The organism is Rathayibacter sp. AY1F3 (genome assembly GCF_002931975.1).
GTDB lineage: Bacteria > Actinomycetota > Actinomycetes > Actinomycetales > Microbacteriaceae > Rathayibacter.
Window position 1 is genome coordinate 1 of the sequence record NZ_PSVF01000007.1, and the last position, 56,968, is coordinate 56,968.

Consider the following 56,968-nt stretch of genomic DNA (forward strand, 5'->3'; position numbering starts at 1 on the left):
CCCCTCCCGACCCCGATCACCCCAGGAGTCCCCTCATGTCCGTCGTCCTCGTCGTCAACAGCGGATCGTCGTCGTTCAAGTACCAGCTCATCGAGATGACCACCGAGGAGACCCTCGCCAGCGGCCTCGTCGAGCGGATCGGCGAGGACACCGGCCGCACGAAGCACACCCGCGACGGGGAGGCCTTCGAGATCGAGGGGCCGATCCCCGACCACACCGCCGGCTTCGACGCGATGATCCGCGCGTTCGGCGAGCACGGCCCGAGCCTCGACGAGTTCCCTCCCGTCGCCGTGGGCCACCGCGTCGTGCACGGCGGCAAGCGCTTCTTCGAGCCCACCGTCGTCACCGACCTGGTCAAGATCAACATCGAGGACCTCGCCGACCTCGCCCCGCTGCACAACCCCGCCAACCTCGAGGGCATCGAGGCGGCGCAGAAGGCCTTCCCGGACGTCCCGCACGTCGCCGTCTTCGACACCGCCTTCCACCACACGATCCCGGCCGCGGCGTCGACCTACGCGCTGCCCGCCGAGCTCGCCGAGAAGCACCGCGTCCGCCGCTACGGCTTCCACGGCACCTCGCACAAGTTCGTCTCGGAGGCCGCCGCCGCCTATCTCGGCCGCCGCCGCTCCGACCTGAAGACGATCGTCCTGCACCTGGGCAACGGAGCGTCCGCCTGCGCGGTCGACGGCGGCGTCTCCGTCGAGACCTCGATGGGCATGACCCCGCTCGAGGGCCTGGTGATGGGCACCCGCTCCGGCGACCTCGACCCGGCCGTCGTCTTCCACCTCGCCCGCAAGGCGGGCCTCTCGATCGACGAGCTCGACACCCTCCTCAACCGCCGAAGCGGCCTCCTCGGCCTCACGGGTCGCGGCGACATGCGCGACGTCCAGGAGGCGGCCGAGGCCGGCGACGAGCAGGCGCGCGCCGGACTCGAGGTCTACTACCACCGCCTCCGCCACTACATCGGCGCCTTCTACGCCCAGCTGGGCCGCGTCGACGCCGTGGTGTTCACGGCCGGAGTCGGCGAGAACGTCGCCGCCGTCCGCGCCGGCGCCCTCCGCGGCCTCGAGGGCCTGGGCATCGAGCTCGACCCCGAGCGCAACACGTCCTCCGACCGCGGCGCCCGCCGCATCTCCACCGACGACTCCCGCGTCGCCGTCCTCGTCATCCCCACGAACGAGGAGCTGGAGATCGCCCGGCAGTCCTTGTCGGTCGTGTAGCGGCGGAGCCGCGACACGACTCGCGGCCGGCTTCCAGGGGTGGTGGCTCCCGTGGAGCGGGTCCTGTCGGGCTGCCCTCAATCGCTCGCACGCGGCGGTGCTTGCTCGTCGTGCAGCGGTGACCCGCTGCACGACCGCGGTCGGCTTCTCGTGGGCCTGCATCGCGCAGAGCCGGGTACGTCGGGCTGCCCTGAATCGCTGGCACGCGGCGGTGCTCGCTCGTCGTGCAGCGGTGGCCCGCTGCACGACCGCGGTCGGCTTCTCGTGGGCCTGCGTTGCGCAGAGCGGGTCTTGTCGGGCTGCCCTGAATCGCTCGCACGCGATTCCGGGTCGCGGCCCTCTGCCGAACACGCGGCGACCCTCGCTGGTCGAGTAGCCGCGGGACGCGGCGTGGCGAGAGCCACCGAGTACGAGGGGGATCTCGATGCGCCCGCTGTGCAGGCTGCTCCATCGGCAGGAGCCGGCCGAGGAGCCCCGGCTCAGGGCAGCAGGCGCGCCTCGCCCGCGTAGAGGTTGAAGCCGGAGCCGCGGCTGAAGCCGATCAGGGTGAGGCCGGAGTCGCGAGCCAGGTCCACCGCCAGCGACGACGGGGCACCGACCGCGGCGAGCAGGGGGATGCCGGCCATCACGGCCTTCTGCACCAGCTCGAACGAGGCGCGCCCCGACACCTGCAGCAGCGTCCCCCGCAACGGCAGCCGCCCCTCCCGGAGCCCCCAGCCGACCACCTTGTCCACGGCGTTGTGCCGCCCGACATCCTCTCGGAGCACCAGCAGCGAGCCGTCCGCGTCGAACAGCCCGGCCGCGTGGACGCCGCCCGTCCGCTCGAACACCGCCTGCGCCTCGCGGAGCCGATCGGGGAGCGAGACCAGCAGCTCCCGCTCGACCCGCAGGTCGTCCTCCGCGACGCTCCACGCCGAGTCGGTGGCGACCGCCTCGAGCGACGCGAGCCCGCACACTCCGCACGAGCTCGTCGTGTAGACCGACCGCTCGCGCTCGAGCAGCACGGCCTCCCGCCCGCCGCGGACGCTCGCGTCGACCACGTTGTACGTGTTCTCGCCCGGACCGGAGCCGCTCGCGCAGTAGCGCATCGCCGCCAGCTGCTCCGACTCGGTGAGCACCCCCTCGGACACCAGGAATCCCGCGACCAGGTCGAAGTCGTCGCCGGGTGTGCGCATGGTCACGCTGAAGCGCCGTCCGCCGACGCGGATCTCGAGCGGCTCTTCGACGGCCAGGACGTCCTCGCGGCGTCGGGGCGGATCGCCGGCGCGGACGGCGGTCAGGCGGGTGCGGGCGACACTGCGGCTCATGGGTCTCCTCAGGCGGTGGAGGTCATCCTCCCACCGGGAACCGGGAGCGATGCCGGGGTACGGACGTACGATGCAGGAATGGTCGATGACGCCGAGCCCCGCGAGAGTCCGATCGACGAGAGCCGCCTCTCCGTCCGGTCGCCGAAGAGACGCGCCGTCGGGATCCCCGGCGTCGCCCACGCCCTCGAGGTCTCGCTCAAGCAGATGGGCCCGGTGCGCAGCGCCGAGACGCTCCTGCGGGTGAACCAGAAGACCGGATTCGACTGCCCGGGCTGCGCCTGGCCGGAGGGCGACAAGCGCCACGTCGCCGAGTTCTGCGAGAACGGAGCGAAGGCGGTCGCCGAGGAGGCCACGCTCCGCACCGTCACATCGGCGTTCTTCGCCGCGCACCCCGTCGCGGAGCTGGAGGAGTGGGACGACTTCGCGCTCGGCCAGCAGGGCAGGCTCACGGAGCCGATGCTGCTCGAGGAGGGCGCGACGCACTACCGGCCGGTGGGCTGGGATGAGGCGCTCGACCTCGTGGCCGAGGAGCTGCGCGCCTGCGCGAGCCCCGACGAGGCGATCTTCTACACGTCCGGTCGGACCTCGAACGAGTCGGCCTTCGTCTACCAGCTGATGGTCCGCGGCTTCGGCACGAACAACCTGCCCGACTGCTCGAACATGTGCCACGAGTCCAGCGGATCCGCCCTCACCGAGACGATCGGGATCGGCAAGGGCTCGGTGAGCCTGCGCGACGTGGAGCGGGCACCGCTGATCATCGTCGCCGGCCAGAACCCCGGAACGAACCACCCGCGGATGCTGACCGCGCTGGAGCGCGCCAAGCGCGCCGGCGGCACCATCGTGGCCGTGAATCCGCTGCCGGAGGCGGGGCTGCTCCGCTTCCAGAACCCGCAGACCGTCCGCGGCACCCTGGGCGACGGCACGGCCCTCGCCGACCACTTCCTCCAGGTCCGGCTGGGCGGCGACCAGGCCCTGTTCCAGGGTCTGGGCAAGGCGCTGCTCGAGGCGGAGGAGGCGCGCGGCGACGTCTTCGACCACGCCTTCATCCGCGAGAGCACCGGCGGCCTCGCCGAGTACCTCCACGGGCTGCGGGAGGTCCAGTGGGACGAGATCGAGCGGGCGAGCGGGATCGACGAGACGCGCATCCGCACCGTCGCCGAGCTGATCGCGGCGTCCGAGGGCACCGTCGTCTGCTGGGCGATGGGCCTCACGCAGCACGCGCACTCGGTCGCGACGCTCAAGGACGTCGTCAACGTGCTCCTGCTCACCGGCAACATCGGCAAGCCCGGCGCGGGCGTCTGCCCGGTGCGCGGCCACTCGAACGTGCAGGGCGACCGCACGATGGGCATCTTCGAGCGGATGCCGGACTCCTTCCACGACGCGCTCGACCGCGAGTTCTCCTTCTCCTCCCCGCGCGTGCACGGGACGGACACGGTCGCCGCGATCCGGGCGATGCGCGACGGGAAGGCCCGCGTGTTCATGGGGCTCGGCGGCAACTTCGCCCGGGCGACGCCCGACAGCGGAGTGACGGAGGCGGCGATGCGCTCGCTCGCCCTCACCGTGCACGTCTCGACCAAGCTCAACCGCTCGCACGTGGTCACCGGCCGGCGCGCGCTGATCCTGCCCACCCTCGGCCGCACCGACTCCGACGTGCAGCGCTCGGGCGAGCAGCGGGTCACGGTCGAGGACTCGATGAGCGCCGTGCACGCCTCCCGGGGCCGCCTGCGCCCACCGAGCCCGGGCCTGCGCTCGGAGGTGGCGATCCTCACGGGGATCGCGGAGCGGCTGCTCGAGGGCCGCGAGAACGTCCCCCGGGTCGACTGGGCGGGACTGCGCGACGACTACCGCCGCATCCGCTCGCACATCGCCAACTTCGTCCCCGGTTTCGACGGCTTCGAGGCCCGGATCGACGTGCCCGGCGGCTTCGTCCTCCCGCACCCGCCGCGCGACGCGCGCCGCTTCGACACCCCCTCCGGCCTGGCCCGCTTCACCGCGAATCCGCTCGAGTACCCGCGGGTGCCGGAGGGCAGGCTGCTGCTGCAGACGCTGCGCTCGCACGACCAGTTCAACACCACGATCTACGGCAAGGACGACCGCTACCGCGGGATCCACGACGGCCGCCGGGTGGTGTTCGTCCACGCCGACGACGTCGCCGAGCTGGGCTTCGCGGACGGCGCGATGGTCGACCTGGTCTCGGAGTGGCCCGACGGCGTCGAGCGGCGGGCGGAGGCGTTCCGCGTCGTGGCGTACGACACGCCCCGCGGCTGCGCGGCCGCCTACTACCCGGAGACGAACGTCCTCGTGCCGCTGGACTCGACCGCGAAGATCAGCAACACGCCTACCTCGAAGTCGGTCGTGATCCGCCTCGAACCGGCGGCGTAGGCCTCACCAGGGCAGCGGCAGCAGGCGCACGGAGTCGCCCGCTGCCGCTCCCGGTGCGGGCACGACGGCGACGGCCTCCGAGGCGGCGAGACCGGTGAGCATGTGCGAGCGGATGCCCGCGGAGGCCCGCCAGCCGTCCTCTCCGGAGGAGACGGGCACGAGCACCGTGGCCCCCGCGCGCCCGAGCGGCTCGGCGAGCACGCCCCGCCCGAGGAGTCGGGCAGCGGCGCCCGACGCCGCGTCGAGGGCCGGCGGCAGGAAGGAGAGCGCCGCGAGGAGTGCGGCGAGCGGATTGCCCGGCAGCGCGATCACCAGCGTCCCGCCCGGCAGCAGCGCAGCCATGGTCGGGTGGCCGGGGCGCATGCCGACTCCGTCGACGAGGACGCGCGCGCCCACCGCATCGAGGGCGCGACGGACCGCGTCCACCCGGGAGCGCCCGGTCCCGCCCGTCGAGAGGAGGATCGGCGCCGTGCCCGCCAGCAGCGTCCGGGCGATCGCGTCCTCGTCGTCGCCGCGGCGCACGACCTCTCCCACGGCTCCGCCCGAGAGCTCGACCAGCGCGGGCAGCAGCGGCGTGAACGCGTCGCGCACCCGTCCGGCGGGCGGCATCCCCTCGGTGTCGACCTCGTCCCCCGTGAGGAGCAGGTCGACCGCGGCGGGCGGGCGGACGTCGAGCGCGTCGACCCCGGCGACCGCGAGCAGGGCGAGGTGCGCGGGAGTGAGGCGGGTCCGGGCATCGACCAGCACGGCTCCGCGGGCGGCCTCGTCGCCCGCGCGCCGGACGTGGCGGCCGGGCGGGAGGGGCGCCCGCGCCGTGAGCAGGTCGTCGCGGACCGCGCCCTGCTCGGACGGCAGCACCGCGTCGCTCCAGTCGGGCACGGCGGCTCCGGTGACGATCGGCGCGGCGGTGCCGTCCTCGAGCGGCCAGGGCCCGGGTCCGCGCACGGCCCAGCCGTCCATGGCCGAGGAGTCGTAGTGGGGGAGCGGCCGGGCGGCGGTGACGGCGCGGTCGAGGACGGCTCCGCGGGCGTCGAGGAGGGGGACGGTCGAGACGCCGGAGCGCGCCACCGCTTCGCCGACGATCCGCCTGGCCTCGTCCCAGTCGGTCGCCTCGTGCCCGTGCGCGCTCATCCCGTCCATTCTCCCGGGGCTCGGGGCGGGCCCTGGGCAGGACCCGCCCCGTCGGTCATCCCAGGTAGCCGTTCGGGTTCAGCACGAACTTCTTCGCGGCGCCCTTGTCGAAGTCGGCGTAGCCGCGGGGAGCGTCGTCCAGGCTGATCGCGGTGGCCTGGACCGCGTCGGCGATGTGGACCCGGTCGTGCAGGATCGCCATCATCAGCTGCCGGTTGTACTTCATGACCGGGCACTGGCCCGTGGTGAAGGACAGCGACTTCGCCCAGCCGAGCCCGAGGCGGATCGACAGCGATCCCTCCTGGGCCGCCTCGTCGACTCCGCCCGGGTCGCCCGTGACGTAGAGGCCCGGGATGCCGAGGGCGCCGCCCGCCGCGGTGATCGACATCAGCGAGTTCAGCACCGTCGCCGGCGCCTCCTTCCCCGAGTCGGCGCCGTTGCCGTGCGCCTCGAAGCCGACGGCGTCCACTCCGCAGTCGACCTCGGGCACGCCGAGGATCTGCTCGATCTGGCCGGCCGGATCGCCCTTCGAGACGTCGACCGTCTCGCAGCCGAAGGAGCGCGCCTGCGCCAGACGCTCCTCGTTGAGGTCCGCGACGATCACGACGGCCGCTCCGAGCAGCTGCGCTCCGACCGCCGCGGCGAGTCCGACCGGTCCCGCTCCTGCGACGTAGACCGTGGAGCCGACGCCGACCCCGGCGGTCACCGCGCCGTGGAAGCCCGTCGGGAAGATGTCCGAGAGCATCGTCAGATCGAGGATCTTCTCGAGCGCCTGATCGCGGTCCGGGAACACCAGGAGGTTCCAGTCGGCGTAGGGGACCATCACGTATTCGGCCTGCCCGCCGACCCAGCCGCCCATGTCGACGTAGCCGTACGCGCTGCCCGGGCGGTCCGGATTCACGTTGAGGCAGATGCCGGTCTTGCGCTCCTTGCAGTTGCGGCAGCGGCCGCAGGCGATGTTGAACGGCACGGACACGATGTCGCCGACCTTGACGAACTCGACGTCGGGGCCGACCTCCACGACCTCGCCGGTGATCTCGTGGCCGAGCACGAGGTCCGACGGAGCGGTGGTGCGGCCGCGGACCATGTGCTGGTCCGAGCCGCAGATGTTGGTGGAGACGGTGCGGAGGATGGCGCCGTGCGGCAGCTTCCGCCCGATGTTCGCCGGATTGACGCCGGGTCCGTCCTTCAGCTCGAAGGTGGGGTAGTCGATGTCGATGACCTCGACGACTCCGGGGGACTTGTAGGCGACGGCTCTGTTGCCTGACATGCGGGGCTCCTTCAGATGGACGACCGCGGCGCAGTCGGCCGCGGGAGTCCTGCGCCGCTCTCGGTCCGAGCCGCGGCACCGGGACTCGGGGGAACCGTACGGCGTCGACCTGGTGCCGGATCGAGGCCGGTGGAGTAGCGTCTCAGGAGGCGTGCGGACGCTCGTCCACCGCCCGGTGCGAGGCCGCGAGCGCCGCGTCGAGCGCGTCCCGTCCGCCCCCGGCCAGGCCCGCCGCGTAGCCCGCGAGGAACGTGGTCAGCGGAGCCGCCGGCCGGACCACTCCGTGCGCTGCGCGACCGGCGAGGGCGAGCAGGGCGTCCGGGTCCACCGGGACCTCGCCGAGGCCGAGCGCGGAGCACAGCTCGGCCCACCAGCCGGCGAGCACCTCCTCGGTGGGGCGGGCGCCGTCGGAGGCGGAGGGGCGGGGGCCGGTCGTGTCGTCCATCCGCTCAGTCTGCGCCGCGCGGGCCCGGCAGGTCGATCCCGTGCCGGAGCGCGTCGGCGGGCGCGTCGACGTCGTCGGTCGTCCCTCCGGGCACCGTCACGAGCCGCGGGGGAAGGTCCCGGAGGAGGGCGCGCACCGAGGCGCCGTCGGGATCGCCGAGCGCGGTGAGCGCTTCGACGAGGGCCGCTCGCCGGTGCACGCCGAGGAGCTGCTGGGCTCGGCCGCTCGCGTCGACGGCCAGGAGGGAGGCCTCGACGGCGCTCGATGCGACCTCGAGCAGGGTGTGCACGGCGGGAGCGGGGGCGACGAGATCGGCGGCGAGCACGACGACCCAGTCCGGAGCGCCCGGGCGGTCGAGCAGGGGCAGCGCGGCGGCCAGGCCCGCGACCGGGCCGCCGAACGGCGGATCCTCCTGGACGAGCTCGGCGCCGTCGACAGCCGGTGCGAGCGACGACGGTCCGGCCACGATCCTCCGCTCGGCTCCGCGCACGGCTGCGAGGGCGGTGCCGAGGAGCGTCGACTCGCGGTGCCGGAGGAGCGGCTTGACCGCGCCGCCGAGGCGGGAAGCGCGTCCGCCGGCGAGCACGACCGCGTCGAAGCGGGGGAGCGGAGGCGGCGGGAGCACGGGACCGAGGCTACGCGCGCTCGGAGGTCCGCCGTCCCGGCTCCGGTGTCGGAGGTCGCGGCTACTCTTGTCGGGTGGTAGCAGCCCTGTATCGCCGGTACCGGCCCGAGACGTTCGCCGAGATGATCGGCCAGTCCCAGGTGACGGATCCGCTCATGACGGCGCTCCGCACCAACCGCGTCAACCACGCCTACCTCTTCAGCGGCCCCCGCGGCTGCGGCAAGACCACCTCGGCGCGCATCCTCGCCCGCTGCCTCAACTGCGCGACGGGCCCGACCGACACCCCCTGCGGCGTCTGCGACAGCTGCGTCGAGCTCAGCCGCGAGGGCCAGGGCTCGCTCGACGTGGTCGAGATCGACGCGGCGAGCCACAACGGGGTCGACGACGCGCGCGATCTGCGCGAGCGCGCCATCTTCGCCCCGGCGCGCGACCGCTTCAAGATCTTCATCCTCGACGAGGCGCACATGGTCACGCCGCAGGGCTTCAACGCGCTGCTCAAGATCGTGGAGGAGCCGCCGGAGCACGTGAAGTTCATCTTCGCGACCACGGAGCCGGACAAGGTCATCGGCACGATCCGCTCGCGCACGCACCACTACCCGTTCCGGCTCGTCCCGCCGGCGCAGATGCTCGACTACACGCAGGAGCTCTGCGAGCGCGAGGGCGTGCACGTGGCGGCCGGCGTGCTGCCGCTCGTGGTCCGCGCGGGCGGCGGGTCCGTCCGCGACACGCTCTCCCTGCTCGACCAGCTGATGGCCGGCTCCGAGGCCGAGACGGTCGAGTACGAGCGGGCCGTCGCCCTCCTCGGCTACACCCACGGCGCCCTGCTCGACGAGGTGGTCGACGCGCTCGCCGAGCACGACTCCGCCGAGGCGTTCGGAGCGGTCGACCGCGTCATCCAGACGGGGCAGGACCCGCGCCGCTTCGTCGAGGACCTGCTCGAGAAGCTCCGCGACCTGATCGTCGTCGCGGCGACCGGGGGAGCGGCCTCGGCCGTGCTCCGCGGCGTCTCGCAGGACGAGCTCGACCGCATGGCCGGCCAGTCGCGCGCGCTCGGCCTGGCCGAGCTCTCGCGCATCGCCGACGTGGTCAACGAGGCCCTCACCGAGATGACCGGTGCGACCTCGCCGCGCCTGCACCTCGAGCTGATGATCGCCCGCACCCTGGTGCACGGCACCGGCGCCGGCATCGCGCCCGCTGCGGCCCAGGAGGAGCGCCCGCGGCACGTGGCCGCGTCGCGCGAGTCCGCGGCGCCCGCCCCGCGGTCGTCCGAGGCGTCGCGCGCGTCCGAGCCGTCCCGTGCGCCCGAGCCCCACCACGCCTCGCACGCCGCCGCTCCCGGCTCGGTGCCCGAGTCCATCGCGGCCGCTCCGCGCACCGAGGCGCCGGTGACGGCGTCCGCACCGGTCGCTGCGCCGCCGGTGAAGGCGCCCGACGAGACGGCGGCCGCCCCGGAGGCGGACGAGTCCGCGCCGGCCGAGTCAGGACGCCCCCGCGCGACGACCGCCGCGGCGGCTCGTCCGGAGCCGGTCGAGCAGGAGCCGTCGGATCAGGCCGCTGCGTCCACTGAGGCGGCCGCTGCCTCCGCACCCGCTGCGGCCGCGGGCGACGCACCCGCCGACGGCGCGGTCACCCTCCAGCGGATGAAGGACACCTGGCCCGAGATCCTCGAGGTCGTGCAGAAGGCGAAGATGACCGCCTGGCTGGTGGCCTACACCGCCCAGGTGCGCGCCCTCAAGGACGACGTGCTGACCCTCTCGTTCCCGAGCCAGAACGACGTCGAGTCGTTCAAGATGCCGGGAACCGCTGGCCAGCCCGGAGTCAGCGAGTACCTGCGTCAGGCGATCCAGCAGGTCCTCGGCCTGCGGGTGAAGTACATCGCCCGTGTCGAGCCTCGCGCCGCCGCCCCGGAGGCCGAGCGCGCCGCCGTCGAGGCGACCGCCGCGCCCGCTCCGGCTGCGCCGATCCCGGCCGCGACCGGCTCCGACGGCTGGGCCACGGTGGCGATCCCCGCCGATCCGACCCCTGCGGCCGAGGCGGCTGCTCCCTCCGCTCCGGTGGAGGCCCCCGCCGCGGCCGCCGAGCCGGTGCCCGCCGCTCCCCTCGCCGCCGCTGAAGCCGCTCCCGCCGGCGACGAGCCCCCGTTCGACGAGGAGCCGCCGGAGGAGGACATGCCGCCGGTCGAGCCGCCGATGCCCGACTCCTGGGCGACCGTCGCACCTCCCGGCGAGCCCGCCGCCGCGCCCGAGCCCGCCGCCCCGCCGCGGCCCGCACCCGTCGCCGAGCGTCCGGCTCCCGCCGCGCGCCCGGTCACCCGCACGACCCGCTCGGCGACCGCCGATGGCCGTCAGCGCTACGGCGAGGCGGTCGTCCGCGAGATCCTCGGCGCCCAGTTCATCGAGGAGCAGCCCCACACGCCGCGCGGCCCCCGCGTGACCGGCGCGTGAGACCCCGCCGCTCCTCCGCCGCCCGCACCGCCACCCCCGTCCGCCCCACCCGAGAGGAGGCGACCGCATGTACGAAGGCATCGTCCAGGAGCTGATCGACGAGCTCGGCCGGCTCCCCGGCATCGGCCCGAAGTCCGCCCAGCGCATCGCGTTCCACATCCTGCAGACAGAGACGTTCGACGTCACCCGGCTCGCCGAGATCCTGCTCGAGCTGCGCGGCCGTGTGCACTTCTGCGACATCTGCGGGAACGTGGCGGAGGAGGCGACCTGCGGGATCTGCCGCGATCCGCGCCGCAGCCGCGCCGTCATCTGCGTCGTGGAGGAGGCGAAGGACGTCCCGGCGATCGAGCGCACCCGCGAGTTCCGCGGGCTCTACCACGTGCTCGGCGGCGCGATCAGCCCGATCGACGGCATCGGCCCGGATCAGCTCCGCATCCGCCAGCTGCTGCAGCGGCTCGCGGACGGCGAGGTGCAGGAGGTCATCATCGCGACCGACCCGAACCTCGAGGGCGAGGCGACGGCGACCTACCTCTCGCGCATGCTCAGCACCCTCGGCATCCGCATCACCCGCCTGGCCTCCGGGCTGCCCGTCGGCGGAGACCTCGAGTACGCCGACGAGATCACCCTCGGCCGCGCCTTCGAGGGCCGCCGGCTCGTCGAGAACTGACGCGGCCGCCGGAGTCGCATGACCGCTCCGGCATGCGGTCGACCGGTAGACTCGCCCGTCGGGTCGCGACGGCGGTCCAGCCACCGACACGGGAGCAGCACGTGAGCCTGATCGTCCAGAAGTTCGGCGGGTCCTCCGTCGCCGACGCGGAGAGCATCAAGCGGGTCGCGAAGCGGATCGTCGCCACCAAGCAGGCGGGCAACGACGTGGTCGTCGCCGTCTCGGCCATGGGCGACACCACCGACGACCTGCTCGAGCTCGCCCACCAGGTCACGCCCATCCCCGCCCCCCGCGAGCTCGACATGCTGCTCTCCTCGGGCGAGCGCATCTCGATGGCGCTGCTGGCGATGGCGATCAAGAGCATGGGCTTCGAGGCCCGCTCCTTCACCGGCAGCCAGGCCGGCATGATCACGGACGCGCAGCACGGCGCCGCCCGTATCGTCGACATCACCCCGGTCCGCCTCCGCGAGGCGCTCGACGAGAACGCCGTCGTCATCGTCGCGGGCTTCCAGGGCTTCAACCGCGACACGAAGGACATCACCACCCTCGGCCGCGGCGGCTCCGACACCACCGCCGTCGCGCTCGCCGCGGGACTCGGCGCCGACACCTGCGAGATCTACACCGACGTCGACGGCGTCTTCACCGCCGACCCGCGGGTCGTCAAGAAGGCCCGCAAGCTCGACCGCATCACCAGCGAGGAGATGCTCGAGCTGGCCGCCGCGGGAGCGAAGGTGCTGCACATCCGCGCCGTCGAGTTCGCCCGCCGCCACGGAGTCACGCTCCACGTGCGCTCCTCCTTCAGCCCCAACGAGGGCACCATCGTCTACAACGCCGAGACCTCCGGCGCCGAGCAGAACGGACAAGCCGTGGAAGAGCCCATCATCGCCGGAGTCGCCGCCGACCTGAACGAGGCGAAGATCACCGTCGTCGGAGTCCCCGACATCCCGGGCAAGGCCGCGCAGATCTTCACGATCGTGGCGAAGACCGGCTCCAACATCGACATGATCGTGCAGAACGTGTCGGCTGCGGCGACCGCGCGCACCGACATCTCGTTCACCCTGCCCAAGGCCGACGGCCAGACGGTCCTCATGGCTCTCAACGCCGAGAAGGACGAGGTCGGCTTCGAGTCCCTGCAGTACGACGACCAGATCGCCAAGCTCGCGCTCGTGGGCGCCGGGATGCGCACCAACGCCGGCGTCTCCGCGAAGCTGTTCCGCTCCCTCTACGAGGCCGGGATCAACATCGAGATGATCTCCACCAGCGAGATCCGCATCTCGGTCGTCACCCGCGCCGACACCGTGAACGAGGCCCTGCGCGTCGTGCACACCGCCTTCGGGCTCGACGCCGAGGACGAGGCCGTCGTCTACGCCGGCACCGGTCGCTGACGGCCGGACACCCTCGCGATCCGGCCGTTCCTCCCGAGCGGCCGGAGCGACCGGTACCCTCTCCCTCGATCCCCCCGCCACGAGCGGCCCGCGCGCCGCACGGACGAAAGAGCACAGCATGAGCAGCACCCCCCTCCACGTGGGCGTCGTCGGCGCGACCGGCCAGGTCGGGAAGGTGATGCGCCGCCTCCTCGAGGAGCGCGACTTCCCGATCGCGTCCATCCGCTTCTTCGCCACCGCCCGCTCGGCGGGCACGACGCTGCCGTTCCGCGGCGAGGACGTCGTGGTCGAGGACGTGGAGACCGCCGATCCGTCGGGGCTCGACATCGCCCTGTTCTCGGCCGGAGCCACGGGCTCGCGCGCGCAGGCGCCCCGCTTCGCCGCGGCCGGCGTCACCGTGATCGACAACTCCAGCGCCTGGCGGATGGACCCCGAGGTCCCGCTGGTCGTCAGCGAGGTGAACCCCCACGCCATCGACCAGGCGGTCAAGGGCATCATCGCCAACCCCAACTGCACCACGATGGCCGCGATGCCGATCCTCAAGGTCCTCGACCGCGAGGCGGGGCTCACGCGCCTGATCGTCAGCACCTACCAGGCCGTGTCCGGCAGCGGACTGGCCGGAGCGAACGAGCTGGCCGGCCAGGTCCGCGCCGCCGTCGCCGACGAGCACCTGCTCGACCTGGTGCACGACGGCTCGGCGGTCGACTTCCCCGCGCCGGACAAGTACGTCGCCCCGATCGCCTTCGACGTCATCCCCTTCGCGGGGAGCCTGGTCGAGGACGGCTCGAACGAGACCGACGAGGAGAAGAAGCTCCGCAACGAGAGCCGCCGCATCCTCGAGCTCCCGGAGCTGCTGGTCTCGGGCACCTGCGTGCGCGTCCCCGTGTTCACCGGCCACTCGCTCTCCGTCAACGCAGAGTTCGCCTCCGCCCTCAGCCCCGAGCGTGCTCGCGAGCTGCTGGCCGACGCGCCCGGCGTCGTGCTGCGCGAGGTGCCGACTCCGCTGGAGGCCGCGGGCAAGGACCCGAGCTTCGTCGGCCGCATCCGCGCCGACGAGGGTGCTCCGGAGGGACGCGGCCTCGCGCTCTTCATCAGCAACGACAACCTCCGCAAGGGCGCGGCCCTGAACGCCGTGCAGATCGCCGAGCTCATCGCGGCGAAGCAGCCCGTCTCCTGACCTCCGTGGACGGGGCCGGCGCCGAGCGCTCCGGCCCCTTCCGGGTGGAAAAGCCGCGAATTTGATGGGGGAGCGGGGCCCCTCCCCGCCGCGGCGTGCTCGGGCGAGCGTAAACTCGACTCTCGTGAACTCCTCGGAACCGGTCGACGTCGCCCTCATCGGTGGGGGCATCATGAGCGCCACGCTCGGCGCCCTCATCACCCAGCTGCAGCCCGACTGGACGATCGCCGCCTACGAGCGCCTCGGCGACGTGGCGCAGGAGTCGTCGAACCCGTGGAACAACGCGGGCACCGGTCACGCGGCCCTCTGCGAGCTGAACTACATGCCCGAGGCGGCCGACGGCTCCGTCGACCCGGCCAAGGCGATCCAGATCAACGAGCAGTTCCAGATCTCGCGCCAGTTCTGGTCGAGCCTGGTGGAGTCCGGCGACATCCGCGAGCCCTCCAGCTTCATCAACCCGGCGCCGCACATGACCTTCGTGCACGGCGAGGCCAACGTCGAGTACCTCCGCAAGCGCTACGAGGCGCTCAAGGACCAGCCGCTGTTCGCCGGCATCGAGTTCACCGAGAGCGTCAAGACCATCCACGAGTGGGCGCCCCTGCTGATGGAGCAGCGTCCCGCCGGCGGCGGCCCCTACGCGGCGACGCGCATGCCGGCCGGCACCGACGTCGACTTCGGCTCGCTGACCCACCAGCTGTTCGACCACGTCGTCGCCCACGGCGGCACGCTCGACACCGGCCGCGAGGTCACCGACATCACCCGGCAGAAGGACGGCACCTGGCGCCTCGACCTCAAGCAGGTCGTCGGAGGCACGCCCCAGTCGGTGACCGCCCGCTTCGTCTTCGTCGGCGCCGGCGGCGGTGCGCTGCACCTCCTGCAGAAGTCGGGCATCCCCGAGATCAAGGGCTTCGGAGGCTTCCCGATCTCGGGCCAGTTCCTCCGCACCGACAACCCCGAGCTGGTCGCTCGGCACAAGGCGAAGGTCTACGGCAAGGCCGCGGTCGGCGCGCCCCCGATGTCGGTGCCGCACCTCGATGCGCGCGTCGTCGACGGCGAGTCGTCCCTCCTCTTCGGCCCCTACGCGGGCTTCACGCCCAAGTTCCTGAAGCGGGGCTCGTGGCTCGACCTGCCCCTGTCGATCCGGCCGCACAACATCGGCCCGATGCTCGCGGTCGCCCGCGACAACCTCGACCTGATGAAGTACCTGATCGGCGAGGTGCTCGCCGGCCGTGGCAAGAAGATGAAGGCCCTGCGCGAGTTCCTGCCCACCGCCCGCGACGAGGACTGGTACCTGATCACGGCCGGCCAGCGCGTCCAGGTGATGAAGAAGGACGAGAAGAAGGGCGGCGTGCTGCAGTTCGGCACCGAGGTCATCACCGGAGGGGACGGCACGATCGCCGGCCTGCTCGGCGCCTCGCCCGGAGCCTCGACCGCCGTGCCGATCATGCTCGACATCGTGCAGAAGTGCTTCCCCGACCGGATGAAGGCCTGGGAGCCGCGGATCCGCGCACTGGTGCCGAGCTACGGCTCGACGCTCAACGACGCGCCCGAGAAGGCCGAGCAGACGGTCACCGCGACCGCCGAGACGCTGGAGCTGTCCGCCTCGGTCTGATCGGGTGCGACCCGTTCGAACGTATGTTCTAATGGCTCCATGAGGTGGAGCGGGCAGTCGATCGGCACGGCCGACGAGGCCGCGCTGCCCGGGCTCGTCAAGCTCACCGACCTGGTGCGGACGGTGCGCACGCCGGAGTTCGAGGGCATCACCTTCTACGAGGTGCTCGCGAAGTCGGCGCTCAACCGCGTGCACACCTCCTCGAAGATGCCGTTCGGCTGGAGCATCAACCCGATGCGCGGCTGCACCCACGCCTGCACCTACTGCTTCGCCCGGCCCACGCACGAGTACCTCGAGTTCGACGGCGGCCGCGACTTCGACTCGCAGATCGTCGTGAAGGTGAACGTCGCCGAGGTCCTCACCCGGGAGCTCGCCAAGCCGAGCTGGGAGCGGCACCCCGTGGCACTCGGCACCAACACCGATCCGTACCAGCGCGCCGAGGGCCGCTACCGGCTGATGCCGGGCATCATCGCCGCGCTCGCCGCCTCGGGCACCCCGATCTCGATCCTCACGAAGGGCTCGCTGCTGCGGCGAGACCTGCCGCTGCTCCGCGAGGCCGCCGAGCACGTCCCGGTCGACCTCGGAGTGTCGATCGCCGTCTACGACGAGGGCCTCCAGCGCTCCGTCGAGCCGGGTGCGCCGACCGCGGCGGCCAGGCTGGCGACGGTCACCGCGGCACGGGAGGCCGGCTTCGACTGCTCGGTGTTCCTGATGCCGATCCTGCCGTTCCTGACCGACACACGGGCGCACCTCGACGAGTCGCTCCGGGCCTGCCGCGAGGCGGGCGCCAGCACGATCATGTACTCGACCCTCTACCTCAAGCCCGGGGTGAAGGAGTGGTTCCTGCAGTGGCTCGGGCAGGAGCACCCCGAGCTGGTCGACAAGTACCGAGCGCTCTACCCGGGCCGCGACGCCTACGCGCCTCACGAGTACCGGCGCTGGCTCTCCGCGCGCATCCGCCCGCTGATGCGCGCGCACGGGCTCGAGCGCGGCGAAGAGGACCCGGCCACCGGCTCCGTCAAGTCCTCCGCCCTGAATTCGCTCGGGACGCTGCGGACCCTCGGCGGCGAGCGGCGCTCCCTCCAGCACGACGGGCTGCTGGTCGGGGAGCTCGGGCCGGAGCGCGCCGCGATCCTGCCCGGCGTCGGGCAGCCGACGCTGTTCTGAGCCGGGGGCGGGCCCGGCCGCGGCTAGGATCGTCCGCATGGTCACCCGCTCCGGTGAGCCCTCGGGCTCCTCCGCCCGGAGCGCCCGCGACGCGGCACCCCGTGCGGTCCGGCTCGGCCTGCTCGACCCGCGCGAGGACCTGCTCGCGGCGACAAGCGCGTGGATCCGCACCCACGCCCCGGACTTCGAGGTCGTCGTGGCCGCCTCCACCTGGCACGACCTGGTGACGAGCGATGTCTTCCCCACCCAGGTGGTCGTGATGGACGTCGAGCTGCGCGAGCCGATCTCGATCGAGGCGCGGATCCGGACCTGCCGGGCGGCCGGAGCCGCGGTCGTGGCGCTCTCCGCGAGCGAGGACGACGAGGTCCGCGAGCGCGCCCTGAAGGCCGGAGCGGTGCGGCACCTGGCGAAGTCGCGCCCGCTCGCCGAGGTGATGGAGCAGACCCGCGCCGCTCTCGAGATGCGCTCGGCCGACGTCTCGACCGCGCAGTGGCGGCCCCTGCCGTCCGGAGTCGCGGCGCAGCAGCGCCCACGGCTCAGCGCCGGCGAGCTGGAAGCGCTGCGCCTCTACGCGTCCGGATCGAGCACCCCTGAGGTCGCCGCCAAGATGAACGTGCAGTTCGAGACCGCGAAGACCTACCTGCAGCGCGTGCGCCGCAAGTACGTCGCCGTCGGCAGGCCCGCGAGCCGCCGGGCCGATCTGATCCGCCGCGCCGGCGAGGACGGGTTCCTCCCGTGACCGACCCCTGCTCACCCCGGGGGCCCCGCCTCCGGACCCGCCCCGAGGAGACCTGATGGCCAAGCTGTACTTCCGCTACGGAGCGATGAACAGCGGGAAGAGCACGTCGCTCCTGCAGGCCGCGCACAACTACGAGGAGCGCGGGCACCGGGTGCTGCTGGCCAAGCCGGCCGTCGACACGAAGGGCGAGGAGCTGATCGTGTCGCGGCTCGGCGTGACCCGTCCGGTGGACATCCTGTTCGAGCCCGACGGGGACCCGGTGGCCGTCTTCACCGCCGCCCGGGCCCGCGTGCTGGCCGAGTCGAAGCGCGACGTGAGTGCTCTGCTCGTCGACGAGGCGCAGTTCCTGCCGGAGTCGCACGTCGACGATCTGCTCCGGATCGCCATCCTCGAGAACGTGCCCGTCCTGGCGTACGGCATCCGCACGGACTTCCGCACCGCCGCGTTCCCGGGAAGCAGGCGGCTCCTGGAGATCGCCCACAGCCTCGAGGAGCTGAAGACGATCTGCCGGTGCGGGCGCAAAGCGATCTTCAACGGGCGCGTCGTGGACGGCCGCTTCGTCTTCGACGGCGATCAGGTCGCGATCGACGGAACGGCGGTCACCTACGAGTCGCTGTGCGGCGCGTGCTACCTCCAGGAGAGTCGCGGCCGGCTCCGCGGCTGACCGGTCGAGCGTTCCTCACCGGTGCGACACCCCTCCGAAACGAGGAAGTGGGTAGCCTGACGACGTGACAACACCGGAAACGGAATTACGCCTTTCGAAGCAGCAGGAAAGGTCGGGGGAAACGATGACGGCGCAAGGGGCACCGCTGAGGCGTCGGCCGTCGTGGGAGCAGGACTACCGGCGACGGCTGCTCATCACGGACGTCGTCGCGATCGTCCTCTCCGTCTTCGGCACGCAGCTCTTCTGGTTCGACCTGAACCTGAACTCGGACCTGGGGTTCAAGAACCCCGCCGACATCGCGGTCAGCTACACCTGGGTGTCCGTCGCCCTGTCGGTCGGCTGGCTCCTCGCCCTCCAGGTCTTCGACACGCGCGACCGCCGGATCGTCGGCACCGGCTACGTCGAGTACCGCCGCGTCGTCGACGCCTCCATCTGGCTCTTCGGCATCGTCGCGATCATCGCCTACCTGCTCCAGATCCTGCTGGCGCGCGGCTACATCATCACGGCGTTCCCCGCCGGGATCGTGCTGATCTGCGTCGGCCGCCTGGTCTGGCGCTCCTGGCTCACCCGGCAGCGCCGGGCGGGCCGCTTCTCGAGCCAGGTCGTGCTCCTCGGCTCCCGCGCGAGCGTCCTGCACACCGCACGCGAGCTGCGCCGCGGCACCGAGGCCGGCTACAAGCTCGTCGGCGCCGTCTCGACCTCGGTCGGCGGTGCGGACGCGCTGCGGAGCGAGCAGGAGCTCTCGGGCCTCGCGGTCCACGGGTTCACCGGGATCGACGGCGTCCGCGCCGTGATGGACGCCACCGGTGCCGACACGGTGGTCGTCACGAGCTCCGACGAGCTGGCGCCGCAGCGGATCCGCGAGCTGAGCTGGACGCTCGAGCCCGGGCGCGAGCACCTCGTCGTGGCGCCGAGCCTCACCGACATCGGCGGTCCGCGCATCCACACCCGCCCCGTCGCGGGCCTTCCGCTGATCCACGTCGAGACCCCGCGCTTCGACGGCCGCCAGCGGTTCGCCAAGCGGCTCTTCGACATCCTCGCGTCGACCATGCTGATCATCCTCAGCGCGCCGGTGCTCGTCGTCGTCGCCGTGCTGGTCAAGGTCACCAGCCCCGGGCCCGTGCTCTTCCGGCAGGAGCGCATCGGCCTGAACGGCGCGACCTTCGAGATGCTGAAGTTCCGCTCGATGGTCGTCGACGCGGAGGCGCGACTGGCGGCTCTCGCGTCGCAGCAGCGTGCGGAGGGGAACTCGATCCTCTTCAAGATGGCGAAGGACCCGCGCGTCACCCGGGTGGGCGCGATCCTCCGGCGCTTCAGCCTCGACGAGCTGCCCCAGTTCCTGAACGTCTTCCGCGGCGACATGTCCCTGATCGGCCCCCGCCCGCCGCTGGCCCGCGAGGTCGAGCAGTACGAGGAGCACGTGCACCGCCGCTTCCTGATGAAGCCGGGCATCACCGGGCTCTGGCAGGTCAGCGGACGCTCGAACCTCTCGTGGGAGGACACCGTCCGCCTCGACCTGTACTACGTCGAGAACTGGTCGATGACCGGCGACATCGTCATCCTCTTCAAGACCGCGCGCGCCGTCCTCGCCCGCGACGGGGCGTACTGATCGCCGGGGGGAGGGGCGCCGAGCCCCGCACCCTGTCCGTCTCGGTCCTCGAGACCCCGTTCCGCGTGGTCTTCGGACGCGGCGTCGGCGACGAGGACGCGGCGCGGATCGCCGACAGCTGGGCCGCCTGCGCGTCCGAGCCCGACGCGGGAGCACGCGACGTCCTCGCCGAGGTGGGGCACGATCCCTCCGTCCCGGTCGACGGCTCGCCCCGGGTCTCGAGCGCCACGCTGGCGCAGCTCGAGGAGTCCCTGACCTCGACCCTGACCCTCGAGGCGATCGGCGCCCGGCGCGCCGACCTGCTGATGCTCCACGCCTGCGGGATCTCCGACGAGTCCGGCCGCGTGCTGGCCTTCGTCGCCGCCTCCGGGACCGGCAAGACCACCATCGCCCGGACGCTCGGGTCCCGCTTCGGCTACATCACCGACGAGACGGTCGGCGTGACCCCGGAGGGGCGCGTCCTGCCCTATCCCAAGCCCTTGTCGGTGAAGCCGCTGACCGGATCGGCGCCGAAGGCGCAGCTGGCCCCCGGGTCGCTCGCCCTCCGACCGGTCCCGGAGGCGCCCCTGCGGCTGGCGGGAGTCCTCCTGCTCGAGCGCCGCGACGGCGTCGGGACGCCCTTCCTCGAGCACGTCGACCCGGTCGACGCGATCGAGGACCTGGTGCCGCAGACCTCCTACCTCTCGGCCCGCCCGCGGCCGATCGCCGATCTCGTCCGCACCCTCTCGGCGCTGGGCGGCGTCCGGCGACTGGTCTATTCCGAGGCCGCGAGCGTGGTGCACCTGGTCGAGGAGGTCTTCGCGTCCCTCGGCGCAGAGGCCCCGTCCGCCTGGTCCGAGGTGGTCTCCGTGCAGCTCGACGCTGTGGGCGAGGCCCTGCCCGGCACCGTCCTGCGCACCCCTGCGGACGACGCGGTGGAGCTCGCCGACGGCCAGCTGCTCGTGTTCTGCGGCGGCACCCTCGTGCGCCTGTCCGGGATCGGCCCGACGATCTGGCGGCACGCCGGCCAGGGCCCCGATCTGCCCGGTCTCGTCGCCGCGGTGCTCGAGGAGGCGGGCCCGCCGCCCGCCGGCGTCGATGCGGCGGCGGTCGTCGAGTCCGCCCTGGTCGAGCTCGAGGGCCTCGGAGTGATCACGAGAGGGACTCCGCCGCAGCCCACCCCCGACGGGTGGCACGGTTGACGCGCCTGGCGCCGAGGGCGCGGAAGCGCTGTGTCAGAATTCGGAAGAACCCGTCTCCGGCGCCCGCCGCGTGATCCGTACCAGCGAAGGAAATCTGACTCTGTGGAACTTCGAGACGTCCTCCGGCTGTTGCGCGACCACTGGATCCCGATCGTCGCGGCGATCCTCCTCGGCACTCTCGTCGCCTTCGGCTGGTCGCTGACGCAGAAGCCGCGGTACGTCGCCGACTCGCAGGGCCTCGTCTCCGTCGCCACTACCGGTGCCGACGACAGCCAGGCGATCTACACGCAGCAGATCGCGCAGTCCGTCGCCAAGTCGAGCCTCGCCACCTACGTCCCGATCGCCACCTCGCGCGACGTGGCGCAGATCGCGATCGACAGCCTCGGCCTCGACGTCTCGCCCGCCACGCTGATCTCGGCGATCGCGGTGCAGGCCGACACGGTCGCCCCGGTGATGAAGGTCAGCGCCACCGCCTCCACCCCCGAGGGCGCGCAGAAGCTCGCCGACGCCTGGGTCGCGGCCATCGCCACCAAGGTGCAGCAGGTCAACCAGGAGACGGGCGTCGGCGACACGGTCTCCCTCACCGTCCTGCAGACCGCCGCGCTCCCGTCCTCGCCGGCGTTCCCGAACCTGCGCCTCGTCCTCGCGGTCGGCGCGCTCGCGGGCCTCGTCCTCGGCCTCGTCTACGCGTTCGTCCGCAACACGCTGGACCGGCGCATCCGCACCGCCGAGATGGTCGAGCGCCTGTTCGACCTCCCCGTGGTCGGCACCCTCCCCGTCGACAAGCGCCTCAGCGAGACCAACCGCATCGTCCCCGAGGCCGACACGACCGACTACATCAAGGCCGACGGCAAGCACGCACTCGCCGAGGCGCTGCGCGAGCTCCGCACGAACCTGCAGTTCATGAACATCGACAGCCCGCCGCGCATCATCGTCGTGACGAGCCCGCTGCCCTCGGACGGCAAGTCGACGGTGACCGCGAACCTCGCGGTGACGCTCGCCGCCTCCGGCCAGCGGACCGTCGTCGTCGATGGCGACCTCCGCAAGCCCACCGTCGCCAAGTCGTTCGGCCTCGTTCCCGGCGTCGGCCTGACCGACCTGCTGATCGGCAAGGCGGAGCTGCAGGACGTCCTGCAGCCGTGGGGCCCGTCCGGCAACCTCTGGGTGCTCGGAGCCGGGTCGATCCCGCCGAACCCGTCCGAGCTGCTCGGCTCCAACGGCATGGACATCCTCCTGCACGAGATCGCTCGCGAGGCCATCGTGATCGTCGATGCGCCGCCGCTCCTGCCCGTCACGGACGGCGCCATCCTCACCGCCCGCACCGACGGCGCGCTCGTGGTCATCTCCGCGGGCAGGACGACGACCGACGAGCTGGGCAAGGCGATCCAGAACCTCGAGCGGGTCAGCGGCCACACCCTCGGCGTGATCCTCAACCGCGTGCCCGCGCGCGGCCAGGTCGGCCGGGGCTACGGCTACTACTACACGAGCTACTACGGCTCCGAGCGATCGGGTGCCCGCCCGGACACGGCCGTCGAGCCCGAGCCCGCGTCGACCTCGGCCTGAGCGCCCCGCGATGATCTTCCCGGGAGACGACTCCGCCCGCCCCGCCCGCCGGAGCTGGCGACCGGACGAACCGGTCGCCGCCTCCGCCGCGCCCGTCTTCACCGTGCTCTCGGTCTGCACCGGCAATATCTGCCGGTCGCCGATGGCGGAGCAGCTGCTGCGCGCCGCACTCGCCGACGCGACCTCACCCGCGGGAGGTCCGCTCTTCGCGTTCACGAGCGCCGGAGTGAGGACGCGCGACGGACTGCCGATGGACCCGGTCTCGGCCCGCTTCTCGGCTCAGCACGGGGGAGACCCGGCCGCGCACACGAGCGCGGTGCTCGGCGACGCGATCGTCGGCGACGCCGACCTCCTGCTCACGATGACGCGCGACCACCTGGTCGACGCCTCCCGGCGCTTCCCGTCGCTCCTCCTCCGCGGCTTCACGCTGCTCGAGTTCGCCCGCGTGCTGCCGTTCGTGCTGCGGGAGGTGCCGCTGCCGACGATCGAGGACCCCGCCGCGCGACTCCGCGCCGTCGTGCGGCTCGCCGCCGCCCACCGCGGGCGCGCCCCGCGGGGCGAGGGCGGCGACGACATCGAGGACCCGATCGGCCGCAGCGAGGCCGTGCACGAGCGCGTGGCGGCGCAGATCGCGGCGGCTGTCGCCGACCTCTCCCGTGATCTGAGAGCATTGGCGCGGCGGTAGTCGCGCGTCCGCGGGCGCGCTGACGCCTCGCCGCATCGCATCGCTCCTCCTCACCGTCGCGACCGCGACACGAACCCGCCACGATTCGGAGAACCCCTGTGAAGCTTTCTGTCATCGGCTGCGGCTACCTCGGTGCCGTCCACGCTGCCGCCATGGCCGAGCTCGGCCACGACGTCATCGGCATCGACGTCGACCAGAAGAAGATCGACGCCCTGGCCGCCGGCACCGCGCCGTTCTTCGAGCCCGGCCTCCCGGAGCTGCTGTCCTCCGGCGTCGCCTCCGGGCGCCTGCGCTTCTCGACCGACATGGCGGACGCCGCCGGTGCGGCCGTGCACTTCGTCGCCGTCGGCACCCCGCAGAAGCCGGGCGAGAACGCCGCGGACATGACCTACGTCGACTCGGCGATCGACGGTCTCCTGCCCTACCTCGAGGCGGACTCCCTCGTCGTCGGCAAGTCGACCGTCCCCGTCGGCACAGCCGCCCGCCTGGCCGACCGCATCGCCTCCTCCGGTGCGACCCTCGCCTGGAACCCCGAGTTCCTCCGCGAAGGCTTCGCCGTGAAGGACACGATCAGCCCCGACCGCCTCGTCTACGGCGTGCCCGCAGGCGAGGCCGGAGCAGCGGCGAAGGCGACCCTCGACGAGGTCTACGCGACGGCGCTCGCGGCCGAGACCCCGCTCGTGGTCACCGACTACGCCACCGCCGAGCTGGTGAAGGTCTCGGCCAACGCCTTCCTCGCGACCAAGATCTCGTTCATCAACGCGATCGCCGAGATCGCGGAGGTCACCGGCGCGGACGTCACGCAGCTCGCCGACGCGATCGGCTACGACGTGCGGATCGGCCGCCGCTTCCTGAACGCGGGCATCGGCTTCGGAGGCGGCTGCCTCCCGAAGGACATCCGCGCCTTCTCGGCCCGCGCCGACGAGCTCGGCGTCGGCGAGTCCGTCGCCTTCCTCAAAGAGGTCGACGCGATCAACCTGCGTCGCCGTCAGCGCGTCGTCGACCTCGTCACCGAGGGCCTGGGCGGCTCCGTCGAGGGCCGCCGCATCGCGGTGCTCGGTCTGGCGTTCAAGCCGGAGTCGGACGACATCCGCGACTCGCCGTCGCTCGACGTCGCCGCGCGCCTGCACGACCTCGGTGCGACCGTGGTCGCGACCGACCCCGAGGCGATCGAGAACTCGCGCCGCCGCTACCCCGAGATCACCTACACGACCGACGTCGACGAGGCGCTGGCCGGTGCCGACGCCGTGGTCGTCGTGACGGAGTGGAAGCAGTTCCGCGCCCTCGACCCCGCGGCCACGGCGGCGAAGGTGGCCAACACCTTCCTCGTCGACGGTCGCAACTGCCTCGACCCCGCCGCCTGGCGTGCGGCCGGCTGGGAGTACCGCGGCCTCGGCCGCTGACGCGGCGGAGCCGTCGTCTCAGCGGACGCGGCTCGGCTGATCCGCCACGACGCCGGAGGTGCCGCGGAGGGGGATGTGCGCGAAGGCGTCGTCCCACTCCGCCGCCCTCCGGCGTCGTCGTGCGCGGACGACCATCCGGAGCAGTACGCCGGCGACCGCGCCGAGGAGGGCGCCGGAGGTGTTCATCACGACGTCGTCGACGGTGGCGAAGCGCGCCGAGAGGAAGAGCAGCTGGCCCGCCTCGATGAGCGAGCTCACGACGGCGCCGACGGCGACGGCGACCCACGCCCTCCGGAGCCGCAGGTTGAGGGCCAGGAGCAGCCCCAGGGGCACGAACAGGGCGATGTTGGCAGTCGACTCGATGAACGCGTAGTCGACCATCGGGAGGCCGTGCCGGGCGAACCAGGAGGTCACCCGGCCGAGATCCCCCCGCACTCCCGCATCGACGGGCGTCGGCCAGAAGGCGATCGCTGCGAGCGCGACCACGTAGGGCACGCCGATGGCGAGGGTGAGGCGGGTGAGCGACCGGGTCACGGTGCTCCTCTCGTCGGTCGTCGGTCGTCGGGCGGGGGCGGCGACGACGGCGGAAGAACAGTCTCGCTCCCGGCTGCTGGGATCGGGCCGGGAGGCGCGGGGGAGTGGGCTGGAGGCACGCCCGTGCGCAGGACGCTCGGGATGCCGACAGGGGTGCTCGAGCCGGAGAGCGCGGGGCGGTGATCGCGCCGGCTCCGTCGTCGACCGGGCTCCGGCCCGGGCGAGCATCCGCCTGCGGGCGAGCCCCGCCACAGCAGAATTCCGAGAACGCCCCGGGAACGACGAAGCCCGGCCGGATCATCGATCCTGGCCGGGCTTCTCACCGGTCGGGGTAGCGGGATTCGAACCCACGACCTCCTCGTCCCGAACGAGGCGCGCTACCAAGCTGCGCCACACCCCGGTGTGCTCATCACGGAGAACCGCTCACGAGCCTCGACAATAGTAGCCGATTTCCGGACCGCCGTCGGACACCCCTCGTCAGGCCGCCGGAGTGAGCGTGACGAGGGTCACCTCGGGCCGGCAGGCGAAGCGCACCGGTGCGTAGATCGAGGTGCCGACTCCGGCGGACACGTTGAGGTACGAGCTGCGCAGTCCGTTGTCCCACGTCGTCGAGCCGGCGACCTTGTCGCGCGGGATGTCGCAGTTGGTGACGAGGGCGCCGAAGCCCGGGACGCAGACCTGCCCGCCGTGCGTGTGCCCGGCGAGGATCACCTCGGCGCCGCGGGCGACGAAGTCGTCGAGGATGCGCTGGTAGGGCGCGTGCGCCACGCCGATGCTGACCCCGGCCGGTCCGTCCTCCGCGCCGCGCAGCTCGTCCACGGCTCCGGCGACGAGGTCGATGCGGTCGAGGCCGATGTGCGGGTCGTCGACGCCGAAGAACTCGATGCGCGTCCCCTTCACCGTGATGCTCTCGGCGCGGTTGTTGAGGTCCACCCAGCCGAGCCCGTCCGAGAAGAAGCCGGTCAGCCCGTCGGTGTCGAGATCGGCCTCGTGCTGCTTGGGGTTCTTGGAGGGGCCGACGAAGTAGCGGAGCGGGTTCTTGATCCGAGGGCCGAAGTAGTCGTTGGATCCGTTGACGAAGGCGCCGGGGATCCCGGCGAAGGGCTCCAGGGCCCGGCGGATGCCGAGCACGCCGTCGCGGTGGCCGAGGTTGTCGCCGGTGTCGACCACGACGTCGGGCGCCAGGGCGAGGAGCGAGCGGATCCACTCCTGCTTCTTGCTCTGCCACGGGGCCATGTGCAGGTCCGACACGTGCAGGACGCGGATCGGCTCGGAACCGGCGGGCAGCACCGGGAACGACGTGCGCCGGACGGTGAACAGCGTCCGCTCGACGCCGATGCCCCAGGCCGCGGCGACGGCTCCGGCCGCGGCGACGGTCGCGAGGGCGGTGGTGAGGGGGCGACGGGTGCGTCCGGTCATGGGTCCTTCTCTCGCACGTCGGCCGCGAGCGCGGCCGCGTTCATTCTGCCGGACGCTCCCTCGGGAGCAGCCGGGGGTGCGGGGGCTCAGCCCGCGCGGGGCGGGGCGCCCGGTCCGGCGCTGATCTGCAGGGTGATCTCCGCGCCCCGGGAGACGCGCGACCCGGCGGGCGGGTTCGTCTGCGCGACCGTCCCTGCCGGGCGGTCGGAGGGGACCGGAGAAGTGTCGACGCGGACCGTGAAGCCGACGGAGCGCAGGCGTGAGGCCGCCGCAGAGGGGCTCTGCCCGGTGACCTGGGGCACGGCCTCCTGCGGAGCGTCGACGAGCGAGCGGACCGGAGCCGGGAACGCCGTCCCGCCGTACTTGGCGTCGGCGACGCGCATGATGCGCGGCCAGATCTGGTGGCGCACCTGACCGGCGTTCACCCGGTTGAGACTGAATCCGCGCATGGAGGTGAAGCCGGTCACGTTGCCGACCCAGGTGGCGGTGGCGACCTCGGTGCTCGCGCCGACCATCCACGTGTGCAGCGCGTCGTCCGTGGTGCCGGTCTTGCCGATGTGCGGCACCCCGGTGCGGGGGTTGGAGGGGGCGCCGGTGCCGCCCGTCACCACCTGCTGCAGGGCGTAGCCGGCGGTCGCGGCCACCTCCTCGGACATCCCCTGGCTGCACTCGGAGGCGGGCGGCGCGACGTCCGCGCCCGTGCGGTCGACGATCCGGTCGATCGCGATGGGCGTGCAGACGGTGCCCTTGTTCGCGAAGCCGGCGAAGGCCGTGGCCATCGTGAGCGGAGCGATCTCGTTGGTGCCGAGGATGGTCGGCGCGAGCTTCTGCAGCTCGGTCCCGTCGGCACGGTGCACGCCCATCGCCAGCGCCGTGTTGCGGATGCCGCAGAGGTCCAGCTGCTGGGCCATGGCGGCGAACGAGGTGTTGATCGAGCCGGTCGTGGCCTGCAGGGCCGTGGTCACTCCTCCGTTGCCGCCCTCGTCGTTCCCGGGGTTCCAGGACTCGCCGTAGTAGACGCCGTCGGGCTCGCAGCTGTCACGGAAGGTCGTGTAGGCGCGGCGGGTGCCGTCGACGCTCTCGCCGAGCGAGTGCCCCTCCTGCAGCCACTCCGCGAGGGTGAACACCTTGTAGGTCGAGCCGACCTGGAATCCCGAGGAGCCGCCGTACCCGAAGTCGGTGTTGTAGTTGACGCTCGTGTAGTTGGGGCCCGTCAGGTCCGGATCGTTGGAGTAGTCCTTGTTCTGGGTCATCGCGAGGATGCGGCCGGTGCCGACCTCGACCGAGACGCTCGCGCTGCCGATGTTCACGTTCGCCATCGACTTGGGCACCCAGTCGTCGGTGGCCGAGACGGCGGCCTGCTGCAGGTCGGAGTCGAGGGTCGTGTAGATCCGGTAGCCGCCGCGCTTGAAGGTGGCGTCGCGCTCGTCCTGACTCGCACCGAACGCGTCGTCGTTCTTGATGACCCAGGTGACGTAGTCGCAGAAGAAGGCCGCGACTCCGGCCGTCTGGCAGCCGGTGCTCGGCTCGGTGATGTTCGGCGTCACGGGCTCGGCGACGGCCGCCTGCGCCTGCTCGGACGTCACCTTCGACTCGAGGTCCATGCGGGTGACGATGTAGTCGCGCCGGTCCCGGGTCTGCGGGTAGCCCTCCGCGGCGGGGTTCGCCGGGTCGCCGGGCCGGTCGAAGCGGAACTTCTCGGGGTTGTTCACGATCGCGACGAGCGCGGCGGACTGCGCGAGCGAGAGGTCCTTCGCGCTCACTCCGAAGTAGTAGCGGGCGGCCGCCTCGACGCCGTAGACGGTGCCGCCGAACAGGGCGATGTTGAGGTAGCCCAGCAGGATGTCGTTCTTCGGATACTCCTTCTCGAGCCCGATGGCGAGCCGCATCTCCGCGACCTTGCGCTCCGGAGTGGTCTCCGTGGCCTCGCGGTAGGCCGCGTCGCGCTCGATCGGATCGCTGAGCGCCTCCGCCTTCTGCACGAGCACGTTCTTGACGTACTGCTGCGTGATGGAGGAGCCGCCCTGGACGTCCCCGCCCATGGCCGTCGTCGCGGCCGCGCGGACGGTGCCGAGCAGATCGATGCCGCCGTGCTCGTAGAAGCGGGGGTCCTCGGAGGCGACCACGGCGTCCTTCACGAACGGCGAGATCTCGTCCCAGCCCACCTCGACGCGGTTCTGGGCGTAGAAGGAGGCGAGCAGCACGTCGCCGCCGGAGGAGTCCTTCGCGTACACGTCGCTCTTCTCGGCGAGCGTGCCGATCTCGAGGTACTCGGGGAGGTTGTCGAACATCTCCACCGTGTTGCCGGCGGCCATGCCGCTCAGCGCGATCGCCGGCGTCACCGAGGCGGCCACCAGGACTCCCGCGACGACGCTCATGGCGACGATGCCGATCAGACCGCCGACGGCGCCCCCGATGGTCTTCACGACTCTGGTCCCGCCCTGCCCCGACATAGAATCAGCGTAGTCGCCGCGCTCGGACGAGCCGCGGCGCTCATCCCGCCGACGCGCGGCGCTCAGCAGTCGTCCCGCACCGGCCGCACCCGAGGAGAGCCATGTCCGTCCCGCGCTGGGAGTACATCACCACCCCGCTGATGATCCACAACACCACGGCGATCCTGAACACCTGGGGATCCGAGGGCTGGGAGCTGGTCCAGATCGTGACCGGTCCCGAGGGCGGCCTCGTCGCGTACCTCAAGCGCCCCGTCGCCGAGGCCGGCGCGTGATCGCCGAGCGCCTCGCGGAGCTCGGCGTCGAGCTGCCCGCCGTGGCGGTCCCCGCCGGCGCCTACGTCCCCGCCGTCGTGCACGGCGGCCTCGTCTACACGGCGGGGCAGATCCCCTTCGTCGACGGCGCTCTGCCGCTGGTCGGCAAGGTCGGCGACGAGGTGTCGCCCGAGCAGGCGAAGGAGCTGGCCCGCACCTGCGCCCTCAACGCGCTCGCGGCCGTCGCCGACGCGATCGGATCGCTCGACCGGGTGACGCGGATCGTGAAGCTCACCGGCTTCGTCGCGTCCGCCTCCGGCTTCACCGGGCAGCCCGGCGTGATCAACGGCGCCTCGGAGCTGCTCGGCGACGTGTTCGGCGAGCCCGGCCGTCACGCGCGCTCGGCCGTCGGGGTGGCGGAGCTGCCCCTCGGCGCTCCCGTCGAGGTCGAGCTGATCGTCGCCTTCGACTGACGCACCGCCCCCTCCGGCCCACACGGCGGGAGGGGGCGGCGCCCGGTCAGTCCGCGGCGATCGCGGAGGAGATCACCTCCATCACCTGCGTGTCCGCGAGCGTCGTCGTGTCGCCCACGGCACGTCCCTCCGCCACGTCGCGCAGCAGCCGGCGCATGATCTTCCCCGAGCGGGTCTTGGGCAGCTCCTGCACCACGAAGATCCGCTTCGGGCGGGCGATCGCGCCGATGTGCTCGGCGACGTGCGCCTTCAGGGTGGCCTCGAGCTCGTCGTGTCCGTGGGCCAGCGCCTCGGCCTGGCTCGCCTTCGCGATCACGAACGCGACCACGGCCTGGCCGGTGGTCTCGTCCGCGGCTCCCACGACGGCCGCCTCGGCGACGACCGGGTGCGAGACGAGGGCCGACTCGATCTCGGCCGTCGAGAGGCGGTGGCCGGAGACGTTCATCACGTCGTCCACGCGCCCCAGGAGCCAGAGGTCGCCGTCCTGATCACGACGCGCCCCGTCGCCCGCGAAGTAGCGGTCGCCGAACTTCGACCAGTAGGTCTCGACGTACCGCTCCGGGTCGCCCCAGATGCCGCGCAGCATCGCCGGCCAGGGCTCGGTGATCACGAGCAGTCCGCCCTCGTCGGCGCCGACCGGCGTCCCGGAGTCGTCGACCACGTCGATCGAGATCCCCGGCAGAGCGACCTGCGCCGACCCGGGCTTGAGAGTCGTCACTCCGGGCAGGGGGGACACCATCATCGCGCCGGTCTCGGTCTGCCACCAGGTGTCGACGATGGGGGTGCGGCCGCCGCCGATGACGTCGCGGTACCAGACCCACGCCTCCGGGTTGATCGGCTCGCCGACCGATCCGAGCAGGCGCAGGCTCGAGAGGTCGAAGCGCTGCGGGATCTGCCGGCCGAGCTTCATGAAGGAGCGGATCGCCGTGGGCGCCGCGTAGAGGATCGTCACGCCGTGCTTCTCGACGATCTCCCACCAGCGGCCGGGATGCGGGCTGTCCGGAGTGCCCTCGTACATCACCTGGGTGGCGCCGTTGGCGAGCGGGCCGTAGACGACGTAGCTGTGTCCGGTGATCCAGCCCACGTCCGCGGTCGACCAGTAGACGTCCGACTCGGGGTGCAGGTCGAAGACCGCGCGGTGCGTGAAGGCGACCTGGGTGAGGTACCCGCCGCTGGTGTGCAGGATGCCCTTGGGCTTCCCGGTCGTGCCGCTCGTGTAGAGGATGAAGAGGGGCTGCTCGGCGGGGAACGGCTTGGCGACGTGGTCGGCGTCGACCGCCACGATCTCCTCGTGCCACCAGAGGTCGCGCCCCTCGTGCCAGGCGACCTCGTTGCCTCCGCGGCGCACGACCAGGACGTGCTGGACGCTGGACTCGCCGCCGAGGGCGAGCGCGGCGTCGACCGCCGGCTTCAGGGGCGAGACGGCGCCCTTGCGCCAGCCGCCGTCGGCGGTGATGACGAGTGTCGCCTCCGCGTCGTCGATCCGCGCGCGGAGGCTCTCGGCGCTGAAGCCGCCGAAGACGACGGAGTGGACCGCCCCCAGCCGGGCGACGGCCAGCATCGCGATGACCGCCTCCGGGATCATGGGCAGGTAGATCGCGACGCGGTCGCCGGCGCGGACGCCGAGGCTCGTGAGCAGGTTCGCGGCGCGCTTCACCTCGGCGGTGAGCTCGGCGTAGGTGATCGAGCGGGAGTCGCCGGGCTCGCCCTCCCAGTGCAGGGCGACGCGGTCGCCGTGGCCGGCCAGGACGTGGCGGTCGAGGCAGTTGTAGGCCACGTTCAGCTCACCGTCGTCGAACCACTTCGCGAACGGGGGCTCGCTCCAGTCGAGCGTGCGCGTGAACGGCCGGTGCCAGTGCAGGAGCTCGCGGCTCCGGTCGGCCCAGAAGGCGAGGCGGTCGGCCGCGGCCTCGTCGTAGAGCGCGGCGGTCGCGACCGCTCCGGCGGCGAGATCGGCCGGCGGCGGGAACCGGCGGGTCTCGTGGAGGAGGTTGTCGATGGCGTTCCGGTCGGCGGCCGGGGCGTCGGGGGGAGTGGACATCTGCGATTCGCTCCTTCGCGAGTGAGACGTTCGCCGGCCCGCGCGGTCGGCGTCGCACCACCGTAGCGCCCGCCTCCAGCGGGGATCGCCGAGCGCCGCAAGCTGAGTGCGGGGCGGGTGTCGGATAAGAGTCCGCAGAGAACAGGATCCGGGCTTGGCGAATCGCGATCCGTCCCCTACAGTTGCATACGGCCGAATGAACTTCGGCCCAGCGGCGCAAGTGATTCCCCCCAATCCAGCGCCGCCGAGGCGGCACCTGTTCCCCCCAATGGGTGCCGCCCCCTTCTTCCCGCCGGATCCGGCGGAGGGACGCCCCCGCTCGAGCCCTGCTCGCGGGGGCGTTTCCGCGTTGCCGGGACGTCTCCTCGTCGACTGGGCTTCTCTGCGCCGTGGGGCCCCTCCTCGGAGCGGCTCCCTGCCGAGAGCCCCGGGCCGCCCCTGCGCGCGCGTCCGGCCCGGGTCGTTCCTCCACAGGCGCCGACGCGGGCGTCTCTCCTCCGATCGGGCAGGGAGCGCCCCGGCGCGCGGAACGGGCTCCTAGCGTGCCGGGATGACCCGCGACTTCGTCCCCCTCGTCCCCGCCGAGCACCGCCGCGACCCGCTGCCGGTGCGGCCCGCCGCCGCCGGTCTCGGGCTGCTCGCGCCGCACGCCGCGGACCCCGCGGTGACCGACCTCTTCGTGAACGGCGGCGCGGGCCTCTGGATCGACCGGGGCGGTGGTGCGGAGCGGGTTCCGGAGTGGACGCTCGACGCCGCCGGAGCACGGCGGCTGGCCGTCGCGCTGGTCGCGGCCGGTGGACGGCACGTCGACGAGGCGAGCCCGTGCGTGGACGTCAGGCTCCGCCACGGGGTCCGCGTGCACGTCGTGCTGCCGCCGGTGGCGACCGGGGGAGCGCTCGTGTCGGTGCGGGTGCCGCGGTCGGACTCCTGGACGCTCGGGGAGCTGCAGGCGGCCGGGATGCTGGACGACGACGGAGTGCGGCTTCTGCGCCGGGCGGTCCGCGAGCGGTGGAACCTGCTGATCACGGGAGCCGGTGGATCAGGCAAGACCACCCTGCTCGGCGCCCTGCTCGGGTGCGCGGCGCCGACCGAGCGGATCGTCGCCATCGAGGACGTCGGCGAGCTCCGGTCGGCGCACCCGCACGTCGTCTCGCTCGAGGCGCGGCAGCCCAACCTCGAGGGCGCCGGTGCCGTGGGCCTGGACCGGCTCGTGCGGGAGGCGCTGCGGATGCGTCCGGACCGCCTGGTCCTCGGCGAGTGCCGCGGCGTCGAGCTGCGCGAGCTGCTGTCCGCGCTGAACACCGGGCACGACGGCGGTGCGGGGACCCTCCACGCGAACTCCCTCGAGGACGTGCCCGCGCGTCTCGAGGCGCTCGGGGTCCTCGCGGGACTCGGGCCCGAGGCGATCGCCCGCCAGACGGTCAGCGCGATCGACCTGGTGCTCCACCTCGAGCGCCGCGACGGGCGGCGGCGGCTGGCGGCATTCGGGACGTTCGCGCTCGACGCGGCCGGCCGCCTGAGGGTCGAGGACGGGTCGCTCCCGAGCGCCTCGAGGTCGAGCGCGTGACGGGCCGCGACGGGCTGGACGAGGTCGCGGCCGTCGTGCACCGACTGGCCGTCCTCCTCGCGGCGGGAGTGGCTCCCGCGTCGGCCCTCGGGCATCTCGCGGGGGCGGAGGGGGCGGACAGCGGGGACGCGCGGCGGCGGCGACTGCTCCGGGCGGTGTCGGAGGAGGCCGGCCGCGGGGGCGACGTGACGGAGGCGCTGCTGCGCGGGACGCCGGTTTCGCGGCGGAGCGGCTCGGAGCGGAAGCGGCCGCGACGGCGAGCGCCGGACACCGGTGAGGCGACCGCGTGGGCGGCGCTGGCCGCCGCGTGGCGGGTGGCCGCCGACTCCGGCGCGCCGGTCGCCGCCGCTCTCGGCGAGCTGGCGGAGTCCCTGCGCGAGCTGGCGCGCGCCCGCCGGGACATCGAGGTGGCTCTGGCCGGTCCCTCCGCCACCGGGAGGGTCGTGAGCGCGCTGCCGCTGGCGGCGCTGGGTCTGGGGGCACTGCTGGGCTTCGACGTGGTCGGCGTGCTCCTCGGGACGGTGCCCGGTGCGGTCTGCCTGGTGGGGGGAGCCGGGTTGATGGCGGCCGCGCACGCGTGGACGCGGCGCCTCGTCCGAAGCGCGGCCCCGGCCGATCCGGCGCCCGGGCTCGCGCTCGACCTCCTCTCGGTGGCGCTGGCCGGTGGCGGCTCGATCGAGTCGTCGCGCGCCCGGGTCGTGGCGGCGCTCGCCGAGTGCGGGCTCGACTCGGGCGAGCGCGTGCTCTCCGACGCGGACCCGGTGCTCGCCCTCTCCGCGGCAGCGGGCGTGCCGGCCGGACGCCTGCTCCGGAGCGAGGCGGCTCTGGTCCGGGCACGGGCGTCCTCCGGGGCGCGGGAGCGAGCCGCTCGGCTCGGCGTGACCCTGATGCTGCCGCTCGGGATCTGCGTGCTGCCGGCGTTCCTGCTGCTCGGAGTGGCTCCGATGGTCGTCTCGGTGCTGCTCTCGACGTTCTCGGTGGCGGCGTGACGCGGTCGACCGCTCCTCCACAGGGGCGGGATCGGGAAGCGCCTCCACGGATCGGCCGGAGGGCCGATCGGCGGGATCGGGAGTCCGCGATCCTCGGAGGAGGGGCACGGAGCGGGGCGGAACGGAGCAGGACGGATGAGAAGTGACACGGCGATCAGCGGCGGGGGAGTCTCCCGGAGTCGAGGACTCGGTAGGAGCAGGGATGCGGGAAGTCGTGTGCCCGGAACGAGCCGGGGCTCGAGGAGCGGCGGAGGTGCGGCGTCCGGCGGAGGAACGGGCATCGACGTCTCCGCGGGGCGCGTCGAGTGGCGCCGACCCGGGTGGGGAGGTCTCGGCGCTCTGGGCGACGAGGAGGGGTCGGCGACGGCGGAGTACGCGATCGCGACGATGGCCGCGGTCGGCTTCGCCGGGCTGCTGGTGGTCATCCTCAAGGGCGACGAGGTGCGGAGCATCCTGACCGACCTGGTGACCCGCGCGCTCACCGCGGCGGGATGAGAGGCCTTCCGCTGCTGCGCGGGCGGCTCGTCCAGGAGGAGGGCTCGGCCACGGCCGAGCTCGCGCTCGTGCTCCCGGCGGTGGTCGCGGTGCTGGCGCTGTGCCTGGGGTCGGTGGCGGCCTCGGCGCAGTACGTCCGGCTCGTCGACGCGGCCGCCGACGCGGCGCGGTCCGCGGCCCGGGGCGACGACCCCCGCGCGCCGCTCGCCCGGGTGGCGGGGGCGTCGCTCACGGCGGGGGAGCAGGACGGACTGGTCTGCGTCGACGTCGCGGCCCGGCTGCGCCCGCTCCCGGCGGTGTCGCTCCCGGTCTCGGTCCGGTCCTGCGCGCTGGGCGGGGGCGGATGATCCGCCGACTCCCCGGGGCTGTCCGCGACCGGGAGGAGGGCTCGGCCGCGGTCGTGGCGATCGGAGTCGTCGCGGGCACGATCCTGGTGACGGCCGCCGTGCTCGCCGGCTGCGCAGGAGTCGTCGGGCACCAGCGAGCGGTCGCCGCCGCGGACGCCTCGTCCCTGGCAGCGGCCGACGTCGCCTCCGGCCTGCTGGCCGGGGATCCGTGCGGACGTGCCGCCGCCGTGGCCCGCGCGAACGGCGCCGAGCTCGTCCTCTGCGACGTCGACGGGGGCGTCGCGAGAACGGAGGCGGCCGTCGCCGCGGGTCCGCTCTCCCTCACGGCGCGGTCGAGGGCCGGCCCGCCGCCCTGAGGGCGGAGGCAGCAGCGGGCGTCGTCCGGACCGAGGTTCGGGCGACGCCGCGGGAGCGCGTCAGTCGGAGGAGAGTCGCTGGTACCGGTACGCGGCGGCGGTCGGCAGGGCGCCCGCGCCCTCGTCGTGCTCGAGGCCCCCGGCGAGGAGGTAGATGTAGCGGGAGCCCGCCCTCGCCCCGGGGATCTCGAGGCGTGCGGCGGGGGCCTGATCGTCGCCGTATCCCCGGCGGAGGGTCTTGCCCTCCAGCGGTCCGTCGAGGAGCTTGGCCGTGTAGGCGGAAGTCGTGGTGGTGTGCGTCGTTGCCATGCCTCATCATGCGCCGATCGGCGCCGCGCGTCACCCCCGCCGACGGCAGGCCGGGCAGGCGGCTCCGAGGCCGTGTCCAGCGTCCTCCCGAGGTCCCCGTGTCCTCGGGAGGGGGCAGGACGTCCGGGGTCAGTGTGTATGGTGTGCCTGTCGGGCGCCCCCGCCGATGGGGACGCGTCGCCGTTCCCCGCACCACGTCGCCGCGCACCGTCTCCCCGCAGCAGGGGACGTCGGACCACTGGTCGTCCGACCCGACAGCACCAATCGAGGAGAACTGTGTCCGGCACGAAGAAGCTGGTGATCGTCGAGTCGCCGGCGAAAGCCAAGACCATCGCCCAGTACCTGGGCGACGGCTACGAGGTGCTCGCCTCCGTCGGGCACATCCGCGACCTCATCGAGCCGAAGAACCTCCCCCCGGAGCTGAAGAAGGGCCCGCTGGGCAAGTTCTCCGTCGACGTCGACAACGGCTTCGAGCCCTACTACGTCGTGTCCGACCAGAAGAAGAAGACGGTCGCCGACCTCAAGCGCGCGCTGAAGAACGCCGACGAGCTCTACCTCGCCACTGATGAGGACCGCGAGGGTGAGGCCATCGCGTGGCACCTCCTCGAGGAGCTCAAGCCCAAGGTCCCCGTGCACCGCATGGTCTTCCACGAGATCACGAAGGACGCGATCCAGAAGGCGCGCGACAACACCCGGGACATCGACACCTCCCTGGTCGACGCCCAGGAGACCCGCCGCATCCTCGACCGCCTCTACGGCTACGAGATCTCGCCCGTGCTGTGGCGCAAGGTCGGCCCCGGGCTCTCGGCCGGCCGGGTGCAGTCGGCCGCGACCCGCCTGGTGGTCGACCGCGAGCGGGAGCGCCTGGCGTTCGTGTCGGCGAGCTACTGGGACCTCGCCACCGTGCTCGCACCCGAGTCGGACGCCGCGGCGGGCTTCGACGCCCGCCTGGCGCGGCTCGACGGCAAGCGGATCGGAAGCGGCCGCGACTTCGACGACCGCGGTCAGCTGAAGGGCGACGTCACCGTCCTCGACGAGTCCACCGCCGGTGCCCTCGCCGAGGCGCTGCGCGACCCCGCCACCACGGTCCGGGTCTCGAACCTCGAGTCCAAGCCGTACTCGCGCCGCCCCGCCGCCCCGTTCACCACGTCCACGCTCCAGCAGGAGGCGGCGCGCAAGCTCCGCTTCTCGGCGCGCCAGACGATGAGCGTCGCGCAGTCGCTCTACGAGAACGGCTTCATCACCTACATGAGGACCGACTCGCCCGGGCTCTCGCAGCAGGCGCTGAACGCGGCACGCACTCAGGCCGCGTCCCTCTACGGAGCCGAGACCGTCCCGGACAAGCCCCGCCTGTACTCCGGCAAGAACAAGAACGCGCAGGAGGCGCACGAGGCCATCCGGCCCGCGGGCGAGACCTTCCGCACCCCGGACCAGCTCTCGGGCACCCTCCGCGGCAACGACCTCCGCCTCTACGAGCTCATCTGGAAGCGCACCGTCGCCTCGCAGATGGCCGACGCCAAGGGCTCGACCGCCACCGTGACGCTGCTCGCCGAGCCGGCCGGCGACGTCGCGAAGACCGCCGAGTTCACCGCCTCCGGAACCGTCATCACCTTCCGCGGATTCCTGCTCGCCTACGAGGAGGGGCGCGACGAGGAGCGTCACGGCGCCCGCGACGAGAAGGACGCCAAGCTGCCGGTGCTCGAGGTCGGCCAGAGCCTGGTCGTCGCCGAGGTCGAGGCCAAGGGCCACGAGACCTCGCCGCCCCCGCGCTACACGGAGGCGAGCCTGGTCAAGGCGCTCGAGGAGCTCGGCATCGGCCGGCCCTCGACCTACGCGTCGATCATCTCCACCATCGTCGACCGCGGCTACGTCACTCCGCGCGGGACCGCCCTCGTGCCCAACTGGATCGCCTTCTCGGTGGTCCGGCTGCTCGAGGACTTCTTCTCCGACCTGGTGGAGTACGACTTCACCGCCGAGATGGAGGGCGACCTCGACCGCATCGCCGGCGGCGAGGAGGACCGCGTCGCCTGGCTCAACCGCTTCTACTTCGGCGGAGGCACGCACCCCGGGCTCCGACACGTCGTGGACAACCTCGGCGAGATCGATGCGAAGAGCATCAACTCCGTCCGGATCACGGACGACATCACCCTGCGCATCGGCAAGTACGGCCCCTACCTCGAGGTGGCCCAGGAGGAGGGGCAGGAGACGCCGCGTCGCGTCAACCTGCCGCTCGAGCTGGCTCCCGACGAGCTCACGCCCGCCAAGGCGCAGGAGCTCGTCGACGCCCCGGTGCAGACCGACCGCGTGCTGGGAAGCAACCCCGACTCGGGCAAGACCGTCGTCGTCAAGGACGGGCGCTTCGGCCCCTACGTGACCGAGGTCGATCCGGAGCCGGAGACCGCGGCGGATCCCGCCACCGGGGAGGTCGTCGAGCCCGTGCCCGCGAAGCGCGGCGCGAAGAAGCCCGCTGTCGTGAAGCCGCGCACCTCCTCCCTCTTCAAGTCCATGGACGTCGCGTCGATCGACCTGGCGACGGCGCTGCGCCTGCTCGACCTGCCGCGCACGGTCGGCGACGACCCCGAGAGCGGCGAGCCGATCACGGCTCAGAACGGCCGGTACGGCCCGTACATCAAGAAGGGCACCGACAGCCGGTCGCTCACCAGCGAGGACCAGATCTTCGAGGTCGACCTGCCGACGGCGCTCGAGATCTTCGCCCAGCCGAAGTACGGGGCGCGACGCGCGTCGAGCGCGCTGAAGGAGTTCGAGGCGGACCCCGTCAGCGGCAAGCCGATCCGGATCCGCGACGGACGCTTCGGCGCCTATGTGACCGACGGCGAGACCAACGTCACGATCTCCAAGGGCCTCACGATCGAGGAGATCGACTTCGAGCAGGCGGTCCAGATGCTCGCCGACAAGCGCGCGAAGGGCCCGGCCAAGAAGGCTCCGGCCAAGCGCGCGCCGGCCAGGAAGCCCGCGGCGAAGACGACCGCGGCCAAGACGACGGCGGCCAAGACGACGGCGGCCAAGACGACGGCGGCCAAGACGACAGCGGCCGCCAAGAAGACGACCGCAGCGAAGAAGCCCGCCGCGCCCCGCGCCACCGCCGCGAGCCGCGCGGCTGCGGCGGCTGCCGCCGAGACGTCGGACGCGACGGAGTCGTGACCGGGCTGTTCGTCACCCTCGAGGGCGGGGACGGCGCGGGCAAGACCACGCAGGCCCGGCTGCTCGAGGAGTGGCTGGGCACGCGGGGCGAGACCGTCGTCCGCACCCGCGAGCCCGGAGGAACCGAGGTGGGCCTGCAGATCCGCGAGATCGTTCTGCACCACCGCGGCGAGATCGATCCGCGGGCCGAGGCCCTGCTCTACGCGGCGGACCGCGCTCAGCACATCGGGACGCTCGTGCGACCGGCGCTCGAGCGCGGCGAGGTCGTCGTGCAGGACCGCTACATCGACTCCTCCGTCGCCTACCAGGGAGCCGGGCGGGTCCTCGACGCCGTCGAGGTCCGGCGGCTCTCGGAGTGGGCCACCCACGACCTGAGGCCCGACCTCACCGTCCTGCTCGACCTCGACCCCGCCGTCGCGCGGGGCCGGCTCGACGCGGCCCGCACGCGCTTCGACCGGCTGGAGGCCGAGAAGGCGGAGTTCCACGGGCGCGTGCGCGAGGCGTTCCTGGCGATCGCCGAGACGGACGCCGAGCGCTTCCTCGTCGTGGACGCCGGTCTCCCCGTCGAGGAGATCGCGGCCGCGGTGCGGGAGCGGGTCGCCGTCCTCCTCGACGGCGCGTCGGCTGTCGGTGCTCGCGGTTAGCCTGGTGGCATGACCGTCTGGAGCCAGCTCGTCGGGCAGGAGCACGCCATCGGCGCCCTGCAGGACGCCTCGACGCCCCGGGACGACCGTGGCCGGGAGTCGTCGTCGATGACGCACTCCTGGCTCATCACCGGCCCTCCCGGGTCCGGCCGCTCGAACCTCGCCTACGCGTTCGCCTCCGCACTGCTCTGCCGCCACGGCGGCTGCGGGGAGTGCCCCGACTGCCGCCAGGTCGCCGCCCGCTCCCATCCCGACCTCGCCGTGCTGACCACCGAGCGCGTGATCATCTCGATCGACGAGGTGCGGCGGCTGGTCAGCAGCTCGCAGTACTCGCCCTCGGTGTCGCGCTACCGCGTCATGGTCATCGAGGACGCCGACCGGATGAGCGAGCGCACGTCCAACGTGCTGCTGAAGGCGCTCGAGGAGCCGCCGGAGCGCACGGTCTGGATCCTGTGCGCCCCGAGCGAGGCCGATCTGCTCCCCACCATCCGCTCCCGCGTCCGCTCCGTGCGGCTCCGCGTGCCGAGCATCGAGGACGTCGCCGGTCTCCTCGAGCGCCGCGACGGGGTCGACCCCGAGACCGCCGAGCGCGCCGCCCGCCAGGCTCAGAGCCACATCGGGATGGCGCACCGCCTGGCGACCGACGCGAACGCGCGCGAGCGCCGCGAGGAGACGCTCCGCATCGCCCTGCGCCTCCGCGGCGTCTCGGACGCGGTGCTCGGCGCTGCGCGGATGATCGAGGTCGCGACCGAGGACGCCAAGGCGATCACGCTCGAGCGCGACGAGGCCGAGCGGCAGCAGGCGCTGCGCTCGCTCGGCGTCGAGCCCGGGGGCACCGTGCCCGCGCAGCTCCGCTCGCAGCTGCGGGCGCTCGAGGAGGATCAGAAGCGACGCGCGACGCGGAGCCTCCGCGACGGCCTCGACCGGATCCTCGTCGACCTGCTCTCCCTCTACCGCGACGTGGTGCGCCTCCAGCTCGGAGCGCCCGGCGGCGTCATCAACGAGGAGGTCCGGACCGAGATGACCGCGCTCGCCGACGCGACTCCGCCCGACCGCACGCTCGCCGTCCTCGACGCGATCGCGACCGCCCGGCAGCGGATCGACGCGAACGTCTCCCCGGTCCTCGCTCTCGAGGCGCTGCTCGTCGTCGCGGCGCGCCGCCCGGTGGCCGCGTGAGGCGGGGGCGCCGGTCGGCCGTCGTCGTCGCGCTCGCCGCGGCCGCGTCCCTCCTGACCGGCTGCTTCGCGCCCGGCCCGAGCGTCGACAGGACCTCCACCCCCTATCCGCAGACCGTCGACGACTCCCTGGAGCGCTACTACTCGCAGGTGCTGGTCTGGGACGACTGCGGCGACGGCGCTCTCTGCACCGACGCGACAGTCCCGCTCGACTGGGACGACCCCTCGGGGGAGACGGCGTCGATCGCCCTGGTGCGCCGACCCGCGACGAAGGGACCGGCGATCGGCTCCCTGCTCGTGAACCCGGGCGGACCGGGAGCGTCGGGCGTCGACTTCATCCGTGACAGCGCCGACTACGCGGTCGACTCCGCGCTCGCCGCCCGGTACGACGTCGTCGGCTTCGATCCGCGCGGAGTGGGCGCCTCCACCGCGGTCTCCTGTCTCGACGCCGCGGGCCTCGACTCCTACCTCTACGACATCACGCCCGGGGAGCGGGGCAGCGAGGAGTGGATCCAGGCGCAGCGCACGTCCGCCGCTGGGTTCGCCGCCGCCTGCCAGGAGCGCAGCGGGCCGCTGCTGCCCGAGGTCGGCACCCCGAGCGCCGCCCGTGATCTCGACGTGCTGCGCGCGGCGCTCGGCGACGAGACGCTGCACTACCTCGGCTACTCCTACGGCACGTTCCTCGGAGCGACCTACGCCGGGCTGTTCCCGGACCGGGTCGGCCGCCTCGTCCTCGACGGCGCGATCGATCCGGCGGCCACCTCGTTCGACGTGGTGCGCGAGCAGGCGAAGGGGTTCGAGAGCGCACTGCGCGCCTACCTCGCCGACTGCCTCCGCTCGGACGACTGCCCGTTCACCGGCACCGTCGACGCGGGGATGGCCCAGCTGAAGCGCATGCTCGAGGACGTGGACGCCTCGCCGATCCGGGCCGCCGATGGCCGTGAGCTCGGCGCGAGCACGCTGTTCACCGCGATCGTCTACCCGCTCTACGACGCCACGGCGTGGGGAGCGCTGAGCGAGATGCTGGCCGACGTCCGCCGGGGCGACCCCGCGGTCGCGTTCCAGTACGCGGACGCCTACAACGGGCGCGACGCGGACGGCCGGTACGCGGACAACACCACCGAGGCGTTCCTCGCGATCAACTGCGTCGACTACTCCTACGACGCCGACACCGCCTCGATGCGCGCCGACGAGGCCGCTCTCGAGCAGGCCGCGCCGACGATCGGCCGCTACATGGCCTACGGCGACATCCTCTGCAGCGAGTGGCCGGCGGCGTTCGAGGGCTCCCGCGAGCCGATCACCGCGGAGGGCTCGGCGCCCATCCTGGTCGTGGGCACCACGAACGATCCCGCGACGCCCTACGTGTGGGCGCAGGCGCTCGCGGGCGAGCTCTCCGCCGGTCACCTGGTCACCTACGACGGCGAGGGCCACACGGCCTACAACAAGTCGACGTCCTGCGTGAACGACGCGGTCGACGCGTACCTGCTCGAGGGGACCGTCCCGGAGGTGGATCCGCAGTGCTGACCGAGCAGGAGCGGCCCCGCGAGCAGCAGCCCGGGCTCCGCGAGCGCAAGCGCCTGGCCACGCGGCGGGCGATCGAGATCGCCGTCCTCCGCCTGGCGAGCGAGCGCGGGCCGGAGCGGGTGACCATCGAGGACGTCTCGCGCGCCGCCGACGTCTCCACGCGCACCTTCTTCAACTACTTCGCCTCGAAGGAGGACGCGCTGGTCGGCGGGCTCCCGGTCATCGCCGACGAGACGGCGGCGGCGTTCGTCACGGGCCGGGGCGCCGTGCTCGAGGACCTGCAGCGGGTCTTCGTCGCCGCGATGGAGGAGCCGCTCGAGGAGGACCGGGAGCTGCACGTCCTCCGCCGCGCGCTCTTCCGCGAGCACCCGCATCTGGTCGGTCTGAAGATCGCGGGCATGCGCGAGTTCGAGCTCGCGGTCGAGGGGCTCGTCGCCGAGCGTCTCGGCCAGGAGGACGACGACGCGGAGCGGGTGCGCAGCCGGGCGCGGATGCTGACGCTCCTCGGGCTCGCCGCCGTCCGCCACGCCTGGGCGGCCTGGGTCGATCACGACGGCCGGGAGGCCCTGCCCGGACGCATCGCCCGCTCCTTCGAGGAGCTCCGCGGCGCGCTCGCCTGAGCCGAACGCAGCGGTAGGCGCCGCCGTCGCGGGGCCTCTGCTCGACCGCGCCGTCCTGATTCACGCCCGGGGGCGCGAGCAGGCTATGCTGTGTAATCGTGTCCGGGGCTCAGGCCCCGCGTGCACGCCGCCTTAGCTCAGTCGGCAGAGCGTCTCACTCGTAATGAGAAGGTCGTGGGTTCGATTCCCACAGGCGGCTCCCTCTCCCGTCATCCGCGACGTCCCGGCCGGATCCGCGAGTTCCCGGCCTCATCCGCGACGTCCAGGTCGCGTCGAACTCGCGTCGCTACCCTGTTGCGGATGACCGACACGCCTCCTCCCCGCCGTCGCCGCACTCTCGTGGTCGCCGCGGTGCTCGTGGCCGCCGCGCTCGGTGGCGGCGCCTTCGGCGTGGGGACGGCCCTCGGCAGCGCCGCGGAGCCCGGGGCGCTGCCCGTCGTCTCGACCCCGACCGCCACCGCGACTCCCACACCGACGCCGACGGCCACGGCGCGGCCCACCGCCGAAGCGGCGGCCGAGGCGCTCCGCACCTGCTCGGTGGCGGGGCTCGCCGCCGACCCGCGCCTGGGCTCGATGCAGGCGCGTGTGGTCGACGCCGCGACGGGCGAGGTCCTGTTCGACCGCGGGGGCGGGACCGCGTCCCGCACCGCCTCCGCCCTCAAGATCCTGACGGCCGCGTCGGCGCTCGCGGTCCTCGGCCCGGACACGCGCATCGCCACTACCGTGGTCCGGGGGAGCGAACCCGGGAGCGTCGTCCTCGTCGGCGGGGGAGACCTCACCCTGACCCGGCTCCCGACCGGCCGGGAGTCGACCTACGCCGGAGCGGCCCACCTCGACGATCTCGCGGCGCAGGTCGAGAGCGCCTGGGAGGCCGACCCCTCCACCGCCGGGACGCCGATCACGTCGCTGGTGCTCGACTCCTCCCTCTACTCGGGCGAGACCTGGCAGCCGAGCTGGAACCGCAAGGAGCAGGTCGACGGCTACATGCCCGAGATCACGGCGCTCCAGGTGGACGGCGATCGCGAGGACCCCACGGCCTCGACCTCCGAGCGCGGCACGGATCCGGTCGGCCGGGCCGGAGAGGCGTTCGCCGGCGAGCTGGACGGCTCGCCCGTGGTCTCCACCGGGACCGCTCCCGCGGGCGCCGCGGTTCTCGGCACGGTGGAGTCGGCTCCGGTCGGCACGCTCGTGCAGCAGATGCTGCTCGTCTCCGACAATGCGATCGCCGAGATGCTCGCGCGGCTCGTCGCGATCCGCACCGGCGCGGGCAGCGACTTCGCTGCCGAGCAGGCCGGTGTGCTGCAGGGGCTCGCCGGTTACGGCGTCGACACGTCCGGGATCGCGATCGCCGACGGCTCCGGCCTGAGCGACGACAACGCGGTCGAGCCGGCGTACTTCACCGAGCTGCTCCGGAAGGTGCAGGCCCGCGAGGGGCAGCTGGGGATCCTCCTGGACGGCCTGCCGGTGTCGGGCCGGACGGGCTCGCTCTCCTACTCCGACCGCTTCGCCGGCGACAACGCCGCGGCCGACGGCGCGGTGCGGGCGAAGACGGGCTGGATCGACACCGGCTACACCCTGGCCGGCGTGGTCACCGCGGCGGACGGCACCGAGCTGACCTTCGCGGTCTACGCTCTCGGCGACGTCTCCGACTCGGCGAAGACCGCGATCGACACTCTCATGACGGGTGTCTACCGCTGCGGATCCTCGCTCTCCGACTCCTGACCCGGGCGGGTCGACCTCCCGCTCCTCCTCGCCACCTCCTCCCGGAAGGCCCACGATGACCACCGCACTCCTGATCGTCGACGTGCAGAACGACTTCACCGAGGGCGGCGCGCTCGCCGTCACAGGCGGCGCGGCCGTCGCCCGGGGAATCACCGCGCATCTGGCGGCGCACGCCGACCGCTACTCCGCGGTGCTGGCCTCCCGCGACTGGCACGAGGGCGACTCCGACAACGGCGGCCACTTCGCGGTGGAGCCGGACTTCGTCGACAGCTGGCCCGTCCACTGCGTCGCCGGCACGGACGGCGCGCGGTTCCACCCGGCCCTGGACACCGCTCTGATCGACGTGCAGATCCTCAAGGGGCAGGGCCGCCCCTCCTACTCGGCCTTCGAGGGCACGACGGAGGCGGGCGAGGAGCTCGGCGCCGTGCTCGCGGAGCGGGGCGTCACTGCGCTCGACGTCGTGGGACTCGCGACCGACCACTGCGTGCGCGCCTCGGCGCTCGACGCGCGACGGGCGGGGCTCGAGGTCCGCGTGCTCCAGGACCTGGTCGCAGGCGTCTCCGAGGAGGCGAGTGCCGCGGCGCTGCGCGAGCTGACGGAGGCGGGAGTCCGCGTCGAGCGGTCCGTCTGAGCGCTCGTCCCTCCACAGGGCTCAGGGAGGCGCAGGTCCTCGCGGCTCCCGGCGACCACGCCCCCGGAGCGATCGCCCGTCCTACACTGGGAGGACGAGAAGCTCCTCCCGGCGCGGTCTGCGCGCTCCGATCCGAAGAAGTGGTTCCCTCCTGTGACTGATTCCGTCGCGTCCCGCGCCGCCGAGACCGCTCTGCTCGCCCGCATCCCCACGCAGCTGCTGATCGGCGGTGAGTGGGTGGACGCCTCCGGCGGCGGCTCGATCGACGTCGAGGACCCGGCCACCGGAGCGGTCCTGGTCTCGATCGCCGACGCGACTCCGGAGGACGGGGTCCGGGCGCTCGACGCCGCCGTCGCCGCCGGTCCGTCGTGGGCCGCGACGGCGCCGCGGAAGCGGGGCGAGATCCTCCGGCGGGCGTTCGACCTCCTGCAGGAGCGCACCGAGGAGTTCGCGCTCCTGATGGCGCTCGAGATGGGCAAGCCGGTCGCGGAGGCGAGGGGCGAGGTCGTGTACGGCGGCGAGTTCCTCCGCTGGTTCAGCGAGGAGGCGGTGCGCATCAGCGGACGCTACGGCGTCTCGCCCGAGGGCAGTGGCCGGATGATCGTCTCGCAGCACCCGGTGGGCCCCTGCTACCTGATCACCCCCTGGAACTTCCCGCTCGCGATGGCGACGCGGAAGATCGCTCCGGCGCTGGCGGCGGGCTGCACCGTCGTCGTGAAGCCGGCCGAGCTCACTCCGCTCACCACGCTCGCCTTCGCGGCGCTGCTCGCCGAGGCGGGGCTCCCCGACGGCGTGCTCAACGTGGTCACCACGTCCTCGGCGGGAGCCGTGTCGGCTCCGATCCTGTCGGATCCCCGCCTGCGGAAGGTGTCCTTCACCGGCTCCACTCCCGTCGGGCGCACGCTGCTGCAGCAGGCCTCCGAGAACGTGCTGCGGACCTCGATGGAGCTGGGCGGCAACGCGCCCTTCGTCGTGTTCGAGGACGCCGACCTCGACCGGGCGGTCGAGGGCGCGATGCTCGCGAAGTTCCGCAACATCGGCCAGGCCTGCACGGCCGCCAACCGCTTCTTCGTGCACGAGTCGATCGCCGAGGAGTTCGCGGCGCGGATCGTGGAGCGCGTGCGCGCTCTGCGCGTCGGCCGCGGCACCGAGGACGGAGTGACCATCGGCCCGCTGATCGACGAGCGCGCGGTCGAGAAGGCGTCCGCGCTGGTGGAGGACGCAATCTCCCGCGGCGCGCGCCTGCTCACCGGCGGCGATCGGATCGAGGGGGCCGGCCACTTCTACCGGCCGACCGTGCTCGCGGGGGTCGACCGGGAGAGCGAGATCCTGCGCACCGAGATCTTCGGCCCGGTCCTCGCGATCGTGCCGTTCACCGACGAGGACGACGCCGTCGCGCTCGCCAACGACACCGAGTACGGACTGGTGTCCTACGTCTTCACGCGCGATCTCGCCCGCGGTCAGCGGATGATCGAGCGGCTCGCCACCGGGATGATGGGCCTCAACGTCGGCGTGGTGTCGAACGCGGCGGCGCCCTTCGGCGGGGTGAAGCAGTCGGGCCTCGGCCGCGAGGGCGGACTCGAGGGGATCCACGAGTACCTCAGCACCAAGTACACGCTCACCCCCGACCCCTTCGCCTGATCCGGTGGAGCGGATCGAGGTCACCGCGCTCGACGACCCGCGGCTGCGCGACTACGCGCACGCGACCGACGTCGCGCTGAAGAACGCCCGCGGCCCGCACGGCCTGTACATCGCGGAGTCGGCGCTCGTGCTCGAGCGCGCGATCGCCGCCGGGCACCGGCCGCGCTCGGTGCTCGCCCTCGGCGGTTCGGCCGGCGAGGCCGAGCGCCTGGTCGGCCGCTTCGACGTGCCCGTCTTCACGGGCCCGGGTGAGCTCCTGGCCGAGCTCACCGGGTACACCCTGCACCGCGGCCTGATCGCGGCGATGGACCGGCCCGTGCTGCCCGACCCGGCCGGCCTGCTCGCGGGAGCGCGCCGCGTCGTCGTGCTCGAGGACGTGGTCGACCCGACCAACGTCGGCGCGATCTTCCGCTCCGTCGGGGCCATCGGAGCCGATGCCGTGCTGGTGACGCCGCGCTGCTCCGATCCGTACTACCGTCGCGCCATCCGCGTGAGCATGGGAACGGTCCTCCAGGTGCCCTGGACGCGCGTCGGCGACTGGCCGTCGACGCAGCGGCTCCTGCGCGGAGCGGGCTTCACGATCGCGGCGATGGCTCTGACCCCGGAGGCGGTGCCCCTGCGGGACTTCGCCGCCCGCGCTCCGGAGCGCGTCGCCCTCGTGCTCGGCACCGAGGGGCAGGGTCTCACCGCCGAAGCGCTCGCCGCCGCCGATGTCGCCGTCCAGATCCCGATGCGGCACGGGATCGACTCGCTCAACGTCGCTGCGGCGTCGGCGGTCGCGATGTGGGCGCTCGCCGAGCCCTCCTGAGAGGTGCGCCTGTGCCCCGTTGGGGGTGCCACTGAGACCTGAGAGCGCGCCCAGCGCTCGCCGGAAGCATCGACTGCGCTACCGTGGCCGCACTCCTGCCCGCAGCCGTCACGAACGAGGTCGTCCATGCTCCTGCGCACGACGCTCCGCCCGCCCGTCGCGCTGCTCGTCGGAGTCGCGCTCGCACTGAGCCTCACCGCCTGCTCCGGTCCCGCCGCGGAGGTGCCGGACGGGACCGTCCGCGACTCCGGCTCCGTCGCGACCGCCGCCCCGGCGCCCACCGGCACAGCCGATCCCGAGAGCGGCGCGCGCATGACCCGCCTGATCAGCGACTGCCTCGCCCGCTACGGCCTGAGCGACCGGCCGCCGCTCGCGAGCCCGCTCGCGGAGGAGGAGGTCCGCCTGGCGGCGCAGCGCGCCCGGGACGCGTACGACGCCACCCTGACCGACTGCTCGGCGCAGGCGCTCGCGTCCGGGGAGCCGAGCAGTGATCCGACGGGGGAGCCCGGCAGCGAGCCGACCGACGAGCCCGACGCCGACTCCACCCCCGCTCCGGCGGGCTGACCGTGCGACTCGAGGGGACGTCCGCGCTGATCGCGGGGGGAGCATCCGGACTGGGAGCCGCGACGGCGACGGCGCTCGACGCCGCAGGAGCGCACGTGGTCGTGCTCGACCTGCCGCACGCGGTGGAGGCCGCGCGTCTGCCCGCCTCCGTGCAGCTGATCGCCGGGGACGTCCTCGATCCGGACGCCGTCTCGCGCGCCGTGGAGGCGGCGGGGGAGCTGCGCGTCGCCGTGAGCTGTGCGGGCGTGGCCACACCCGGGCGGCTGCTCGGACGCGACGGGCCACTGCCGCTCGAGCAGTTCGACCGGGTGCTGCGGATCAACACGACCGGGACGCTCAACGTGCTGCGCCTCGCCGCGGCGTCGATCGCCGAGCGGGAGCCGGTCGACGGGGAGCGGGGAGTCCTGGTCACGACCGCCTCCGTCGCCGCCTTCGAGGGGCAGATCGGACAGGCGGCCTACGCCGCGTCGAAGGGAGCCGTGGCGGCGATGACCCTGCCGCTCGCGCGCGAGCTCGCGGCCCGGCTCGTGCGCGTGGTGTCGATCGCACCGGGCACGTTCGACACGCCCCTGCTCGCCGGGCTGCCGGACAGGGCCCGCGAGGCGCTCGGCTCGGCGACGCCGCATCCGGCCCGCCTCGGACGCCCCGAGGAGTTCGCGGCCCTGGTGCGGCACATCGTCGAGAACCCCATGATCAACGGCGAGACCATCCGGCTCGACGGGGCCCTGCGGCTGCCGCCGCGCTGAGGGACGAGCGGGCGCAGGCTCCTGGTCGAGACGTGCGGGCGTCTCGGGACGCCGCTGCGCGGCTGGTCGACCGGCATGAGGCGGCGGCGGTCTCGAGACGCCGCTGCGGCGTCCGTCAGACGAGCAGCTGGTGCTTGGCGAGGTCCCGGTAGAGCGGCGTCGACTCGACGAGCTCGGAGTGGGTGCCGACTCCCACGACCTCGCCCTTCTGCAGCACGACGATGCGGTCGGAGTCGACCACCGTCGACAGGCGGTGCGCGATCACCAGCAGGGTCCGGTTCTCGGCGACCGCGTCGATCGCCAGGCGCAGGCGCTGCTCGTTGAGGCCGTCGAGGCTCGACGTGGACTCGTCCAGCAGCAGGATCGGCGGGGCCGCCAGGAGCGCGCGGCCGATCGCGAGGCGCTGACGCTCACCGCCCGAGAGCATCACTCCGCTCTCGCCCACCGGCGCGTGCAGGCCGAGCGGGTTGCGCTCGAGCACGTCGGTCAGGTTCACCGCCTCGAGCACCCGGAGGCAGTCGGCGTCGTCGGCGTCGGGGCGGCCGAGGACGAGGTTCTCGCGGATGGTGCCGGCCAGGACGGGGGCGTCCTGCTCGACGTAGCCGATCTGCGCGCGGAGCGCGTCGCGGTCGATGGCTGTGATGTCGACACCGCCGAGTCGGACGACGCCGGCCTCCGGGTCGTAGAACCGCTCGATGAGGGCGAGGATCGTGCTCTTGCCCGCTCCCGACGGCCCGACCAGGGCGGTGCGCTTGCCGCGCGGCACGGTGAAGGAGACGCCGCGCAGGACGGTGCGGTCGCGCTCGTCCGCCACGGCCGCCGCGTCGGGCACGGCGCCCTCCTCGTAGGAGAACACCACGTCCTCGAAGGAGATGGCCTCCTCCGCCACGCCGGCGCCGAGGCCGCCCGCGGAGGCGTCGCCGTCGCCCTCGATCGGCAGGTCGATGATCTCCTGGATGCGGCCGAGGGCGCCCAGCGCCGAGTTCACCGAGGTGATGGCGCCGATGAAGTTGCCGAGCGGCATCACCATCATGAAGAGGAAGAGGATGAACGAGACCAGCTGGGCGATGTCGATCGCGCCGGACGCGACGCGGTAGCCGCCGACGCCGAGGACGGCGAGGAAGGCGACCTGCATGGCGATCCCCGCCACCGGCACCACGAGGGCCGAGACGTGCGCGACGCGGATCCCGAGGCGGTACGCCTCCGTCGCGTGCTGGTCGACGACCGCGATCTCGCGATCGGTGGCTCCGGCGGCACGGATCGTCCGGACGGCGCTGATGGCGCGCTCGACGGCCGCGGCCAGATCGCCGACCTTCTCCTGGGCCTTGCGGCTGGCGGTGCGGATGCCGCGGCCGAGGGTCAGCGCGAGCCCGAGGGCCACCGCCACCACCGCCACGATGATCAGCAGCAGCACCCAGTCGATGACGGCCATCGCGATGATCGCGCCGACGAAGACGAGGGAGCCCGCGATCGAGTCGACGAGCCCCTGGGTCAGCACCGCGCGCAGGAGCGTGGAGTCGGAGCCGACGCGCGAGACGAGGTCGCCGGTGCGGCGCGCGTCGAACTCCCGGATGGGGAGGCGCAGCAGCCGCGCGACGAGGCGGCGGCGGCTCGAGAGCACGATCCCCTCGCCGGTGCGCTGGAGCAGGTAGTGCGCGAAGCCCGAGATCAGCCCGGAGGCCACGACCAGGCCGACGAGGGCCCACACCAGCGGGCCGAGATCGAGACCGGACTGGACCCGGGTGATGACCTGGCCGACGAGTAGGGGCTGGCCGAGGCTCGCCGCCGCTCCGAACAGGCTGAGGACCACGACGACCGAGAGGATGCCGCGGTGCTCGAGCAGGTAGGGCACGAGCTGCGAGAAGGAGGCGCGGGGTCCGTCGTCGCGGGAGGGTCGTCGTCCGCCGCGCCGGGAGGTGGTGGTGCTCATCGCCGTCCATTCTGCCCCGTCGTCGCTGCGAGCAGGCCGCCAGAGGGCGGGCCCGGTGCTCAGGGAGGCAGCGGAGACGCGGACGGCCCGCCGGGGGGATCCCGACGGGCCGTCCTCTGCAGGGAGTCCTACGAGACGTTGTCGTGGTACGACGCGTTCTTCGTCTCCTTGGAGAGCAGGAGCGCGATCAGCGTCAGCACGGCCGCGGCGCTGAGGTAGAGGCCGACCAGCACGGTGCTGCCGCCCGCCGCCCTCCACAGCGCGACCGCGATGATCGGCGCGAGGGCCGCTCCGAGGATCGACGCGAGGTTGTACGCCATCGCCGAGCCGGTGTAGCGGACGTTGGTCGGGAACAGCTCGGGGAGGACGGCGCCCATCGGGCCGAAGGTCAGGCCCATCAGCGTGAAGCCGAGGATCAGGACCGCCATGACGCCCGCGAAGCCGGCGCTGAACAGGGGCACGAAGAGCAGGCCGAAGACGAGGATCGCCGCGGTCACCACGAGCAGCGTGCGCCGGCGGCCGAAGCGCTCCGCGAGCGGGCCGGAGACGAGCGTGAAGATCCCGAAGAACACGACGCCGACGATCAGCATGACGAGGAAGTCGTTGCGCGTGTAGCCGAGGCCCGGAACCGCGCCGTCGACGGGCGAGGTGCCGTAGGTCAGCGTGAACGTCGTCATCAGGTAGAAGAGCACGTAGGTCGCCAGCATGATGAAGGTGCCCAGGATGAGCGGGCGCCAGCTGGTGACGAAGACGCGGGCGAGGGGCAGCTTGGCGACCTCGCCCTTCTCGACGACCTTCTGGAACGCGGGCGTCTCGACGAGCTTGAACCGCACGTAGAGCCCGATGATCACGAGCACGGCGCTCGCCAGGAACGGCACGCGCCAGCCCCAGGCCGCGAACGTCTCGTCGCTCATCGTGCTCGCGAGCACCAGGAACAGGACGTTGGCGACGATGAAGCCGATCGGTGCGCCCAGCTGCGGGAAGGTGCCGTAGATGGCGCGCTTGCCGGCCGGTGCGTTCTCGGTCGCGAGCAGCGCGGCTCCGGACCACTCGCCGCCGAGGCCGAGGCCCTGGCAGAAGCGCATCACGACGAGCAGGAACGGAGCGAGGAACTCCCAGCCGGGCGTGAGCGCGGTGGGCAGGCAGCCGATCAGGAAGGTCGCGACGCCCATGGTGAGCAGCGAGGCGACGAGGGTGCCCTTGCGGCCGACGCGGTCGCCGAAGTGGCCGAAGATGATCGAGCCGATCGGGCGCGCGATGAACGCGACGCCGAAGACGGCGAAGGAGGCGAGGAGGGCCGTGGCCGGGTCCTCGTTGACGAAGAAGAGCGACGGGAAGACCAGGACGGCGGCGGTCGCGTAGGCGTAGAAGTCGTAGAACTCGATCGAGGTGCCGATGAGGCTGGCGAGGATGACGCGGCCGCGGGAGTTCTGCGGGGCGGCTGCTGGCGCGTCGGAGACGGCGGGAGAAGACATGAGGGAGGGGCTCCGTGTGGACGGCGGCTCCCCCCGAGCCGGCGGGGCGGGGCGTCGATCGGGCGTCGCGGGCCGCTGAGGCGAGGGGGAGGAGAGAGGGGTCGCTCGTGACGACCCGTCCACTTTACTCCGTGTTCTCCCAGGTTCGTGTGCGGGCGGCCCCAGGACGGGGGCCGCCCGCAGTGGTTCAGCTGCGCAGCGAGCGGAGGAGCAGAGCGGTCGAGACCGCCGCCTCGGCCGCCTCGCGCCCCTTGTCCTCCTTCGAGCCGGGAAGGCCCGCGCGATCGATGCCCTGCTGCTCGGTGTCGAGGGTGAGCACGCCGAAGCCGACCGGCTTGCCGGTCAGGATCGAGACGGTGGTGAGCCCGGAGGTGGCGGCGTCCGAGACGTACTCGAAGTGCGGGGTGCCGCCGCGGATGATCACGCCGAGGGCGACGACCGCGTCGGCCCCCGCCTCCAGGGCCGCCTTCGAGGCGACGGGCAGCTCGAACGAGCCGGGCACGCGCACGAGCGACCAGGACGCTCCGGCCTCGTCGAGGGCTCGGCCCGCTCCGGCGATCAGACCGTCGCTGATCTGCTCGTGCCAGGTCCCCGCGATGACGACGACGCGCAGTCCTGCGCCGTCGAGAGGGGAGGTGGTGGGGGCGCCGCTACCGGCCATTGCTACTCCTTCGTGGTGGCGCCGGCGATCCCGGCGTCGAGGGCGAGGCCGGAGATCCCGGCGTCGAGGGGGTCGTGGTCGAGGACGCTGTCGAGGGTGTGGCCCATGCGGTCGCGCTTGGTCTCGAGGTAGCCCTCGTTGAAGGCGCCGACTCCGACGACGAGCGGCACGCGCTCGGCGACGACGATGCCGCGGTCGGTGAGCTGGCGGACCTTCTCGGGGTTGTTGGTGAGCAGGCGCACCTCGGTGAGGCCGAGGTCCTCGAGGATCCCGACCGCCGCTCCGTAGTCCCGCGCGTCGGCGGGGAGCCCGAGGGCGAGGTTCGCGTCGAGGGTGTCGAGTCCGTCCTCCTGCAGGCGGTAGGCGCGCAGCTTGTTGATCAGGCCGATGCCCCGGCCCTCGTGACCGCGGAGGTAGACGACGACGCCGCCGTCCCGCTGGATCGTGTCGAGGGCGGCGTCGAGCTGGGGCCCGCACTCGCACTTCAGCGAGCCGAACGCCTCGCCGGTCAGGCACTCGGAGTGCACGCGCACCAGGGCGGGCCGCCCCGCGGCGACCTCTCCCGCGAGGATCGCGACGTGATCCGCTCCGGTCTGCCGGTCGCGGTAGGCGCGGATCCGGAACGGGCCGTGGGTGGTCGGCACCGTGGTCTCGACCTCGAAGCTCACCCGCGCGCTCTCCGGAACCGCGACCGTGACGGGCACCTCCGCGTCGCAGTGGAACTCCTGCAGGTACGCGATGAGGGCCGCGACCGTGGTCACCGGCACGCCCTCGCGCTCGCCGAGGGCGATCAGGCCGGGCAGCCGCATCATCTCGCCGTCCTCGGCGACGATCTCGGAGATCGCGCCCACGGGGTACAGGCCGGCGAGCTTCATCAGGTCGACGGCCGCCTCCGTGTGCCCGTCGCGCTCGCGCACGCCGCCGTCGACGGCGCGCAGCGGCAGGATGTGGCCGGGGCGGTTCAGGCGGGAGGGGGTCGCCTCGGGGTCGGCCAGCACGCGGAGGGTGTGCGCGCGGTCGGAGGCGCTGATGCCGGTGGAGAGCCGGTCGGCCGCGTCGACGGACAGCGTGTAGGCGGTGCCGCGCGGGTCCTCGTTCTCGACGACCATCAGCGGCAGGGCGAGGCGGTCGGCGATCTCGTTGGTCATCGGCGCGCAGATGAACCCGGAGGAGTGGCGGACCATCCAGGCGATCGTCTCCTGGCTGGCGAGCTGGGCCGAGACGATGACGTCGCCCTCGTTCTCGCGGCCCTCGTCGTCCGCGACGATGATCGGGCGCCCGGCGCGCAGCGCCTCGACGGCCTCGGGGATGGTGGCGAGGCTCATGAGCGGGCCTCCGCGATCGAGCGCAGCGCGAGCATCCGCTCGACGTGGCGGGCCAGGACGTCGGTCTCGATGTTGACCTGATCGCCGATCGCGCGCGCGCCCAGCGTGGTGACGGCGAGCGTCTCGGGGATCAGCGAGACCTCGAACCACTGCTCCGGCTCGGCGGCGGGGCTGATCGCCGAGACGGTCAGCGAGACGCCGTCGACCGCGATCGAGCCCTTGTCGACGACGAGCGGAGCGATCTCCGCCGGCAGCGAGAACCGCAGCACCCGCCAGGCCTCGCCCGGTGCGATCGCGAGCAGCGTCGCCGTGCCGTCGATGTGGCCCTGGACGATGTGGCCGCCGAGCCGGTCGCCGACCAGCGCGGCGCGCTCGAGGTTCACGGGGTCGCCGACGCCCACGGTGTCGAGGGTCGACATCCGCAGGGTCTGCGCCATGACGTCGGCGGTGAAGCCCTGGTCGGTGTGCTCGACCACGGTGAGGCAGACGCCCGAGACCGCGATCGAGTCGCCGTGCCGCACGCCCTCGACGGCGAGGGGCCCGCGGATGCTGAGGCGGATCGCGTCGGCGCCCGCCTCGACGGCGGTCACGACGCCCTTCTCCTCGATGATTCCGGTGAACATCAGTGGGTCTCCATCTGCAGGGCGTGGGGGAGGCGGGCCGGGGTGCCGGCACCGCCCGCGGGGAGGACGTCGGGGCGCGCGGTCACGAGGAGGTCGTCGCCGAGGATCTCGACCGAGCGGAGGGAGAGGCGCCGGGCCCCGCCGATGCTCTCCACGCCGAGGTCGCCGAGCGCGAGGCGGGGGCCGCCGAGGAGCGCGGGCGCGAGGAACACGAGGTACTCGTCGACCAGTCCGGCGGCGACGAGCGCGGAGGCGAGGGTCGGTCCGGCCTCGACGTAGACGCTGCGGATCTCGGCGGAGTAGAGGTGCGCGAGGACCGCGGCGAGGTCGCGGGTGCGCTCGACCACGACGGCGCGGGGGTGCTCGTGCAGGCGGGCGCCCGGCGGCACGGGGCGCGTGCCGACGACGACGGGCACCGGCTGGTGGGCGAGGAGCTCGCCTCCGTCGCCGCGGGCGGTGAGCGCGGGATCGTCGGCGAGGACGGTCCCGGTGCCGACGAGGATCGCGTCGTGCGCGGCACGCTGCTCGTGCACGCGCTGCCGGGCCGCCGCTCCGGTGATCCAGCGGCTGCTGCCGTCCGCCGCCGCGGTGCGGCCGTCGAGGGTCGAGGCCCACTTGAGCGTGACGAAGGGGCGGTGCAGGCGGGTCGCGGTGAGCCACGGGTGGAGGAACTGCTCTCCCTCCTCGGCGAGCACGCCCTCGATCACCTCGACGCCGGCCTCGCGGAGGGTGCGACCGCCGCCGGCCGAGCGCTGGCCCGGGTCCGGCACGGCGTAGACGACGCGGGAGACGCCCGCCTCGATCAGGGCGCGGCTGCAGGGACCCGTGCGCCCTGTGTGGTCGCACGGCTCGAGCGAGACGACGGCCGTCGCTCCCTCGGCGGCGCCCGCCGCGACGTGCGACAGGGCGTCGACCTCGGCGTGCGCGGTGCCGGCTCCGTGGTGCCAGCCCTCGCCGAGGACGGTGCCGTCGGGCGCGAGGATCACGCAGCCCACGCGCGGGTTGGGTCCGCGGGCGGGCCCGCGCTCGGCGAGCGCCAGCGCCCGGCGCATCGCGTGCTCGTAGTCGATCGTCATTCCCGGTTCTTCCGTTCGTCGCCGAACTCCGGGGTCTCGATCGACGGTGCGCGGGCACCGTCGCTCAGCATCGCGCGGTGATGCGCGACGCTCGTGCTGCCTCTCCTCCGGACTTTCACCGTCGGTCCTGGAGTTCCACCAGGTCAACCGCCGCCCCTCTCGAGGGGCTGCGGCTCGCGGACTGTGACCGCCGGTTCGGAATTCCCACCGACCCCGGAGCACGTGCTGTCCGGTCAGCCTACTCACCCGCCGCCCGGAGGGAGCCTCCGCGCGTCACACTCCCGGCGCACGGTCGGCTCCGTGCGTCCCGGAGCCCGTCGGCGCTGCGGTCGCCCGTCGTCTCCGCACGGTGGACGGCCGCGCTGCGTCCCCTCCGTCGATCACTCTTCGTTTGCCGTAGATGTCGGTTGCATCCCGAATTGGATAGTCCGATCGTTCGACTCCGGTTGGCGTATACCGGCCGGGCTGGTCAGACACGGAATGTCCTCCACCGGCGACGGAGATTTTCGCCGCTCAATGGCGCGACGAGAATCTCCGTCGATCGAGGCTCCGAGGTCAGCTCTCCCGCTCCTCCGCGCGCATGCGCCTCCTAGCGCGTCGAGCTACCTCCACGGTAAAAGCAGTGAGGACCAGTCCCGTTCCAGGCCCGACGAAGGGCGTGAGAACGGCGCGTGCATCGGTGAACCAGAACAGAAGCAATAGAACCGCTGTACCGCCGAACAGCAGAAGCG

Annotated in this window: 50 protein-coding genes, 2 tRNA genes and 1 riboswitch (1 of these 53 cut by a window edge); of the genes, 34 read left to right on the forward strand and 18 right to left on the reverse strand. The window is 73.0% G+C overall.

Annotated features, from left to right (window positions below; translation table 11 throughout):
* Positions 1-35: 35 nt before the first annotated feature.
* Positions 36-1,220, forward strand: a complete 1,185-nt coding sequence (locus C5C39_RS06045) for an acetate/propionate family kinase (RefSeq protein WP_104352897.1) — start codon at positions 36-38, stop codon at positions 1,218-1,220.
* A gap of 479 nt (positions 1,221-1,699) precedes the next feature.
* On the opposite strand, the gene fdhD is transcribed toward C5C39_RS06045, so the two are convergent.
* Positions 1,700-2,527 carry a formate dehydrogenase accessory sulfurtransferase FdhD gene (fdhD, locus tag C5C39_RS06050; RefSeq protein ID WP_104352898.1) on the reverse strand — a complete coding sequence of 276 codons (828 nt, stop codon included), beginning with the start codon at positions 2,525-2,527 and terminating at the stop codon, positions 1,700-1,702.
* Between the two features lie 78 nt (positions 2,528-2,605).
* Between fdhD and C5C39_RS06055 the strand changes: the two genes are divergently transcribed.
* Entirely contained in the window at positions 2,606-4,909 is a 2,304-nt protein-coding gene (locus C5C39_RS06055; RefSeq protein WP_104352899.1) for an FdhF/YdeP family oxidoreductase, read from the forward strand.
* A gap of 3 nt (positions 4,910-4,912) precedes the next feature.
* Here the strand turns inward: C5C39_RS06055 and C5C39_RS06060 are convergent, their stop codons facing one another.
* The 4 genes from C5C39_RS06060 to C5C39_RS06075 all read right to left on the reverse strand — a co-directional run bounded on the left by C5C39_RS06060 (position 4,913) and on the right by C5C39_RS06075 (position 8,380).
* Positions 4,913-6,040, reverse strand: a complete 1,128-nt coding sequence (locus C5C39_RS06060) for a molybdopterin molybdotransferase MoeA (protein WP_181136333.1) — start codon at positions 6,038-6,040, stop codon at positions 4,913-4,915.
* 55 nt (positions 6,041-6,095) lie between these two features.
* Positions 6,096-7,310: a formaldehyde dehydrogenase, glutathione-independent gene (fdhA, locus tag C5C39_RS06065; protein WP_104225123.1), complete on the reverse strand. Its 1,215-nt coding sequence runs from the start codon at positions 7,308-7,310 to the stop codon at positions 6,096-6,098.
* 142 nt (positions 7,311-7,452) lie between these two features.
* On the reverse strand, positions 7,453-7,755 hold the full coding sequence (locus C5C39_RS06070; RefSeq protein ID WP_219812223.1) for a DUF6457 domain-containing protein: 303 nt from the start codon (positions 7,753-7,755) through the stop codon (positions 7,453-7,455).
* 4 nt (positions 7,756-7,759) lie between these two features.
* Entirely contained in the window at positions 7,760-8,380 is a 621-nt protein-coding gene (locus tag C5C39_RS06075) for a molybdenum cofactor guanylyltransferase (protein WP_258075783.1), read from the reverse strand.
* Between the two features lie 74 nt (positions 8,381-8,454).
* Here C5C39_RS06075 and C5C39_RS06080 point away from each other — a divergent pair, with 74 nt between their 5' ends.
* From C5C39_RS06080 to C5C39_RS06140, 13 genes are all read left to right on the forward strand, one after another.
* On the forward strand, positions 8,455-10,824 hold the full coding sequence (locus C5C39_RS06080) for a DNA polymerase III subunit gamma and tau (RefSeq protein ID WP_104352901.1): 2,370 nt from the start codon (positions 8,455-8,457) through the stop codon (positions 10,822-10,824).
* Between the two features lie 67 nt (positions 10,825-10,891).
* Positions 10,892-11,491 carry a recombination mediator RecR gene (gene recR, locus C5C39_RS06085; protein WP_104222157.1) on the forward strand — a complete coding sequence of 200 codons (600 nt, stop codon included), beginning with the start codon at positions 10,892-10,894 and terminating at the stop codon, positions 11,489-11,491.
* A gap of 101 nt (positions 11,492-11,592) precedes the next feature.
* Positions 11,593-12,876, forward strand: a complete 1,284-nt coding sequence (locus C5C39_RS06090; protein WP_104260372.1) for an aspartate kinase — start codon at positions 11,593-11,595, stop codon at positions 12,874-12,876.
* Between the two features lie 118 nt (positions 12,877-12,994).
* Positions 12,995-14,053 carry an aspartate-semialdehyde dehydrogenase gene (locus C5C39_RS06095; RefSeq protein ID WP_104227259.1) on the forward strand — a complete coding sequence of 353 codons (1,059 nt, stop codon included), beginning with the start codon at positions 12,995-12,997 and terminating at the stop codon, positions 14,051-14,053.
* Positions 14,054-14,117: 64 nt separating this feature from the next.
* Complete coding sequence (locus C5C39_RS06100) at positions 14,118-15,665, forward strand: malate:quinone oxidoreductase (RefSeq protein ID WP_104233746.1); 1,548 nt, start codon at positions 14,118-14,120, stop codon at positions 15,663-15,665.
* 39 nt (positions 15,666-15,704) lie between these two features.
* Entirely contained in the window at positions 15,705-16,832 is a 1,128-nt protein-coding gene (locus tag C5C39_RS06105; RefSeq protein ID WP_104352902.1) for an Rv2578c family radical SAM protein, read from the forward strand.
* Positions 16,833-16,869: 37 nt separating this feature from the next.
* Positions 16,870-17,571: a LuxR C-terminal-related transcriptional regulator gene (locus C5C39_RS06110; RefSeq protein WP_104352903.1), complete on the forward strand. Its 702-nt coding sequence runs from the start codon at positions 16,870-16,872 to the stop codon at positions 17,569-17,571.
* 55 nt (positions 17,572-17,626) lie between these two features.
* Positions 17,627-18,235 (forward strand): thymidine kinase, encoded by a 609-nt coding sequence (locus C5C39_RS06115; protein WP_104227256.1) that lies wholly within the window; start codon positions 17,627-17,629, stop codon positions 18,233-18,235.
* Between the two features lie 124 nt (positions 18,236-18,359).
* Positions 18,360-19,844, forward strand: a complete 1,485-nt coding sequence (locus tag C5C39_RS06120) for a sugar transferase (RefSeq protein WP_104222171.1) — start codon at positions 18,360-18,362, stop codon at positions 19,842-19,844.
* A 65-nt stretch (positions 19,845-19,909) separates the two neighbouring features.
* Positions 19,910-21,025: a hypothetical protein gene (locus C5C39_RS06125; protein ID WP_104352904.1), complete on the forward strand. Its 1,116-nt coding sequence runs from the start codon at positions 19,910-19,912 to the stop codon at positions 21,023-21,025.
* A 102-nt stretch (positions 21,026-21,127) separates the two neighbouring features.
* Positions 21,128-22,588 (forward strand): polysaccharide biosynthesis tyrosine autokinase, encoded by a 1,461-nt coding sequence (locus C5C39_RS06130; protein WP_159939611.1) that lies wholly within the window; start codon positions 21,128-21,130, stop codon positions 22,586-22,588.
* A gap of 10 nt (positions 22,589-22,598) precedes the next feature.
* Positions 22,599-23,273 (forward strand): low molecular weight phosphatase family protein, encoded by a 675-nt coding sequence (locus C5C39_RS06135; protein ID WP_104352905.1) that lies wholly within the window; start codon positions 22,599-22,601, stop codon positions 23,271-23,273.
* 98 nt (positions 23,274-23,371) lie between these two features.
* Positions 23,372-24,676, forward strand: coding sequence for a UDP-glucose/GDP-mannose dehydrogenase family protein (locus C5C39_RS06140; protein ID WP_104222179.1), 1,305 nt, complete (start codon positions 23,372-23,374; stop codon positions 24,674-24,676).
* A gap of 18 nt (positions 24,677-24,694) precedes the next feature.
* Here C5C39_RS06140 and C5C39_RS06145 read toward each other — a convergent pair whose 3' ends face one another.
* The 4 genes from C5C39_RS06145 to C5C39_RS06160 form a co-directional block, all read right to left on the reverse strand.
* Positions 24,695-25,210 (reverse strand): VanZ family protein, encoded by a 516-nt coding sequence (locus C5C39_RS06145; protein ID WP_244229599.1) that lies wholly within the window; start codon positions 25,208-25,210, stop codon positions 24,695-24,697.
* A gap of 326 nt (positions 25,211-25,536) precedes the next feature.
* Positions 25,537-25,610 (reverse strand) — tRNA-Pro (locus C5C39_RS06150).
* A 77-nt stretch (positions 25,611-25,687) separates the two neighbouring features.
* On the reverse strand, positions 25,688-26,629 hold the full coding sequence (locus C5C39_RS06155; protein ID WP_104233739.1) for a metallophosphoesterase: 942 nt from the start codon (positions 26,627-26,629) through the stop codon (positions 25,688-25,690).
* Positions 26,630-26,715: 86 nt separating this feature from the next.
* Positions 26,716-29,082: a transglycosylase domain-containing protein gene (locus tag C5C39_RS06160; protein ID WP_104250595.1), complete on the reverse strand. Its 2,367-nt coding sequence runs from the start codon at positions 29,080-29,082 to the stop codon at positions 26,716-26,718.
* A 101-nt stretch (positions 29,083-29,183) separates the two neighbouring features.
* Between C5C39_RS06160 and C5C39_RS17440 the strand changes: the two genes are divergently transcribed.
* Both C5C39_RS17440 and C5C39_RS06165 read left to right on the forward strand, forming a co-directional pair.
* A complete protein-coding gene (locus tag C5C39_RS17440) occupies positions 29,184-29,354 on the forward strand; it encodes a hypothetical protein (protein ID WP_164861113.1) in 171 nt (56 codons plus the stop codon).
* On the forward strand, positions 29,351-29,806 hold the full coding sequence (locus C5C39_RS06165; RefSeq protein WP_219812178.1) for a RidA family protein: 456 nt from the start codon (positions 29,351-29,353) through the stop codon (positions 29,804-29,806). Before C5C39_RS17440 ends, C5C39_RS06165 begins: the two co-directional genes overlap by 4 nt.
* A gap of 46 nt (positions 29,807-29,852) precedes the next feature.
* On the opposite strand, the gene acs is transcribed toward C5C39_RS06165, so the two are convergent.
* On the reverse strand, positions 29,853-31,847 hold the full coding sequence (gene acs / locus C5C39_RS06170; RefSeq protein ID WP_104352907.1) for an acetate--CoA ligase: 1,995 nt from the start codon (positions 31,845-31,847) through the stop codon (positions 29,853-29,855).
* 550 nt (positions 31,848-32,397) lie between these two features.
* On the opposite strand from acs, the gene C5C39_RS06175 reads away from it, so the two are divergent.
* From C5C39_RS06175 to C5C39_RS06195, 5 genes are all read left to right on the forward strand, one after another.
* Positions 32,398-33,414: a TadA family conjugal transfer-associated ATPase gene (locus tag C5C39_RS06175; protein ID WP_104352908.1), complete on the forward strand. Its 1,017-nt coding sequence runs from the start codon at positions 32,398-32,400 to the stop codon at positions 33,412-33,414.
* A complete protein-coding gene (locus C5C39_RS06180; protein WP_104227249.1) occupies positions 33,411-34,403 on the forward strand; it encodes a type II secretion system F family protein in 993 nt (330 codons plus the stop codon). The genes C5C39_RS06175 and C5C39_RS06180 overlap by 4 nt, the downstream gene beginning before the upstream one ends.
* Positions 34,404-34,619: 216 nt before the next feature.
* Positions 34,620-34,898 carry a DUF4244 domain-containing protein gene (locus C5C39_RS06185; RefSeq protein ID WP_244229600.1) on the forward strand — a complete coding sequence of 93 codons (279 nt, stop codon included), beginning with the start codon at positions 34,620-34,622 and terminating at the stop codon, positions 34,896-34,898.
* Entirely contained in the window at positions 34,895-35,245 is a 351-nt protein-coding gene (locus C5C39_RS06190; protein WP_104292274.1) for a TadE family type IV pilus minor pilin, read from the forward strand. The genes C5C39_RS06185 and C5C39_RS06190 overlap by 4 nt, the downstream gene beginning before the upstream one ends.
* Entirely contained in the window at positions 35,242-35,601 is a 360-nt protein-coding gene (locus C5C39_RS06195; RefSeq protein ID WP_104222195.1) for an Rv3654c family TadE-like protein, read from the forward strand. The genes C5C39_RS06190 and C5C39_RS06195 overlap by 4 nt, the downstream gene beginning before the upstream one ends.
* A 60-nt stretch (positions 35,602-35,661) precedes the next feature.
* On the opposite strand, the gene C5C39_RS06200 is transcribed toward C5C39_RS06195, so the two are convergent.
* Positions 35,662-35,910: a hypothetical protein gene (locus tag C5C39_RS06200; RefSeq protein ID WP_104222197.1), complete on the reverse strand. Its 249-nt coding sequence runs from the start codon at positions 35,908-35,910 to the stop codon at positions 35,662-35,664.
* Positions 35,911-36,186: 276 nt separating this feature from the next.
* On the opposite strand from C5C39_RS06200, the gene topA reads away from it, so the two are divergent.
* The 12 genes from topA (at position 36,187) to C5C39_RS06265 (ending at position 49,147) form a co-directional block, all read left to right on the forward strand.
* Positions 36,187-39,072 (forward strand): type I DNA topoisomerase, encoded by a 2,886-nt coding sequence (gene topA, locus C5C39_RS06205; RefSeq protein WP_104329499.1) that lies wholly within the window; start codon positions 36,187-36,189, stop codon positions 39,070-39,072.
* On the forward strand, positions 39,069-39,716 hold the full coding sequence (tmk, locus tag C5C39_RS06210) for a dTMP kinase (protein ID WP_104352909.1): 648 nt from the start codon (positions 39,069-39,071) through the stop codon (positions 39,714-39,716). Before topA ends, tmk begins: the two co-directional genes overlap by 4 nt.
* A gap of 9 nt (positions 39,717-39,725) precedes the next feature.
* Positions 39,726-40,892, forward strand: a complete 1,167-nt coding sequence (locus tag C5C39_RS06215; RefSeq protein WP_104233729.1) for a DNA polymerase III subunit delta' — start codon at positions 39,726-39,728, stop codon at positions 40,890-40,892.
* Positions 40,889-42,415 carry an alpha/beta hydrolase gene (locus tag C5C39_RS06220; RefSeq protein WP_104352910.1) on the forward strand — a complete coding sequence of 509 codons (1,527 nt, stop codon included), beginning with the start codon at positions 40,889-40,891 and terminating at the stop codon, positions 42,413-42,415. The genes C5C39_RS06215 and C5C39_RS06220 overlap by 4 nt, the downstream gene beginning before the upstream one ends.
* Entirely contained in the window at positions 42,409-43,035 is a 627-nt protein-coding gene (locus C5C39_RS17445; RefSeq protein WP_181127868.1) for a TetR/AcrR family transcriptional regulator, read from the forward strand. Before C5C39_RS06220 ends, C5C39_RS17445 begins: the two co-directional genes overlap by 7 nt.
* A 126-nt stretch (positions 43,036-43,161) precedes the next feature.
* Positions 43,162-43,234, forward strand: a tRNA-Thr gene (locus tag C5C39_RS06230).
* A gap of 101 nt (positions 43,235-43,335) precedes the next feature.
* Positions 43,336-44,757 (forward strand): D-alanyl-D-alanine carboxypeptidase/D-alanyl-D-alanine-endopeptidase, encoded by a 1,422-nt coding sequence (gene dacB / locus C5C39_RS06240; protein ID WP_146083880.1) that lies wholly within the window; start codon positions 43,336-43,338, stop codon positions 44,755-44,757.
* A 55-nt stretch (positions 44,758-44,812) separates the two neighbouring features.
* A complete protein-coding gene (locus C5C39_RS06245; protein WP_104352913.1) occupies positions 44,813-45,388 on the forward strand; it encodes an isochorismatase family protein in 576 nt (191 codons plus the stop codon).
* Positions 45,389-45,541: 153 nt separating this feature from the next.
* Complete coding sequence (locus C5C39_RS06250; RefSeq protein ID WP_104327797.1) at positions 45,542-47,029, forward strand: NAD-dependent succinate-semialdehyde dehydrogenase; 1,488 nt, start codon at positions 45,542-45,544, stop codon at positions 47,027-47,029.
* A gap of 4 nt (positions 47,030-47,033) precedes the next feature.
* Positions 47,034-47,837 carry an RNA methyltransferase gene (locus C5C39_RS06255; protein ID WP_104352914.1) on the forward strand — a complete coding sequence of 268 codons (804 nt, stop codon included), beginning with the start codon at positions 47,034-47,036 and terminating at the stop codon, positions 47,835-47,837.
* 126 nt (positions 47,838-47,963) lie between these two features.
* Positions 47,964-48,401 carry a hypothetical protein gene (locus C5C39_RS06260; RefSeq protein ID WP_104352915.1) on the forward strand — a complete coding sequence of 146 codons (438 nt, stop codon included), beginning with the start codon at positions 47,964-47,966 and terminating at the stop codon, positions 48,399-48,401.
* A 2-nt stretch (positions 48,402-48,403) separates the two neighbouring features.
* Positions 48,404-49,147 carry an SDR family NAD(P)-dependent oxidoreductase gene (locus C5C39_RS06265; protein WP_104352916.1) on the forward strand — a complete coding sequence of 248 codons (744 nt, stop codon included), beginning with the start codon at positions 48,404-48,406 and terminating at the stop codon, positions 49,145-49,147.
* A gap of 115 nt (positions 49,148-49,262) precedes the next feature.
* Here C5C39_RS06265 and C5C39_RS06270 read toward each other — a convergent pair whose 3' ends face one another.
* The 7 genes from C5C39_RS06270 to C5C39_RS17180 form a co-directional block, all read right to left on the reverse strand.
* Complete coding sequence (locus C5C39_RS06270) at positions 49,263-51,077, reverse strand: ABC transporter ATP-binding protein (protein WP_104233721.1); 1,815 nt, start codon at positions 51,075-51,077, stop codon at positions 49,263-49,265.
* Positions 51,078-51,205: 128 nt separating this feature from the next.
* Positions 51,206-52,552, reverse strand: a complete 1,347-nt coding sequence (locus tag C5C39_RS06275) for an MFS transporter (protein WP_104222221.1) — start codon at positions 52,550-52,552, stop codon at positions 51,206-51,208.
* Positions 52,553-52,739: 187 nt separating this feature from the next.
* Positions 52,740-53,213, reverse strand: coding sequence for a 6,7-dimethyl-8-ribityllumazine synthase (ribH, locus tag C5C39_RS06280; RefSeq protein WP_104222223.1), 474 nt, complete (start codon positions 53,211-53,213; stop codon positions 52,740-52,742).
* A 2-nt stretch (positions 53,214-53,215) separates the two neighbouring features.
* Positions 53,216-54,538: a GTP cyclohydrolase II gene (gene ribA, locus C5C39_RS06285; RefSeq protein ID WP_104222225.1), complete on the reverse strand. Its 1,323-nt coding sequence runs from the start codon at positions 54,536-54,538 to the stop codon at positions 53,216-53,218.
* Positions 54,535-55,161 (reverse strand): riboflavin synthase, encoded by a 627-nt coding sequence (locus tag C5C39_RS06290; protein WP_104268884.1) that lies wholly within the window; start codon positions 55,159-55,161, stop codon positions 54,535-54,537. Before C5C39_RS06290 ends, ribA begins: the two co-directional genes overlap by 4 nt.
* Positions 55,161-56,237, reverse strand: coding sequence for a bifunctional diaminohydroxyphosphoribosylaminopyrimidine deaminase/5-amino-6-(5-phosphoribosylamino)uracil reductase RibD (gene ribD / locus C5C39_RS06295; protein WP_258075784.1), 1,077 nt, complete (start codon positions 56,235-56,237; stop codon positions 55,161-55,163). The genes C5C39_RS06290 and ribD overlap by 1 nt, the downstream gene beginning before the upstream one ends.
* A 91-nt stretch (positions 56,238-56,328) precedes the next feature.
* A riboswitch (FMN riboswitch) is annotated at positions 56,329-56,461 on the reverse strand.
* A gap of 331 nt (positions 56,462-56,792) precedes the next feature.
* On the reverse strand, positions 56,793-56,968 hold the 3' portion of the coding sequence (locus tag C5C39_RS17180; protein WP_146078468.1) for a hypothetical protein. Its footprint extends 70 nt past the window's final position; 176 of the gene's 246 nt are visible here — the last part of the coding sequence; its start codon lies off the right edge, out of view; its stop codon occupies positions 56,793-56,795.

Coding starts and splice junctions, on each gene's coding strand:
- C5C39_RS06045 (WP_104352897.1), top strand. CDS start 36: ATGTCCGTCGTCCTCGTCGTCAACAGCGGATCGTCGTCGTTCAAGTAC.
- fdhD (WP_104352898.1), bottom strand. CDS start 2,527: ATGAGCCGCAGTGTCGCCCGCACCCGCCTGACCGCCGTCCGCGCCGGC.
- C5C39_RS06055 (WP_104352899.1), top strand. CDS start 2,606: ATGGTCGATGACGCCGAGCCCCGCGAGAGTCCGATCGACGAGAGCCGC.
- C5C39_RS06060 (WP_181136333.1), bottom strand. CDS start 6,040: ATGAGCGCGCACGGGCACGAGGCGACCGACTGGGACGAGGCCAGGCGG.
- fdhA (WP_104225123.1), bottom strand. CDS start 7,310: ATGTCAGGCAACAGAGCCGTCGCCTACAAGTCCCCCGGAGTCGTCGAG.
- C5C39_RS06070 (WP_219812223.1), bottom strand. CDS start 7,755: ATGGACGACACGACCGGCCCCCGCCCCTCCGCCTCCGACGGCGCCCGC.
- recR (WP_104222157.1), top strand. CDS start 10,892: ATGTACGAAGGCATCGTCCAGGAGCTGATCGACGAGCTCGGCCGGCTC.
- C5C39_RS06095 (WP_104227259.1), top strand. CDS start 12,995: ATGAGCAGCACCCCCCTCCACGTGGGCGTCGTCGGCGCGACCGGCCAG.
- C5C39_RS06100 (WP_104233746.1), top strand. CDS start 14,118: ATGGGGGAGCGGGGCCCCTCCCCGCCGCGGCGTGCTCGGGCGAGCGTA.
- C5C39_RS06105 (WP_104352902.1), top strand. CDS start 15,705: ATGAGGTGGAGCGGGCAGTCGATCGGCACGGCCGACGAGGCCGCGCTG.
- C5C39_RS06110 (WP_104352903.1), top strand. CDS start 16,870: ATGGTCACCCGCTCCGGTGAGCCCTCGGGCTCCTCCGCCCGGAGCGCC.
- C5C39_RS06115 (WP_104227256.1), top strand. CDS start 17,627: ATGGCCAAGCTGTACTTCCGCTACGGAGCGATGAACAGCGGGAAGAGC.
- C5C39_RS06120 (WP_104222171.1), top strand. CDS start 18,360: ATGACGGCGCAAGGGGCACCGCTGAGGCGTCGGCCGTCGTGGGAGCAG.
- C5C39_RS06135 (WP_104352905.1), top strand. CDS start 22,599: ATGATCTTCCCGGGAGACGACTCCGCCCGCCCCGCCCGCCGGAGCTGG.
- C5C39_RS06155 (WP_104233739.1), bottom strand. CDS start 26,629: ATGACCGGACGCACCCGTCGCCCCCTCACCACCGCCCTCGCGACCGTC.
- C5C39_RS06160 (WP_104250595.1), bottom strand. CDS start 29,082: ATGTCGGGGCAGGGCGGGACCAGAGTCGTGAAGACCATCGGGGGCGCC.
- C5C39_RS17440 (WP_164861113.1), top strand. CDS start 29,184: ATGTCCGTCCCGCGCTGGGAGTACATCACCACCCCGCTGATGATCCAC.
- acs (WP_104352907.1), bottom strand. CDS start 31,847: ATGTCCACTCCCCCCGACGCCCCGGCCGCCGACCGGAACGCCATCGAC.
- C5C39_RS06175 (WP_104352908.1), top strand. CDS start 32,398: ATGACCCGCGACTTCGTCCCCCTCGTCCCCGCCGAGCACCGCCGCGAC.
- C5C39_RS06190 (WP_104292274.1), top strand. CDS start 34,895: ATGAGAGGCCTTCCGCTGCTGCGCGGGCGGCTCGTCCAGGAGGAGGGC.
- C5C39_RS06195 (WP_104222195.1), top strand. CDS start 35,242: ATGATCCGCCGACTCCCCGGGGCTGTCCGCGACCGGGAGGAGGGCTCG.
- C5C39_RS06200 (WP_104222197.1), bottom strand. CDS start 35,910: ATGGCAACGACGCACACCACCACGACTTCCGCCTACACGGCCAAGCTC.
- C5C39_RS06215 (WP_104233729.1), top strand. CDS start 39,726: ATGACCGTCTGGAGCCAGCTCGTCGGGCAGGAGCACGCCATCGGCGCC.
- dacB (WP_146083880.1), top strand. CDS start 43,336: ATGACCGACACGCCTCCTCCCCGCCGTCGCCGCACTCTCGTGGTCGCC.
- C5C39_RS06245 (WP_104352913.1), top strand. CDS start 44,813: ATGACCACCGCACTCCTGATCGTCGACGTGCAGAACGACTTCACCGAG.
- C5C39_RS06260 (WP_104352915.1), top strand. CDS start 47,964: ATGCTCCTGCGCACGACGCTCCGCCCGCCCGTCGCGCTGCTCGTCGGA.
- C5C39_RS06270 (WP_104233721.1), bottom strand. CDS start 51,077: ATGAGCACCACCACCTCCCGGCGCGGCGGACGACGACCCTCCCGCGAC.
- C5C39_RS06275 (WP_104222221.1), bottom strand. CDS start 52,552: ATGTCTTCTCCCGCCGTCTCCGACGCGCCAGCAGCCGCCCCGCAGAAC.
- ribH (WP_104222223.1), bottom strand. CDS start 53,213: ATGGCCGGTAGCGGCGCCCCCACCACCTCCCCTCTCGACGGCGCAGGA.
- ribA (WP_104222225.1), bottom strand. CDS start 54,538: ATGAGCCTCGCCACCATCCCCGAGGCCGTCGAGGCGCTGCGCGCCGGG.
- C5C39_RS06290 (WP_104268884.1), bottom strand. CDS start 55,161: ATGTTCACCGGAATCATCGAGGAGAAGGGCGTCGTGACCGCCGTCGAG.
- ribD (WP_258075784.1), bottom strand. CDS start 56,237: ATGACGATCGACTACGAGCACGCGATGCGCCGGGCGCTGGCGCTCGCC.